We start from the raw sequence: 41,330 nt of genomic DNA on the forward strand, positions 1-41,330 counted from the left end.
GCCACCGAAGCGCTCGGCTCCGACCTTGGTCAGCGCCGCCGTCAGCGTCGTCTTGCCGTGGTCCACGTGGCCGATCGTGCCGACGTTCACGTGCGGCTTGGTGCGTTCGAACTTACCCTTTGCCATGCGCGCTAAACCCCGATGGAGTCAATGAAAAAAAGAAAACCTGCCGTAGGCCCGGAGCGACCGGCGGCAGCCGCGTGAGATGGTGCTCATGACAGGAATCGAACCTGTGACCTCTTCCTTACCAAGGAAGTGCTCTACCGACTGAGCTACATGAGCGAAGTTCTTTCAGCACCCTTCCTGGGTGGCGAATGGCCCGGCATCCGGCCGAACCTCAAAAACCCTGTGACGAGATCAATGGAGCGGGAGACGGGAATCGAACCCGCACCATCAGCTTGGAAGGCTGAGGTTCTACCATTGAACTACTCCCGCCTGGCAACACCCTGCGCGGAACTCGTCTTGATGGTGGAGGGAGGTGGATTCGAACCACCGAAGGCGTAAGCCAGCAGATTTACAGTCTGCCCCCGTTGGCCGCTTGGGTATCCCTCCAACAAAGAACGCCTATTTTCGCGAGCGGCCCCGGATGTGTCAACACTTTGCGACGGCCAAATTCGCCGTGGCGGCGACTTTCGCGCACGATCTTCCGGCGCTCCAGCGTCCGGACCGCTTGCGCTGCGTACGGTCATCGCCATATCGACCCGGAGCCCTCCGGAGCATGCCATGTCCGCACCCCTGACCGTCCCCTGCCCGCATTGCAGTGCGCTCAACCGCGTCCCGGCCGAACGCGTTGCCGAACACCCGGTATGCGGGCGCTGCAGGCAGGCGCTGTTCGAAGGCAAGCCGATCGAGCTGACGACGGCCAACTTCGACGCGGTGGCCGGACGCGGCGACCTGCCGGTGCTGGTCGACTTCTGGGCCACCTGGTGCGGGCCCTGCCGCGGCTTCGCGCCTGTGATCGCCGAAGCTGCCCGCCAGTTCGAGCCGCGCCTGCGCCTGGCCAAGGTGGACACCGATGCGCAGCCGCAACTCGCGCAGCGCTTCGGCATTCGCAGCATCCCCACGCTCGCGCTGTTCAGGGGTGGCCGAGAGATCGCCCGGCAAGCCGGCGCGCTCAATGCCGCGCAACTGCGGCAGTTCGTCGAAGGGGCGCTGCGCTAGTCCTTCACGCCGACGCTGGGACGGCTGTCCGCCGGCGCCGGCGCGCGGTTCCGCAGGCCATAGTCGCGCAGGCGCGCGGCGGCTCCGCTGTCGGCAACGTGCCGCGCGGCAGCCAACGCTACGAACTGCAGGACAGCATCGAGCAACCGGCACGCTGCCTGGCCCAGTCGGGGCGCCTGGCGGCAAACGGCTCGCGCCCCGGCTGCTCGTCGTACGGATGACGCATCACGTCCAGCAGTTCGTGCACGAGCGCGTAGTCGCCCTGCTCCGCCCGGTCGATCGCCTGCTGGGCCAGGTAGTTACGCAAGATGTACCTGGGGCTGGCCAGCCGCATGCGGCTGCGGCGCTGGGCGACGGGCAACGGATCCTCGCGCAGGCGCGCGGCGTAACGGTCCAGCCAGTCGCGCAGGGCGGGCTCGGCGGCCACGCGCCGCCCCTCGTCATAGCACACGTCCGCCAGCACGTCCGGCGAGGGCGCAGCCGGGTCCAGGTCGATCAGCGCGCGCCAGGTGAGTGTCATGTCCGCCTGCGCCTCGCGCATCCAGGCGTGCAGGCCGTCGCGCAAGGCGAGGTCGTCGTCGGATGCATGCGCGAGCCCCAACTTCGCCGCCACGTTGGCGCGGTCGGCCGCTTCCCACGCGCGGACATAACGATCGAGCCCAGCCTGCAGCGGCGCGACGTCGCCGAACAACGGCGACAGCGCACTGGCCAGCCGGGTGAGGTTCCACCATGCCACGTTGGGCTGCTGGCCGAAGCGGTAGCGCCGGCGTACCGCGTCGGTGGTGTTGGGCGTCCAGTCCGGATCGTAGTCGTCGATCCAGCCGTAGGGACCGTAGTCGATGGTCAGGCCCAGGATCGACATGTTGTCGGTGTTCATGACGCCGTGCACGAAACCGACGCGCATCCATTGCGCCATCAAACGCGCGGTGCGCTCGCATACCTCGCCGAACCAGTCGGCATAGAGCGACTCGCCCTGTCCGCGCAACTGGGGGAAGTCCCGACGGATGGTGAAGTCCGCTATCTGGCGCAGCAGCGCCACGTCGTTGCGCGCATAAGGCAATTCGAAGTTGCCGAAGCGGATGAACGAGGGCGCGAGGCGGCAGACGATCGCGCCCGGCTCCTCGCGCGAATGGCCGTCGTAGAACATGTCGCGCACCACCGCCTCGCCGGTCTCGAGCAGGCAGAGCGCGCGCGTGGAGGGAATGCCGAGATGATGCATGGCCTCGCTGCACAGGAACTCGCGGATGGAGGAACGCAGCACAGCGCGGCCATCGGCACCGCGCGAATACGGCGTGGGCCCGGCCCCCTTGAGCTGCAGCTCCCAGCGTTGACCGCGCGCATCGAGCGCCTCGGCCAGCGAGATCGCGCGGCCGTCGCCCAGTTGCCCGGCCCATACACCGAACTGGTGGCCACCGTAGTTGCTTGCCCACGGTTGCATGCCATCCAGCAGCGCGTTGCCGCCAAACACGCGGGCGAAGTCCGGACTCTCGATGTCCTGTGCGGACAGCCCCAGGGTCGCCGCCATCTCGGCCGACCAGGCCACCACATGCGGCGCCGGCACGGGCGTGGGCTGGACATGCGACCAGGCGGCACCTTCCACCTGCCGCAGGCGCGAGCCGCGCTCGGGGTCGCCGGCGAGGTCCCGCACGAAGGCATTGTCGAAGTCCAGGCGCATCACCGGATGATCGCACGCCGCTTCGCTACGGGACGTGCGCACGCGCCGCGCCGCGCGAACACGAATGTTTAGCACGAGGAGCCCGACAAAAAAGGCATACTGACGCGTGAACGATGACCTAGAGAACGACCGCTACGGTGCGGACATAGACCCGTCCGTGCAATGCTCGGATTGTGCCGCGGTGTGTTGCCGCCTGACCGTGGTCCTGATGCCCGAGGACGACGTCCCCGACTGGCTGGTGACACACGACGATCGGGGACTGGCGACCCTCGCCAAGGGGGAAGACGGCTGGTGCGCGGCGGTCGACCCGGACACCTCGCGCTGCACGATCTACGGGCAACGCCCGACCATCTGCCGCAAGTACGCCATGGGCAGTCCCGGCTGCCGGGACGAGCGGCGCAAATGGTATGGCCCGTCCATTCCCACGCCCGTGAAGCTCCTGTAGGAAACGGCTGCCAGTCCGCTCCTAAGGAAGCGGCGGCTCGAAGGCGCTGGCCACCTCGTCCGTCGCAAGCGCCCGCCACGCGCCTGGAGCAAGTCCATCGAGCGTCAGCCGTCCGATCGCCACGCGCTCGAGCGTCTCCACGTGGTTGCCCGCCGCGGCGAACATGCGCCGCACCTGGTGGTAGCGGCCCTCGGTGACGGTCAGCCGTGCGCGCCGCGGTTCGAGCACTTGCAGCTGCGCCGGCGCAAGCGGCGTGGTTTCCGATTCGAGCATCAGCGTGCCGCTGGCGAACAGCTCGCCCTCGCCGCCCTGCAGGTCGCGGGCGAGCGTCGCCTCATAGACCTTGGCCACGTTGGCCTTGGGGGAAATGATCCGGTGGAGCAACGCGCCGTCGTCGGTGAGCAGCAGCAATCCGGACGTATCCCGGTCGAGCCGGCCGACGGTGGACAAGGCCGGATCGCGCCGTCGCCAGCGCGGCGGCAGCAGGTCATAGACCAGGCGGCCCGCGTCCTTGCGCGAGCAGGTGTAGCCGGTCGGCTTGTGCATCAGGAGCACCAGGCCGGTGGGCGGGTCGAGCATCTCGCCGTCGATGCGGATGTCGGCGTGTTCGACCTTGTCGTCCGTGTACAGCACCTCGCCCGCCGGGTCGGTGACGCGCCCCTCGCGGAACAGCTGCGTCACTTCCTTGCGGCTGCCGTAGCCGAGGTTGGCGATCAGGCGTACCAGCTTCATGCGCGCACCGCCTCGATCACCTTGAAACCGTCCTGCGTCGTCACCGTGCGTACCTGCGCGAAGCGGGCGGCCAGCGTGGCCTCGTATGGCAGGTGCCGGTTGGCGACCAGCCACAGGCGACCGCGCGGCAGCAAAGCTTCCGCGGCGGCATCGATAAAGGCGCGCCCCAGTTCCGGCAGGTCCGCGCGCCCCTGGTGGAACGGCGGGTTGCTCACGATCGCGTCGTAGCGATGCGGCAGGCCGGCGGTGACGTCGTGCCAATGCACGTGCACGTCGATGTCGCGACCGCTGGTCGCGACACCTTCGGCGAGATTCGCGCGTGCCGGCTCCAGCGCGCGCTTCTCCGCTTCATACAGATCCACCGCGGTGACGCCGGGACAGCGCGTGATCACCTGCGCGGCGAGATACCCGTAGCCCGCGCCAAGATCGGCGACACGGCCACGCAGGTCCTGCGGCAGATGGGCCGCAAGCAGCGCCGAGGCCGTATCGATGCGATCCCAGGCAAACAGCCCCGGTCGGCTGAGATAGCCACCGGCGATCCGGCGCGGCGCATCGAGCGCTTCCCATTCGGCCAGCAGTCGGGTGTCCAGCGCATCGCCGGCGCCCGCCCAGAACACGCGGCACTTGTGCTTGGACAGGCTGCGCACCGCGCCGAAAAGCCGCGCGACATCCGCTTCGGCCGATTTCGCGCCTTCGGCATTGGGGACCGCTACCAGCATGACGCCGCCGGGCTGCAGGTAATGCGCGGCGCGGGCGAACGAGGCACGGGCCTCGTCACGCTGGCGCGGCGGCAGTACGAGGACCAACGCAAAGCGTTCGTCCTGCGCGGGCTCCCCGACCGCCACGCCCGCGCGGCGGAGCTCGTCGGCGAACGGCTTGAAGGTCTGCTCGCAAAGCCAACCGGGTCGGACGAACGTGCGCAGCGGCGCACCGTCGCGGGCACGCAGGAAAAGCACCTGGCCGTCGTCGGGCACCCGAAGCTCGCCGCTGAAGACGGGCAGGAACAGGGCGTCCAGCTGGAGCGCGGGCGCGGTGGCGACAGTGGTTGCCATCGGATAAGGGCTGACGGGATGGGAGCCGGATTCTACGCGTTGGCGTTGACGTCAACGCGGGCGGCAGTCCGCGAACTGATCCGTGCCCGAGGCAGCGGGCCGACGCTCGCTGCCCGACTGCGACGGCCTAACGCGCGACCGAGCCGGCGCGAACCAGGTACTGCACGCTGAACATGCGTTCGGGATCCAGCCACACGCGCAGCACCTCGAGCCCGGCCTTGCCCGCGAGCAGCGCGAAGTCTTCCAGCGAGTACTTGCAGCTGACCTCCACGCGGATCGCTTCGTCCTTGTCGAAGGCGATCTGGCTGCGGCCCACGTGCACCCGCTGCTCCCGCTGGCTGACCAGGCTGGTTTCGATGCGCCCGGCCAGCGCGTTGTAGTGCGCGCGGTGGCGAAACGCGGCGAGGTCGAAATCGCTGCCCAGCTCGCGGTTCAGGCGCGCGAGCATGTTCAGGGTGAACGCCGCCGTGATGCCTGCGGCGTCGTTGTAGGCGGCCTCGATCACCGCCGTGTCCTTTTTCAGGTCCGCGCCGATCAGGATGCCGCCGTTGTCGCCCATTTCCGTCCGCATCTTGCGCAGCAGCGCGATCGCCTCGCGCGCGTCGAAATTGCCGATGGTCGAGCCCGGGAAATAGACGACCGTCCGCCGCGGCGCGCGCGGCGGGATCGGCAGGCGCAGCGGGCGGCTGAAGTCGGCGCACAGCGGCTGTACCGGCAGGTGCGGAAAGTGCTCACCCAGGCGCCGCACGCTTTGCTGCAGCGGCTCGGGTGAGATTTCCACCGGTACGTAGCTCACCGGCGCGGCCATGTGTTCGAGCAGCACGCGCGTCTTGATGGCGCTGCCGCTGCCGTATTCGACCAGGCGCACGTCCACGCCCAGCGTGTCGGCGATGCTAGCGGCGTGCTCGCGCATCAGTGCGATTTCGCACCGAGTGAGGTAGTACTCCGGCTGTTCGCAGATGCGTTCGAACAGCGCCGATCCCTGCGCGTCGTAGAACAACCACGAGGGCAGGCGCTTGGGCTGCGCGCGCAGCCCGCGGCGGACGGTCTCCAGCAACCCGCCGGCCGACGGCGTGCGGGCGTCGGTGGGCAGGTCCAGGGCACGGATGTTCATGGGGAAATGCTCCTTGAGGTTTTATCGGTCCTTGGCAAGGCGCAGCCCGGCGAACTGCCAGCGCGCCTGCGGGGGGAAGAAGTTGCGGTAGCTCGCGCGCACGTGGCCGGCGGGGGTGGCGCACGAACCGCCACGCAGCACCCATTGGCCGCACATGAACTTGCCGTTGTATTCGCCGAGCGCGCCCGGCAGGGGACGAAAGCCCGGATAGGCGACGTAGGGCGAGGCGGTCCATTCCCACGCATCGCCGTACATCTGGAGTAATCCGGTGCCTTGGGCGGCCTGCGGCAGCCGCGGCACGCCCTCGAGCAGGTTGCCCCGGGCCGGCAGCGTGGCAGCGGCGGCCTCCCATTCGGCTTCCGTGGGCAGCCGCGCGCCGGCCCAGCGGGCGAACGCATCGGCTTCGAAGTAGCTCAGGTGGCAGACCGGGGCATTGGGATCGAGTGCCTGCACGCCCGCCAGCGAGAAGGCGCTGGCCAGGTCGGCGCGCCAGTAGAGCGGGCGCTGCCATCCTTCGTTCTGCACGGTGGCCCAGCCGTCGGACAGCCACAACGACGGCTCGCGGTAGCCGCCGTCGTGCACGAACGCGGCGTATTCCTCGTTGGTGACCAGCCGGTTGGCCAGCGCGTGCGGCGCCAGCAAGGTGTTGTGGCGCGGGGTTTCGTTGTCGAAGGCAAAGCCCTCGCCCGTATGGCCGATCTCCACCACGCCCTCCCCACCCGGCAGGAATTGCAGGGACACGGAGGTCGTGGGCGCCGGCGCCGCCTGCATGTAGGCCGGCAACAGCGGGTTGCTCCAGAAGGCGTGCAGGATGTCAGTGAGCAACAGCTCCTGGTGCTGCTGCTCATGCTGCAGGCCCAGTTCGATCACCGCTGTCGGCGCGGCCCCGTCACCACGAAGCAGCATCGCGCCCAGCGCCTCGTCGACATGCCGCCGATAAGCCAGCACCTCGTCCAGCGAAGGGCGCGAGAGCAGGCCGCGTTGCGGGCGGGCGTGCATCGGCCCGACGCTCTGGTAGTAGGAATTGAACAGGTAGTGCCAGGCGGGATCGCGCGGGCGGTAACGCGGATCGCGGGCCAGCACGAACTGCTCGAAGAACCAGGTGGTGTGCGCCAGATGCCACTTCGCGGGGCTCGCGTCGGGCATCGACTGCACCATCACGTCTTCGGCCGTGAGCCCTGCGCAAAGTTGCAGGGTCTGCTGGCGGACCTGCCGGTAGCGCTGCGCGAGCGTGTCGCCGGCGAGGGGGCTCAGCTGCGTCATGGCCTGCTCCTTCGTGGGTCGGTCGCGCGGTACGCGTGCGCCTTGCCAGCGACGCTGAAGCGCGAAACGGATCGGACCGTTGGCATCCCCGGAGCATGGCGCAGCGCCCGTTCAATACGTGTGATCGACCGATGGCAGATTCCTGACAAGGCGGCGCTGGCGCTGCCGGCACGGGCGCGCGATGCTGGGCTGCCGACTACGTGCGCCTTCCCCCGCGAGGTGATGCCATGAAACGCCTGTCCTTCCTGCTTTTGCTTGCCGCCAGCAGTTCCGCGGTGTTCGCCGCCAGCGCGCCCGGCAAGGCGCTGCCGTATGCCCAGTGCATCCAGACCGACAAGATCAATGAGTGGCACGTGGTCGATGCGCGCACGGCACTGGTGCGCACGGGACCGTATCGCTACGTGGTGCACCTGAAGGCCGATTGCCCGCGCCTGGGCATCGGCGTACCCGGGTTCCTGCTCAGGGCCAGCGCATCGGGCAAGTCGGTCGGCGGTGGCCGCATTTGCGGCGACCTGGGCGAGACCGTCAGCGCCCGCGACCAGCCGCCGTGCGCGATTTCGTCGCTGGAAATGGTCGACAAGGGGCGATTCGAGCAGATGCGCACCCGCGCCGCGCGCCACGGCAGCGCGGCGGAGTCGTCTCCTGCCGGGTAATGGCCGCAGATACGAACAGGCCCGGCATCGCCGGGCCTGTTTCATTCACTGACGCGTGCTCAGTCGCCGTCGTAACCGACGTAACGGGTGGGAGGCGCCTGCTCGACGTAGACCGTGCGCGTCTCGACCACGCGACGGGTGACTACCGGCTCCTCGTAGACGACCCGCACCGGGCGGCGGTAGACCGGCCGCTCGTACACCACGCGCGGCGGCGGGCTGAGCGCATCGTCCACCAGGCCGATCACCGCGCCGGCGACGATCGCGCCGGCCACCCAGCGGCCGCCGCTCCAGTGGCCGCCGCGGTCGTAGCGGTAGTGATCGTGCCAGCCGCGGTCATGCCAACCACGGTCGTAGTGGCCGCGACCGTGCCAGCCACGGTCGTGCCAGTCGTGCGCGGATGCGGCGGCCGGCAGCGCCGCGGTCGACGCCAGCAGCAGGGCAGCCATCGCCAGCGCGGATTTGCCCATCCAATGCCTGGTCATGTTCATGCCTCCATCGGGCGAGATTGCCCTTCGCGCCGATGCTCCGGCGGATGCGCTTAATCGGCACTTAAGGACGCCGGTGCGGTTCAACGGGCGCTTGCGGATGGGCGGTGCACTACGAGGCGGCCATGGTCTATGCGGCGAGGCGCGCCGATACTTCCTGGCGGCGTTGCATTTCAGCGGCTCGCGCTGTAGCCGGAGGCCCCCTCTGCCAAGTGCCGCGCGGAAGAAGCTTCGTCAGAGAGAGGTGATGCGGCTCGTCCGCCCCCCCCCTTCGCCGTTCGGGGCTCCCGCAAGCGGGGGAAGGATCGACCACTGCAGGCGAAAAAGGAGCACTCACGCGCCCCCTGAGGCCTCCCGCCGTGAGCCTTCCCCCGCTCCACGGGGAAGGTGCCGACAGGCGGATGGGGGCGCCTCTGGGCGGGATCCACCGGCAGAGCGGCGGATCCCCGCCGGGCTCAGACGTTGAACAGGAAGTGCAGCACGTCGCCGTCCTTGACGATGTAGTCCTTGCCTTCCTTGCGCAGGCGACCGGCCTGGGCTGCGCCGGCCTCGCCCTTGTACTGGATGAAGTCGTCGTAGGAGACGGTCTCGGCGCGGATGAAGCCGCGCTCGAAATCGGTGTGGATGACGCCGGCCGCCTGCGGCGCGGTGGCGCCCTTCTTCACCGTCCAGGCGCGCACTTCCTTGACGCCCGCAGTGAAGTAGGTCTGCAGGTTGAGCAGCTTGTAGCCGGCGCGGATCACGCGGTTCAGGCCGGGCTCTTCCAGGCCGAGATCCTTGAGAAATTCGTCGCGGTCGGCGTCGTCGAGCTGGGCCAGTTCCTCCTCGATCGCCGCGCACACGGGCACCACCTCGGCACCCTCCGTCGCCGCGCGGGCGCGCACGGCATCCAGGTGCGGGTTGTTCTCGAAGCCGTCCTCGCGGACGTTGGCGATGTACATCAGTGGTTTGAGCGTAAGCAGGAAGAGGTCGCGGACGAGTGCGCGCTCCTCGTCGTCCAGGTCGACGCTGCGTGCCGACTTGCCTTCGTTCAACGCCGCGGCGAGCTTCTGCAGCACCGGCCTTTTCGCCAGCGCTTCCTTGTCGTTGGCCTTGGCCGCGCGCTCGGCGCGGTTGAGCGCCCTCTCGACCGAGTCCAGGTCGGCCAGCGCGAGCTCGGTGTCGATCGTCTCGATGTCGGCGATCGGATCGACCTTGCCGGCAACGTGCACGATGTCGCTGTGCTCGAAGCAGCGCACCACGTGGGCGATCGCGTCGACCTCGCGGATGTGCGCCAGGAACTTGTTGCCCAGGCCCTCGCCCTTGGACGCGCCGGCGACCAGGCCAGCGATGTCGACGAACTCGACCGCGGTCGGGACGACCTTCTGCGGGTTGACGATGGCCGAGAGCGCATTGAGGCGCTCATCCGGTACCGGCACCACGCCCACATTCGGCTCGATGGTGCAGAACGGGAAGTTGGCGGCGGCGATGCCGGCCTTGGTCAGCGCGTTGAACAGGGTGGACTTGCCGACGTTGGGCAGGCCGACGATGCCGCATTTGATGCCCATGGTGGGGACTCCGGGAAAAACAGATGTGGGAAACCTGGAAAGCGGGATGGGTAGCTGGACGGCGCGTCGGGCGCGCTCGCGTTCCCGCTAGCCGTTCCCTGCCCCCGCGGTGTGCAGTTGTTGCATCGCCTTGTCGAACTGCCCGCCGACCGCGAGCGGCAGCACATCCAGCGCACGGGCGATGCCGTCGAGGATGGCATCCTCGTCCTGCGCGGACGGCTTGCCGAGTACCCAGGGCGTGACCTTGTCCTTGTGGCCCGGGTGGCCGATGCCGATGCGCAGCCGGTGGAACTTGCCGTGGCCGAGATGCTGCATGGTGTCTCGCAGGCCGTTCTGGCCGCCGTGGCCGCCGTCGAATTTCATCCGCACGGTGCCTGCAGGCAGGTCCAGCTCGTCGTGCGCCACAAGGCATTCGTCGGGCTGGATCTTGTAGTAGCGCAGCGCGGAGGCGACCGCGATGCCGCTCTTGTTCATGAAGGTGGATGGCTTGAGCAGCCACACGCCCTCGCCGCCGATGCGCACGCGGCAGGCCTCGCCGTGCAGTTTGCCGTCGAAGGCGAAACGCTCGCCCTGGCCGGAGGCCAGTGCGTCCACAAACCAGAACCCGGCATTGTGCCGGGTCCGGAGATATTCGGCGCCAGGATTGCCCAGGCCGACGATGAGCTTGAGTCCAGCCATGCCGTAGCCGATGACCGGGCCTCCCGCGCGAGGCGGGAGGCCCGGATGGGCTTACTTCTTCTCGGCGGGCTTGGCTTCGCCTTCCGGCGCAGCCGCTTCGGCGGCCGGCTCGGCCTCTTCCTTGACCGCATTGGCGGTGACCACGGCGATGTCGTGGTCCGCGCCCAGGTTCAGCGCCGGCAGGCTCACGCCCTTGGGCAGCGTGATCTGCGACAGGTGGACGATGTCGCCGGGCTTCAGGTCGCTCAGGTCCAGGTCGATGTGCTCGGGCAGGTTGCCCGGCAGGCAGGACACTTCCACTTCGGTCAGGTTGTGCGAGATCACCACGCCGGAGGTCTTGCCGGCGGCGGACTTCTCCTGGTTGAGGAAGTGCAGCGGCACGTTCACGCGGATCGCTTCGTTCTCGTTCACGCGCAGGAAGTCCATGTGCAGCATCTGCTGCTTGAACGGATGCTTCTGCCAGTCGCGCACCAGCACCTTCTGCACCTTGCCGTCGACGTTCAGGTCGAGGATCGAGGAGAAGAACCACTCGTTCTTGGCGGCGAGCAGGATGGTGTTGTGCTCGATCTGGATGCTCTGCGGCGGCTGGGTGCCACCGTAGACGACGGCAGGCACCATCGCGGCATGACGCAGGCGGCGGCTCGCACCTTTCCCCTCGTCCTTGCGGCTCTGGGCCTTGATTTCATGAGTCTGGGCCATTGCTGTTACTACCTTGGTTGTGTTTGCCCGCCTCGCGGCGGACAGGTGACTTCCCCGCGACCAGGGAAGCCTTGGGAACGCGGACCGTCAGTCCACGTAAAGCGAACTCACCGACTCGCCGAAGGCGATGCGGCGGATGGTTTCGGCCAGCAGCTCGGCGACCGAGAGCTGGCGGATCTTGCTGCAGCCCTGCGCCTCGGGGCGCAGCGGCAGCGTGTTGGTGACCACCAGCTGGTCGAGCTGGGAGTTCTCGATGTTGCCGATCGCCGCGCCCGAGAGCACCGGGTGCACACAGTAGGCAACCACCTTGCGCGCGCCGCGCTCCTTCAGCGCCGCGGCCGCGGCGCACAGCGTGCCGGCGGTGTCGACGATGTCGTCGACCAGCACGCAGGTCTTGCCGTCGACCTCGCCGATGATGTTCATCACCGTGGCGACATTGGCCTTGGGGCGGCGCTTGTCGATGATCGCCAGGTCGGCGTCGTCCAGCCGCTTGGCGATCGCGCGGGCGCGCACCACGCCGCCGACGTCCGGGCTGACCACGATGATGTCGTCCATCGAATGGTTGCGCCAGATGTCCGCCAGCAGCAGCGGCGAGGCATAGACGTTATCCACCGGAATGTCGAAGAAGCCCTGGATCTGGTCGGCGTGCAGGTCGACCGTGAGCACGCGGTCCACGCCCGCGGTGCCGATCAGCTTGGCGACGAGCTTGGCGGTGATCGGCACGCGCGCCGAGCGCGGGCGGCGATCCTGCCGGGCGTAGCCGAAGTACGGCATCACCGCGGTGACGCTGGCGGCCGAGGCGCGCTTGAGCGCGTCGACCAGGGCGAGCATCTCGATCAGGTTTTCCGCGCTCGGTGCGCCGGTCGGCTGCAGCACGAACACTTCCTGGCGGCGCACGTTCTCCTCGATCTCGATCTGCACTTCGCCGTCGCTGAACTTGCCGACCAGCGCTTTGCCCAGCGGGACGCCGAGCCGCTGCGCGACGTCCTCGGCCAGGGCGCGATGGGCATTGCCGGTGAAGAGCATCGGGGTGGACGTGTCCACTTGTGATTCCTCAAAGAGCCATTCGTGAATGGCCGATTCAATGTGGCTGGGGCGGCAGGATTCGAACCTGCGCATGCGGGAATCAAAATCCCGTGCCTTAACCAGCTTGGCGACGCCCCAGTGTTTCGTTGGCAGGCCGTCGTCCTGACCGCCTGTCGTATGTATCAAGCCCGCAACGGCTGCCCCGGCACCACGCCCCGTGCGCGATGGCGCGCGAGGGACCGATGCAGGGGCGAGACCTCCAGCCCCGCGGCCAGTTGCGCCGCGAAGGCCTGAGGACACTCCCGCACCACCTTCCGCGCCTGCGCGAGCGAAGCGGTTTCCAGGAACACGCACCCGCCGCTGCCGGAAAGCCGGGCGCGGCCGAAGCGCGAGAGCCAGTCCAGCGCCGCGGCCACCTTCGGGTGTCGCGCGCGCGCGACCGGCTCGAACGCGTTTTCGGCCGTTTCGCCGGAAGCAAAGGACGAAATTGTCGCCGGCGGTGCATTTCGTGTCAATTCAGACGCTTGAAACAAAGCCGCCGTGGGCACGTGCTCGCCCGGGTCCAGCACCACGTACCAGCGCCGCGGCAGCGCGACGGGCGTGAGCCGCTCGCCCACGCCCTCGGCCCAGGCCGAACGGCCGCGCACGAACACCGGCACGTCGGCGCCCAGCCGGTGTGCCAGGCCCGCCAGCGCGTCCTCGTCCAGGCCACAGCCCCACAGGTGGTTGAGCGCGACCAGCGCGGTGGCGGCATCGGAGCTGCCGCCGCCGAGGCCGCCGCCCATGGGGATGCGCTTGTCCACGGCGATCCCGGCGCCCAGCGTGACGCCGGCTTCCGCCTGCAGCAAGCGCGCGGCGCGTATCACCAGGTCCGTCTCGGCCGGCACGCCGCGGACCTCGTTCGTGCGGACGATGGCGCCATCCCGGCGCACGTGCACGCGCAGTTCGTCGCCCCAGTCGAGCAGGCGGAACACGGTCTGCAGGTCGTGGTAGCCGTCGGCGCGACGACCCACGATGCGTAAAAACAGGTTGAGCTTGGCCGGCGCGGGCCAGACGGTCCACCCATCGGAAGCAGGAGCGGCAAGCGGGCGCGACATGAAAACGCGCAAATCATCGGGAAAACCGTTCTCGCGGTCGCGCTCGCGGGCACGGGCGAAGGCCGGGTCGGCCTTGTCCACCGTTGCGAAGCCATGCCTGGCATAGAACGGCGCGTTCCACGGCACGTCGGCCAGCGTGCCCAGGTCGATGCGTTGGTAGCCGGCCTCGCCTGCCCAAGCGCAGGCGTGTTCGAGCAATGCGGCACCGATCCCCTGGCGCCCGTGCGCCGGCAGGACGTCGATCTCGGCGATTTCGAGGGCGCCTTCGGCCATTCCGTCCTGCAGCCACACGAAGCCGACCGGTGCGCCCTCTTCCAGCGCCACCCAGACCAGGCCGCGCGAGACCGCCACTTCCAGCAGTTCGGGCGGGATCGCCATGGCCGCGTAGGCAGGCCATGCGCGATGGCCGCGGAACAGCTCCACGGCCGCGCGCTCGATCGCGCACAACGCGGGTACCTGCGCGGCCACGGCGCGCGCGATCGTCACCGCCATGGCCTCAGCGCCCGCAGCCGGCGCAGGTCGCCGGGCCGAGCCGGAAGCTGTCGATCGACAGCTTGACCTTGTAGGGCGGGCGGCTGGCGAACACCTTCTGCGGCAGGGGCGGCTGCTGCGCCTGGTCCCAGGCGCGGTAGTCCACCGTCCAGCCGTCCTGCATGAGCAGCGACGGCAGGTCATGTTCGCCGAAGCGCAGTTCGGCGGGCGCACCGGCAGCGCGCAGCCCGAGCACCCAGGCGCGCAGGTCGTCCAGCGGCACCTCCCAGCCCAGCGCCTTGCGCATCAGCGCCTCGGCGTCGGGACCGTGCAGCGGGCCACCCTCGATGCCTTCGAGCAGGGCCCCGTCGGGGCCGCCGCTCAGGCGGAAGCTCTTGCCGGTGATCGGCGCGCGCAGCTCGAAGTCGTAGCGCGCACCGTCCTGCGTCCAGCGCAGGCTGCCGCTGCCGCCATCATGCCCATCGGACACCGCCAGATGGCCTTCCAGCGTCCACCGGTCCACGCCCGAAAGCCGCCGCTCGCGCGCCGCCTGTGCGGCGAGCGCGGCCTCGTCGGCCGGCTTGCGCACCGGCACCGGTGCGCAGGCGGCCAGCAGCAGGCCGGCTGCCGCGCCCAGGAAAAGGAGGCGCCTCATGGCTCGAGGCGCCGCAGGGTGTCGCGCAGGTTGGCGTTGCGCGGGTCGATCCGGCGGACCTGGTCGAACACGTGCCGGGCATCCTGGCGCTTGCCCAGCTTCCACAGCACCTCGCCCAGGTGCACGCCGACGTCGGCGTCCTTCGCGGCGCTCCAGGCCTGGCGCAAGGTGCGCGCAGCCTCGTCGAGGTGGCCCAGGCGGTACTGCAGCCAGCCCCAGGAATCGGCGATCGCCGGATCATGCGGCTTGGCGGCGCGGGCGACCTCGATCAGCTTCTTCGCCTCGGGCAGGTCGCGCCCGGCGTCCGCCAGCGTGTAGCCCAATGCGTTGCTGGCATCGATGTCGTCCGGCTTGAGCTTCAGCAGGTGGCGGAAGTCGGCCACCGCGCGGTCGATGTTGCCTGCCTCGGCGTAAGCCAGGCCGCGGCCGTACAGCAGGGCGGGATCGTCCGGCAGCACTTGCAGCGCATGGTCGTAGGCCCTGGCGGCCTGCGCGTAGTGCTCCTCGCGCATGTAGAGCTCCGCGTCGGCCTGCCAGGCGCGGCGCAGTTCCTCGGGCTGGTCGAGGTAGGCGGTTTCCAGCTGCTCCAGCAGGGCATGGGCGTCGTCCACCTTGCCCTGGGTGTGCAGGATCACCGCACTGCGAAGATCGGCATCGAAGGCGTGCGGGTCGTCGTCGCCGACCTGGTCGTACCAGTCCAGCGCCTCGGCATCGCGGTCCTGCATCTCGGCCAGCTGGCCGAGCAGGAACGCGCTGCTCTCGCGCACGTCCGCGGGCGCCTGCCTGAGCTCCCGATAGAGCCTGGCGATGGCCTTCTTGTCGTGCGCCTGCGCCGCCAGTCCGGCGCGCAGGGCGTAGGTCTCGGCGCTCTGCGGGCCCTTGTCGAGCAGCTTCGCGGCGGCCTGGTAGTCGCCGCCCTGGCTGAGCAGGCTGGCATAGGTCAGGCGCAGGCGAATATTGTCCGGCGAACGCGCCAGCGCCTGCCTGAGCAGCGCCGTGGCGGCTTTCTTGTCGCCGGCCTTGAACTTCATCTGCGCCGCCCAGGCGTAGGTCTCGGTGTCGTGGAAGCGCGCCACCGCGGCGTCGGCGATCTGCATGGCGTACCGGGGCCGGCCCAGCTTTTCGCCCAGCTCGCTCATCGCCAGCCAGGCCTGCGGGTCGGCCGGCAGCCGCTCGGGCGTGGCCAGGGCTTCCAGCAACTGGGCAGCCTGGGCCGGATCGCGCGCACCGATGAGGGCACGGCCGAAGCGGCGCCAGGCGTGCGGGTCGCCACTGCCGACCAGGCGTTCCAGTTGCTCGCGCGCACCGACGGTATCGCCGGTGGACAGCACCAGTTCGGCGCGGGCCTGGGCGAGATCCGCCGGGCTGGCGCCGAGCGCCTGCCAACGGTCGATCGCGCGTCCCGCGGCGGCCGTGTCGCGTACCGCCAGGGCCAGTTCCGCCGCCCGCTGGGCCACGGCGGGGTCGTTCGACAGCGCCATCGCCTGCGTGTAGCGCGCCGAGGCGCCCTTGAGGTCGTTGCGGGTCAGCGCCATCTCGCCGGCCAGCAACTGTGCCAGCAGGTCGTGCTGCTCGTCCGGCGTCGCCACGGTGAGCCGGTCCAGCGGCTGCTTCGGGGCGGGCATGGGAGCCTTGCCGGCGGGCAGGCCCGCGCAGGCAGCCAGGCCCAGCGCGCAGCCGGCGGCGCCTGCAAAATGCCGCAGTTGCTTGAACTTGCCCTTCACGCTCAGCACACTAGTCCTCATCCCATCGTCCGTCCGGCCCGTACCTGATCGCGCCCGGTACCAAAAGCTTAGCCTACGCCGCCGCGGATACCCCGTCGTCAATTCGCATTCCACGCCATGCCGCTGATCGCCCTCGGGCTCAATCACCTCACCGCGCCGGTCAGCCTGCGCGAACAGGTGGCGTTCGATGCGGACGCCGCCGGCGAGGCCTTGCGCGAATTGCGCGCCGAGCCCGGCGTGGAAGAGGCGCTGATCCTCTCCACCTGCAACCGCACCGAGCTGTATGTCGGCGTGGCCGAGGGCGCCGAGCAGGCGCCCCAGGCATGGCTCAACCGCCACCATCGCTTGACCCCGGGCAAGCTGGACGAGTTCCTCTACCGTCATGACGAGGACGCGGCGGTACGCCACATGTTCCGCGTCGCCACGGGCCTGGATTCGATGGTGCTGGGCGAGCCGCAGATCCTGGGGCAGGTAAAGGATGCCTACCAGCTCGCGCGCGACGCGCGGGCGCTCGGCGCGCCGCTGGACCGCCTGCTGCAGCACACCTTCGCCGTCGCCAAGCGGGTGCGCACCGATACCCGTATCGGCGCGCACACGGTCTCGGTGGCGTTTACCGCCGTGCGGCTGGCCGAGCAGGTGTTCACCGACCTCAAACAGGCCTGCGTGCTGCTGATCGGCGCCGGCGACACCATCGAACTGGCCGCGCGCCACCTGGTGGACAAGCAGGTCAGCCGCCTGATCGTGGCCAACCGCACGCTGGAGAACGCGCAGGAGCTGGCCAGCCGCTACGGCGGTTACGCCATTGCGCTGGCCGACCTCCCGCAGCACCTGGCCGAGGCCGACATCGTCATCTCCTCCACCGCCGCGCGTCAGCCGGTGGTGACCCGGCCCATGGTCGAGCGGGCGGTGGCTGCGCGCAAGCGCAAGCCGATGTTCATGGTCGACATCGCGGTGCCGCGCGATATCGATCCGGCGGTCGCCTCGCTGGAGGATGTTTACCTGTATGCCATCGACGACCTGCAGCAGGTGATCGACGAGAACCGCCGCTCGCGCGAGGCCGCGGCGCGCGAGGCCGAGACGATCATCGACCTGCAGGTCGACCGCTACATGGCCTGGCGCCGCGCGCTGACCCTGCGCAACCCGGCGATCGACCTGCGCCTGCATGCCGAGCGCTATCGCGACGAGGTGCTGGCCAAGGCGCAGGCGATGCTGGCGCGTGGCAAGACGCCGGACGAGGCGCTGGCGTTCCTGGCCAACACGCTGACCAACAAGCTGCTGCACCATCCGAGCGCGCGCCTGCGCGAAGCGGCGCTCAACGGCGATCTAGATCTGCTGCACGCGGCCGGCCGGCTATATGGTGAGTCGGAGCCCGGGGACGAATAGCGAGGGCGGCTGGCTGCCGCCTCCCGCCTCGTGAGCCGGTGCATGCCGGCTGCCCTCCTCCCGTGCCACCCTGGTTGCCCATGACCCCATCGATCCGCCGCAAACTCGAGTCCCTGGCCGAGCGCCACGAGGAGATCGGCCTGTTGCTCGCCCAGCCGGACGTGCTGGCCGATGCCACCCGTTTCCGCGAGCTGTCGCGCGAGTACGCGCAGATCGAGCCAGTTGCCGCCGCCCTGCGCGAGCACGACGGTGCCGAACGGGAACTGGCCCAGACGCGCGCCATGCTGGCCGATCCGGAGTTGCGCGAGTTGGCCGCCGACGATGTCGCGCGACTGGAAACGCGCCTGGCGGAACTGGACGGCGAGCTGCAGATCCTGCTGCTGCCGAAAGACCCTCGAGACGAGGCCAACCTGTTCCTGGAAGTGCGCGCCGGCACCGGCGGAGACGAGGCCGCGCTGTTCGCCGGCGACCTGTTCCGCATGTACGCGCGTTACGCCGAGCGACGCCGCTGGCACGTGGAAGTGCTCAGCGAAAGTCCCGGCGAACATGGCGGCTACAAGGAGATCGTCGCCCGCATCGAGGGCAGGGGCGCCTACTCGCGGCTGAAGTTCGAATCGGGTACCCATCGCGTGCAGCGGGTGCCCGAAACCGAATCCCAGGGGCGCATCCACACCTCGGCCGCGACCGTGGCGATCCTGCCGGAGATGGACGAGATCGACGACATCCCGATCAACCCGGCGGATCTCAAGACGGACACGTTCCGCGCGTCCGGCGCCGGCGGCCAGCACGTCAACAAGACCGACTCGGCCATCCGCATCACGCATCTGCCGACCGGTATCGTGGTCGAGTGCCAGGACGAGCGCAGCCAGCACAAGAACCGCGCCCGGGCCCTGTCGCTGCTGAAGGCGCGCCTGCTCGACGAGGCGCAGGCCAAGCAGACCGCGGCACAGGCGCAGGAACGCCGCCTGCAGGTGGGCTCGGGCGACCGCAGCCAGCGCATCCGCACGTACAACTTTCCGCAGGGCCGTATCACCGACCACCGTGTCAACCTCACCCTCTATCGCCTGCCGGAGGTGCTCGCGGGCGACCTCGACGAACTGGTCGACACGCTCACCCGCGAGCACCAGGCCGACGAACTGAAGAGCCTCGCCTCATGACGGTGAGTGCGCGCGCCGAGCTGGAAGCCACCCTGCACCGCCTGGCGAACCTGCTTCGCCAGGGCGCCAGCCGGGACGCCGAAGAGCTTGCCGCACGCGCGCGCCGAAGCTTCCCGCTGTCCGGCGACCTGGTCCGGCTGCACGGGATCGCGCTGTTGCAACTGGGTCGCCGCCACGAGGGCCTGAGCGCCCTGCACCGCGCCGCGGAACTGGCGCCGGACAGCATCGAAGTGCAGTGCAACCTGGCCAACGTCGCGCTGGAGGACGGCCGACCCGAGGCCGCGATCGAACGCCTGAACGCCGCACTGGCGCGCCAGCCGGGCCACCCGGTGGTGCTGCAGGTGCTGGGGGTGGCGCTGATGGTGGCCGCCCGCCACGAGGAAGCGCGCGAGACCTTCACCCAGGCGCTGCGCGCGGCACCGCAACACCCAGGCCTGCGCCTCAACCTGGCCGAGGCGGAACTCGAGCTGGGCGACGCCGCGCGGGCGCTGGCGCACGTGCAGGAAGCATTGAAGCTGGCGCCGCGCCTGGATGCCGCCCACGCCCTGCTCGGTCACGTGCTGCAGGCGCAGGGCCACGGCGCGGAGGCGGCCCATGCCTGGCTTCAGGCCGAACGGCTGGCGCCGCGCGAGCCGCGCTACGCGTTCCAGGCGGCGCGGATGCTGGAAGAAACCGGCCAGTTGGCCGAGGCCGCCGAGGCCTATGCCCGCGCGCTGCAGCTGGCACCGCACTCCGGTGCCGCGCTCAGCCGGCTTGCCTGCATGCGGCGGCGGCTGGCCGACTGGCGCGAGCAGGAGGCATTGACCGCGCGCCTGCGTGACGCGGTCGAAACCGGCCAGCACGGCATCGTGCCCTTCGTGCTGCCGCTCGAACCGTTCGACCGCGCGATGCAGCGCAAGGCGATGGAGACATTCACCCGCACCATCGAGCAGCACCTTGCGCCGGTGCGGCAAAAGCTCGCGTTCGCCCCGCCGCGCGCCGCCCCCGACGCGCCGATCCGGCTCGGGCTGATATCGGACCGCTTGGGCGAGCATCCGATCGGCCACACCGTGGCGGTCCTGGCCGAAGCGCTGGCCACGCTGGGCGGGATCGAGCTGCAGCTGTTCGCAACCACGCCCGACGATGGCGGTTCGATCCGCCAGCGCCTGCAGCGCGCCGCGACGCTGCATGCGATCGATGCACTACCGCCGCCGCAGGCGGCCGAGCGCATCCACGCGCAGGACATCGAGGTGCTGTTCGACCTGACCGGCTATGGCGTGCATACCAACGCCGACATCCTGGCCCTGCGACCGGCGCCGCTGCAGGTGAACTGGCTGGCCCATCCGGGTACCGCCGGCGCGCCGTGGATCGACTACATCCTCGCCGACACGATCGTGCTGCCGCCGTCGCATCGCGGGGATTACAGCGAGAAGGTGCTGCGCCTGCACCGCTGCTTCGTGCCCATCGCCGCCGCAGCCATCGCCCCGGCGCCCACGCGCGCCGCATGCGGCCTGCCCGCCAGCGGACCGGTGTTCGCGTGTTTCAACGCGACCGCCACGATCAGCCCGGCCTCGTTCGGGCGTTTCATGCAGATCCTGCGCGAGGTGCCGGACAGCGTGCTGTGGCTGCGTTCGGGACCGGGGCTGGCGAACGAGCGCCTGCGTGCCGTGGCCAGCGAATCGGGGATCGCGCCAGAACGCCTGGTGTTCCTGCCAACCTTGCCGCATGCGGATGTCCTCGCCCGCCATGCGCTGGTCGACCTTTGCCTGGACACCCTGCCCTGCGGCGCCCGCACTGCCGCCGCCGACGCGCTGTCGACGGGCTGCCCGCTGCTGACCTGCGCGGGGGACACGTTTGCCGGGCGCATCGCCGCCAGCCTGCTGCAGCACGCCCACCTGCCCGAACTGGTCGCTGACGATCCCGATGCCTTCGTGGCCTTGGCCGTGCAATGGGGCCGCGACCGGCCGGCACTGGCCACCATCCGCACGCACCTGGCCAGCCTGCGCGCGCAGGCACCGCTGTTCGACGCGGCTGGTTTCGCGGCCGACTTCCGTCGCGTGGTGCAGACGATCGGCACCCGTCACCGCATCGGTCGGCCGCCGATCGACCTGGACTTCTGAAACACACGCGGGGTGGGCTTCGGCCCGCCAGCCACTCGGGCAACGGAGGGGCTCAAGCCCACCCTCCGGGATCAGCGCGTGCCGAAGCTTCGCGGGGGATGGCCATCCAGCGGCGAGCGCTCGACGCCCTCCACTTCCGACGCGGGCGATCCCTGCCACAGCCAGCGTTCGAGCGCGTCGAGCGCTTCGGCCGGACCGTACGCGAGCACTTCCACGCGGCCGTCCTGCAGGTTGCGCGCGTGGCCGGTCAGGCCCAGCTGTTGCGCCTGCGTGCGGGTACTGGCGCGATAGAACACGCCCTGCACCCGACCGCTGACGAGGAAGCGCGCAGCCGCCATGTCACTGGCCGATCGCCGCGCCCAGCGACTGGCCGGTGACCGGCCCGACGAATCGCCGGGCGACGCGGCCGTCGGGCGCGATCAGGTACGTCGTGGGCAGACCGCGCGGCTCGTCGAAATCCTTCGGCATGTCGTCCAGCGAAACCTGCGCGACCGGATAGCTCACCGGGTGCTTGGCCAGGAAGGCCCGGATGTCCGCCTTGTCGCTGTCCTCGTAGGCCAGCCCGATCGCGCGCACGTTGGCGTGCGTCTTCACGAAGTGCGAAATGTCCGGCATCTCCTTGATGCAGGGCACGCACCAGGTGGCCCAGAAGTTGACGATCACCCAGTGCCCGCGCTGCGCGGACAGGTCGAACGGCTTGCCGTCCAGGGTAGTCACCTGCAGCGCCGGCTGCGCGGGCATCGCCGCGTGCGCGGGGATCGCGGCGGCGAGCAGGCATGCGGCGGCAAGGGCGAGCGGAGCAAGCTTCATGGGGCGGGGTTCTCCGGTTCGGACGCGAGCGCGGGGGGGAACGTGTGGTCCAGCCGCCTGCCCAGGGTCTCATCGAGCATGCGCGCCACTTCGGCGAGCAGCTCGATCAGTGCCGGCGGCAGGTTGATGCCCAGCGTCTGCGCCTCTTCGACCGGCCGCAGCGGCAGGCGGTAACTGGTGTGACGATACACCCGCAGCAGGTCGGTGCTGTCGAGGCTGCGGCTGAGCAGCCAGCCGCCCGCTTCGCCACGCTGGATCAGGTCGGCCCGCTGCAGGTCGTCGAAATAGGTGGCGATGCTGGCGCTGCGCAGGTAGGGCTCCTGCAGGCGCACGGTCGCCGGGTCCACGCTGCAGCCCTGGCGCTGCGCCTCGACGAAGTGCCGCAGCACGACCATCAGGCCGAGGAACTCGGCGCCCTCGGGCAGCGTCTCGGCCGGTGCGTGGTACTCGTAGGCCGATAGCGACGCGGCGATCGACGCGCCGAGGATCGCGATCACCCACGAGAGGTAGATCCACAGCAGGAAGATCGGGATCGTCGCCAGCACGCCGTAGATCTGCTGGTAGGTCTGCGCGTTGCTGACGAACAGCGTGAAGCCCCAGCGCGCGACCTCGAACAGCACCGCGCCCAGCAGCGCGCCGATCGCCGCGTCGCTGCGGCGCACCTTGCAGTTCGGAATGGCCGCGTACATCAGCCACAGGGTGATGAAGGTCACCACGAACGGCAGCACGCCGAGCAGGCGCTGGCCCAGGCCCAGGTGCGCGTAGGCGCCGGCGAGCAACGGCATCGCCGTCACGTACGAGGTCACCGCGATGCCGCCGACCGCCAGGATCGGCCCGAGCGTCAGCGCGGCCCAGTACAGCAGCAGGCGCGAACTCCAGCTGCGCGGCTGGTGCACGCGGAAGATGCGGTTCAGGCGATCCTCGATGCTGATCATCATCGAGAGCGCGCTGAACAGCATGACCAGGATGCTGATGCCGGTGAGCTGGCTGGCGTTGGCGGCGAAGGTCTGCAGCGTGGCCTGCACCTTGGCCACGGTCGTCGGCAGGAAGTTCTGGAACACGAAGTTCAGCAGCACGTCGCGCGCGCTCTGGAACACCGGGAACACCGACAGCATCGCCAGCACCGCGACCATCAGCGGCACCAGCGAAACCAGCGTGGTGTAGGAAAGCGCGCCGGCAGTCTCGAAGCACTTGTCGTCGATGAACCGCTGCCAGATGAAGCGGCTGAAGCTGAGCGCGCGGTCGCGGTCGAAACGCCAGGCCATGGACGGCACCATCAAGCGGAAGGCGGCCGCTACACTACCCGATCGCCCGCGAACGCCCAACCGAGCCCGCATGAGCCTGACGATCCTGGTCCTCTACTACAGCCGAAGCGGCCACACCGCCCAGCTCGCGCGCCTGATCGCGCGAGGCGTGGAAGAAGCCGGCCTGGAAGCACGCCTGCGCCAGGTGCCGCCGGTCGCGCCGGTCACCGAGACCGCGCAGCCGCCCGTGCCCGAGGAGGGCGCACCGTACGTCAGTCGTGCGGATCTGTCCGAGTGCGCCGGCCTGGCGCTGGGCAGTCCCACCCGCTTCGGCAACATGGCCGCGCCGCTGAAGCATTTCCTGGACACCACCGGCGCCGAGTGGGCGAGCGGCACGCTGGCCGGCAAGCCGGCCGCGGTGTTCACCTCCACCAGCACGATGCACGGCGGGCAGGAGTCCACGCTGCTGACGATGGCCTTGCCGCTGTTGCATCACGGCATGCTGCTGCTCGGCATCCCGTTCACCGAGCCGGCGCTGACCGCCACCGGCAGCGGCGGCACACCCTACGGTGCCAGCCACGTTGCCGGCGCCAGGGGCGACAACGCGATCAGCGAGCATGAGCGGGAACTGGCCCGCGCGCTGGGACGCCGGCTGGCCGAGACCGCGCGCAAGCTGGCGACGTCGGCATGAATGCGCCCATCGCCCTGCCTTATCGCATCGGCCGCGTGGCCTGGTTCGCGCTGATCGCGCTGCAACTGGCGTGGCACGGCTGGCTCGCGCGCCCGGAGCACCTGCCCACCTGGCTGGTGCTGGCGGTCACCGTGGTGCCGCTGCTGTTGCCGCTCACCGCACTGCCGGACCTGCGCCGCGCGCTGCTGTGGGTGGGCATCCTGAGCCTGTTCTACTTCTGCCACGGCGTGGCCGAGGCGTGGAGCGCGCCGACCGAGAAGTGGCTGGCGCTGGCGGAGATCGGGTTGACGCTGCTGTTGATCGTGGCGCTCGGGGCGGGGGTCAGGCGCAGGAAGCCGCAGGGCTGAGCCGGCCTGGCTGGCGTCGCATCCCGGCCACGACCCCGCTTCTATACTCGCGCGTGTCCTGCATCGGGAAAACGCGCCATGGATTTCCTTCAGACCGCGCCGCAGCTGGTCCACCCCTACCGCAACGACCGCACGCTGCTGGCGCTGCTGGATCGCGTGATCCCGCCTGAACGGCGGTCCGCGCTGGATGCCGACCTGGACGCCTTGGGCGACTACGCACAGTCCGCCTGGGAACGCGCCCGTCGCAGCACGCCCCGGACACCGGCACTCACGCGCTGGGATGCCTGGGGCCGGCGCGTGGACCGCATCGAACTGACCACGGCCTGGCAGGAGGGCCCCGGCCTCACCACCCGCCACGCGATCCTGGCGGCCGGCCATGAGCCGCACCAACACGCGCGACTGGAACAGTTCGCACGCGTCTACCTCTACCACCTCGCCAGCGAGTTCTACACCTGCCCGCTGGCGATGACCGACGGCGCCATCGCGGCGCTGAAGGCCTCCGGCAACCAGGCACTGGTGGACCGCGCGCTGCCGCACTTCCTGAGCCGCGATCCGGCGACGTTCTGGCTGAGCGGCCAATGGATGACCGAGACTGCCGGCGGCTCCGACGTGGGCCGCACCGGCACCGTGGCGCGGCAGGACGAAGCGGGCCAGTGGCGTCTCCATGGCCGCAAGTGGTTCAGCTCGGCAGTGGTCGGCGAGGCCGCCCTTGCGCTCGCGCGGCCGGAAGGCGCGGGCGACGGGACGGGCACGTTGGCGCTGTTCTACGTCGAGACGATGGAGGGTGCATCGCGCAAACCCGAGCTTGTCGTCGACCGCCTGAAGGACAAGCTCGGCACCCGCGAGCTGCCGACCGCCGAGATCCACCTCGACGGCCTCCCGGCCTGGCCCCTGGGCGAGCTGGCCCAGGGCGTGCGCCAGGTCGCGCCGATGCTCAACGTCACCCGCACCTGGAACGCCGTCTGCGCGGTCGCCAGCATGGCCCGCGCGCTGGCGCTCGCCTGCGACTACGCGGTGCGGCGCGAAGCCTTCGGCCGCCCGCTGATCGAGCAACCGCTGCATGCGCGCACCCTGGCCGACATGCGTGCCGAGTTCGAGGGCGCGTTCGCGCTGGCGTTCGAGGTGGTGCAACTGCTCGGCCGCGTGGAACAGGGCCAGGCCGCTCCAAACGAGGCCGCGCTACTGCGCCTGCTCACGCCGCTGGCCAAGCTATGGACCGGCAAGGTCGCGGTGGCGCTGTGCTCCGAGGCGCTGGAATGCTTCGGCGGCGCCGGCTACATCGAGGACACCGGCCTGCCGCAACTGCTGCGCGACGCGCAGGTCTACACCATCTGGGAAGGCACCACCAACGTGCTCGCGCTGGACAGCCTGCGCACACTTGCCGATGGCCTGGGCGCGCTGCGCACCGCGATCGACGGCTGGGTCGACGGCTGCCATGAGCCGGAAGCGGTGGCCCCGATCCGCGCCGCGTTCGAGGCCGCCTCGCGGGAAGTGCAGGCGCTGGGCGACCAGCGTGCGGAGCTGGAGGCCTCGGCCCGCAGCCTGGCCATCACGCTGGCCCGCTGTACCGCAGCCGCCCTGCTCGCGCGCCAGTCCACCTTTGCGCGCGAGCGTGGTGACATGCGTCCGGGCGCCGCGTTGCGGCGCTTCGTGGCGCACGGCCTGGACCGGCTGGCGGCGGCGGACCTGGCCGATACACGGTTGCTGTTGTGACGGGCGCATCACCCATCCCCGCCCGGCTGACCTTGAGCCGCTAGACTATCCATCCCCACCTGCCCTCGAAGCGACCATGCAGCACCTGACCATCGTCACCACCGGCGGCACCATCGACAAGATCTATTTCGACGACAAGTCGGACTACAAGATCGGCGCGCCGCAGATCGGCGAGATCCTCGGCCAGCTCGGGGTGGCGTTCGCGTTCGACGTGATCCCGATCCTGCGCAAGGACAGCCTGCACATGGGCGACGAGGATCGTGCGCTGATCCGTTCGACCATCGAGGCGCAGCCGCATCGGCACGTGCTGGTCACCCACGGCACCGACACGATGGTCGAAACCGCGCGCGAGCTCGCCTCGATCCCCGGCAAGGTCATCGTTTTGACCGGCGCACTGAACCCGGCGCGCTTCCAGGGCTCCGACGCGGTGTTCAACATCGGTTGCGCCGTCGCCGCCGTGCAGACCCTGCCCGACGGCGTCTACATCGCCATGAACGGCCGCGTGTGGGATCCGGCCAAGGTGCGCAAGAACCGCGACGCCAACCGCTTCGAGCAGGCCTAGAGTCCCAGCCCACGCAAACGGACGGGGGCCGCCACGGCGGCCCTCGCCGTTTCCGTCCTATCGGGGCAACGACACCCGGCACGCAGGCCGGGTGTCGGTTGCCGTGGAGGCCGGGATGGCGGCGCAGCGGCCCCCGGCCACTGGCGTCACTGCACGGCCAGCGTCACGTCGTCGCGCACGAAACGAGGTCTGCAACGAGGATTCCTCCACGCCGCGGAAGCGGATGGAGACCGTCTGCCCGATGTACTGGGACAGGCTGGCAGGTCGGCCATGGCTGCGAAGAGGGTGGGATAGGCCTGGCGCGCTGCACCGGAGACTCGCGACCCCGCCAACAAGCGGCCTGATCCGTGGTCGCGCATTCTCCTGGCACCGCACGCAAAAGAAGAACCCCGGCCGGAGCCGGGGTTCATTTTGAAACCTCATCGAGCCCGCGTCGGTGACCAGACGCGGACCCGCGGCTTACCTCAGTTCAGCGTTTCCGTCAGGGTGACGCCGGAGAACGTCTGGTACGCACGCACCTTGATGTAATAGGTGGTGGTCGTCGACGGCGTGAACGTGCAGCTCTCGTTGTTGCCGGTGAGGTACGGACGGCAGCTGTAGCTGGTGGTGGTCGGCGCAGAGCCGGCCCGCACATACAGGTCCGCATCACCGGTGCCGCCGGAGATGGCGAACTTCGCCGTGTGACCGGCCTGCACCGTCTCGGTGTAGGTCGCCGACCAGTTGCCGGTGCTCACGGTCGGCAGGTTCACCGAGGTGGTGCCGCCACCGCCGCCACCGCCACCCGTGGTGTAGGACGCCTTCACGGTGACGCTGGAGTACGAGGAGTAGCCGTGCACCTTGATGTAGTAGGTGCCCGCCTGCGGCGCGGAGACCGAGCAGCTCTCGCTGTTGCCGGTCTTGTAAGGACGGCAGTCGTAGCTGCTAAGCGTCGGCATCGAGCCGAACTTGGTGTACAGGTCGGCATCGCCGCTGCCACCGGAGATCGACATGACCAGGTTGCTGGCGCCGGCCGGCACCGCGATGCTGAAGTCGTTGTCAGCACCGGCCGCGCCGGACACGCCGCTGACCGGAACGCCGTTCTGCAGCGCCGTTGTGCCGCCACCGCCGCCACCGCCGCCGGTACCCGGGCAGGTCACGCCGACGCCGTTGAAGGCGCTGATCACATCGCTCTTGCTATAGCCCAGGGCCTCGGCCGCCGACTCCACGCCGCAGGCGCCGTCGTTGAAGTTGGAGGTCGCGGTCCAATACGACTTGTTCGCCAGCTGGAAGGCCTGGAATGCCTTTTTGACGTCCCAGCCGCTGGTCTTGGCCAGCAGGCAGAACGCCTTGTTGTAGACGCCCGAGGAGTAGTGCACGTCCAGGCCGCTGGTGTAGTCGGCCGCGTTGTCGATCGAGCCACCGTCCTGCGGCGGATTGCACATGAAGCGCAAAGCGGTGCCGCTCTTCATGATGTCCGCGCCGACCAGGAAATCGGCCTGGCCGCGGTCATAGAACTCGGCCGCTTCGCCGGCGATGTCCGAATAGGCTTCATTCATGCCGCCGGACTGGCCGCTGTACTGCAGGCCGGAGTTCTGCTCGGTGTAGCCGTGGCTGATCTCGTGGCTGGTCACGTCCAGCGAAACCAGCGGGTAGAACGTGCTGGCGCCGTCGCCGAAGTACATCGCGGTGCCGTCCCAGAATGCGTTCTCGTAGTTGCTCTTGTAGTGCACGTTCATGCGCAGCTGCATGTTCAGCGGCGCGGCGCCGGTGTAGGCGACGTACATGTCGTGCACGACACCGCCGAAGTGGTGCGCGTCGTTGACCGGCGAATAGGCGCCGTTGATCGCATCGGTGTCACTGGTCGGGCAGGTGAAGTTGACCAGGGTGCCACCGCTGGTGCCGTGGTTGAGGTTGTACGTCACCACGTTGGTGTTCTGCAGATAGCAGGTGCTGCCCGACTGGGTGACCTGCAACGCCGCGTAATCGGTGCCGTAGTAGTACTTGCCGGTCTTCTGGTTGCCGCCCGGACCGTTGGCCGTGGCGTCGGTCAGGCCATCCCAGCTCTGGAGCACCTCGCCGGTGTGGGCATCGACGATCGCGGTCGGGCGGCTCGGGTGCTGACCACCCACCACGTAGGAGGTGAGGTAGACCAGTCGCGGTGAACCATTTTCCTGCGGATAGACGAACAGATCCGCCTTCTTGTTGTAGATGGACGCGCCGCCGGCCAGGGTCGTATGCGCATGGGCCTGCAGTTTGGCAATGGCCTGGGCGCCGCTCAGCTTCGGCGTGACCGACAGCGGGGAGGCGAGGTTGGCCGGCAGCTTCATGACGTTCCCGGAGGCGCGCAGCACGTTGCCGTGCGCGTCCTGCACTACCGCGACGCTGCGGCCGTACACCGGCACGCCACGGTACATCTGCTGCTGGCGCACGACCTGCTTGCCGTTGGGCAGGTGCGCGGTGCTGCGCGCGGACAGCGACATGTTGGCGCCGAGGTTCAGATGCGACGCGAGGCTGCCGGCCGGCACTGCACCGAGGTTCTGCACGTTCACGTGCTCGCTGTTGGCGGCCATCGCGGTGGAGGCACACGCCATGCCGATGGCGGCAACCAGGAGCTTCAGACGGACATTACTTGGCATTTCAGGTACTCCATAAAAGAGAAATTCGGGGCGAGCGAACCTGATGCGGTCACTTCGGACCCCATGCGTGAATTAGCCGTGTCAGGCACGGCACCACGTGCTTATTGCCAACGGTCCTGGCTGCATCCCGATGCGCATTGCTTCTCCCCCGTTTCTTCCATGAGAGGGCAGTACGCGGGCTCATCATGCGAGGGCGACGCAGGAACCCCCTGTCGTCGCTGCAGGACCATCCGTCAACCTCCCCGCCAACGGATTCGTCGACATTAAGCAGGAAATCGCGGAGCAACAAGGGTGAATTTTTCCTAGGCGTTCGAACTGTGATCGTCACTGTTAGCGTTACGCGAAAACCGCGTGGCGAAGCCGCTTACGAGGCAGGCAATGGTCCCGCTGCAACCCAAAAAAAAGCCCGGCGATGCCGGACTTTGGGGACGCTTGCGAAGGCTGGACTAGAGCATGCCGGTTTCGAGCTTGGCCGCGTCCGACATCATCGAATGGTTCCATGGCGGATCGAACACCAGGTCGACATCGGCCTCGCCGACGGTCGGGATGAATTCGAGCTTGGTCCGCACGTCGTCGACTAGGATGTCGCCCATGCCGCACCCGGGCGCGGTCAGCGTCATCTTCACGTAGACCTTGCGCGCGTGGTTGTCGGTTGCCTCGATCGAGACGTCGTAGACCAGGCCCAGCTCCACCACGTTGATCGGTATCTCCGGATCGAACACGGTGCGCAGTTGCTCCCAGACGAGCTTCTCGACGTCCTCGTCGCTGGCGTTGGCGGCCAGCTCGATCGGCGGCGGCGGCTCCTTGCCCAGTGCATCGGCATCGTCGCCGGCGATGCGGAACAGGTTGCCTTCCACGTACACGGTGAAACTGCCGCCCAGTGCCTGGGTGATGTAGCCGATCTGCCCGGCCGGAAGCGTCACGCGCTCGCCCTGCGGCACCATCACCGCCACGCAGTCGCGCTCCAGGGTGAAGGGTTCGCTGCTAAGACTGAAGCCACTCATGCCGATCCTGCCGATCACTCGTCGATGCCGCAGGGAACGCGGCGGGGAAGCGCTCTATTATGCCCCGCCGCGGGTGCGGACCGCTGACCAAGATCAGGCCCGGCAGACGTTTCTCAAGGGAGCGGCCTGCATCCCAGGCGGGCTGGACGCGTGCGCGGGTTATCATGTGCGTTTGCTCCGCGATCTGCAGGAACTGCATGGCTTTCGAACTTCCGCCGCCGCATGGGCCGCGCCCGTGCGCCTGATCCCGCTGCTGTTTGCCGCCTTCAGCGCGGCCATGCTGGGGCTCGCCGCCGGTGCGGTTTGGATGCTTCCAACCATGGCATTGCAACGCCCGTTGCCTGCGCTGGCGCTGGTCGCCGGCGCGCTGCTCGCGCTGGCAATCCGCAGCTGGGTACGGCCGGCCGGGCGCGTGGCGGCCGCACTCGCGGCCGCTGCGACCGTGCTGGCCGCCGTCTACGTGGACGTGCTCACCGCCGCTGCGCGGATCGCCGGTTCGATGGGCATGGGCCTGCTGGACGCACTGCGTAGCGCCGGTCTGGCCATGCTGCTCTCGCTCGCGCAGCTGGCCGCGCGTCCCGCCGACATCGTGTTCGCCCTGGCCGGCGCACTGCTCGCCGCCTGGATCGCCGGCCGCCGGCCGCGAAAGGCCTCGTAGGGAGGGCCTCAGCCCACCGCGTCCCGCAAGAGCCACGGAGGGCTGAAGCCGACCTGGATCACTACGCGTCGAGTCCCTTGAGCGCCGCCACCAGCTCGGTAGCCACCGCCTGCCCGTCGCCGTACAGCATGCGCGCGTTGTCGGCGTAGAACAGCGCGTTCTCGATGCCTGCAAAGCCGGTGCCCTTGCCGCGCTTGACCACGATGACGTTCCTGGCCGAAGCCACGTCCAGGATCGGCATGCCATAGATGGGCGAGGCCGGGTCGGTCTTGGCCAGCGGATTGACCACGTCGTTGGCGCCGATCACCAGCGCCACGTCGGTGCTGGGAAATTCCGCGTTGATCTCGTCCATGTCCGCGATCAGGTCGTACGGCACGCCCGCCTCGGCCAGCAGCACGTTCATGTGCCCCGGCATGCGCCCGGCGACCGGGTGGATGGCGAATCTGACCTTGACCCCGCGCTCGATCAGCAATCGCGCGAACTCCCACACCTTGTGCTGCGCCTGCGCCACGGCCATGCCGTAGCCGGGCACGATCACCACGCGCTCGGCGTAGGCCATCATCACGGCCGCGTCGTTCGCCTCGACCGGCTTCTGCGCGCCGCCGATCGCCTGGGCAGCAGCGCCCGAGGCCGCGCCGAAGCTGCCGAACAGCACGTTGCCGAGCGACCGGTTCATCGCCCGGGCCATCAGCTGGGTCAGCAGGGTGCCGGCCGCACCGACCACGGTGCCGGCGATGATCATCGCCTCGTTGCCCAGCACGAAGCCCTCGAACGCCACCGCCAGCCCGGTGAAGGCGTTGTACAGCGAGATCACTACCGGCATGTCGGCGCCACCGATCGGCAGCGTCATCATCAGGCCGAACAGCAGCGCCAGCGCGAAGAAGCCGGCGATCACGCCTGGCGCAAGCGTGCCGGCGACCAGCAGCACGCCCAGCGCGATCGCCAGCGCCAGCACGACCAGGTTCAGCGCGCGCTGGCCGGGAAACACGAAGCGCCGGTCCAGCCAGCCCTGCAGCTTGGCGAAGGCGACCAGCGAGCCGGAAAAGCTCACCGCGCCGATCAACGCGCCCAGCACCGCCAGCGCCAGTTGCACGGTGCCCGGCGCCTCTCCGTCGGCGGTAAAGCGGCCGCCATCGAGCAACGTCACCGCGGCGCCCGAGAACGCCACCAGCTCGGCCGCGCCGATTGCCGCCGCGGCACCGCCGCCCATGCCGTTGTACAGCGCGACCATCTGCGGCATGGCCGTCATTGCCACGCGCCGGCCCGACCACCATGCGGCCGCGGTGCCCAGCAACAGCGCTGCCAGAATCAGCCCGCGATGGGCCAGCCCCGGCAGCGCGAAAGTCGCCGCGACCGCCAGCGCCATCCCCACGCCCGCCCACACGATGCCGCCGCGCGCGCTGCGCGGGGAGCTCATGCGCTTCAGGCCCAGGATGAAAAGCAGTGCAGCGAGGAAATAACAGGCCTTGATTGCCCCGGGCAGCCAGTTCATCGGCGCGACTCCGGGCCGCCCGGGCGGCTGGACTTGAACATCTCCAGCATCCGCTCGGTAACCACGTAACCGCCCGCCGCGTTGCCGGCACCCAGCAGCACGCCGACGAAACCGATCCCGATTTCCAATGGCGTCTGCGCGTGGCCCAGCGCGATCATGGCGCCGACCAGCACGATCCCGTGAATGAAGTTCGAACCGGACATCAGCGGCGTGTGCAGGATCACCGGCACCCGCGCGATGATCTCGTAGCCGGTGAACGCCGCGAGCATGAAGACATACAGCGCCAGGAAACCGTCGAGCATGACCCCTTCCCCTGTCCGCGCGCCCCTTCGAGCGGCTGCGACCGCATCATACGGTGGCGCGTCAACCCGTGCGAGTCTGCCGCGTTGAAGCATCCGACCGAACCGGAACAGGGCCGCAGCGCCGATGACGCGGATCTCGATGCCATGAGCAGCCTCGCAGGCACCCTCGACAGCGACCTGCTGGCGACGCCCGAGCGTGCCGTGCCGGCGACGCTGGATGCCTTCCTGGCCGACGTCGAGCGGCGCGCCTTCCGCCTGGCCGAGCTGCAACTGGGCCATCGCGAAGACGCGCTCGACGCGGTGCAGGACGCCATGCTGCGGCTGGTCAAGCACTACCGCGACAAGCCTGCGCAGGAATGGACACCGTTGTTCTGGGGCATCCTGCGCCGCCGCATCGTCGATCTGCAGCGCCGCCGCAAGGTGCGCTCGATCGTGGTCGGCTGGCTGGGCGGGCGCGACGAGGACGGCGAGGACCTGCCGGCCTGGGAACCGGCCGACCACGGCCCCGGCCCGCTGCAGCGGCTGCATGACAGCCAGTCGTGGGCCGATCTTTCCGCCGCGGTGCAGCGCCTGCCGCAACGCCAGCGCGAAGCGTTCCTGCTGCGCATGCTGGAGGGCCTGGACGTGGCGCAGACCGCACAGGCCATGGGCTGCTCCGAAGGCAGCGTGAAAACCCATCTGTCCCGCGCGATGCATCACCTGCGCGACCAACTGGAGGACTGGCAATGACGCCCGATCCCGACAAGCTGGCCCAGCGCGCCCGCGCGCTGTATCTGGACGCCAGCCGGCAGCTCGACCCGGTCACCAGCGGCCGCCTGCGGGCCGCCCGCCGACAGGCGCTCGATGCCGCGCGGACGTCCCCCGCGCGCCTCGCCCCGCGCCTGCTGCTGCCCGCTGGCGCGTTCGCCGTGCTCGCGCTGGCCACGCTGATGATCTGGCAGCCGCTGCACCACGCCGACCAGGCGCCTTCGCGCCCGATGCCGGCGGCGGCCACGGCCGACGCCGACAGCGACCTGCCGCCGGACGCCGACAGCGCCGATCCGCAGCTCTACCAGAACCTCGATTTCTACGGTTGGCTGGCCGCCAACGACCGCGTGAAGGTACGCCGCTGACCCATGACCCGCTTTGCACTGCTCCCGCTGCTGTTCGCCCTGGCCGGCCTGGCGCCGCTGCATGCGCAGGATGCGCCGCCTCCACCGCCCGGCGCTTCGTCCGCGCCTGACGCGCCGCGCCCGTGGCAGAGCCTGGATCCTGCCCAGCAGGAAGTACTCGCACCACTGCGCGGGCACTGGAACGACCTGTCGCCGCGCAAGCAGGCGCACATGCTCAAGCGCGCCGAACACTGGGTCACCCTGCCGCCGGACCGGCGCGAGGAGATCCGCCAGCGCATCGCCCGCTGGCAGACCATGACACCCGATGAGCGCGAACGCGCCCGCGAGAACATGCACAAGTTCCACCGGCTGCCGCCGGAGCAGCGCGAGCGCCTGCACGAGGCCTACGAGCAGTTCCAGCACATGCCGCCGGACCAGCGCGAGCGGCTGCTGCGCCAGTGGCGTTCCCAGACCATCGAGCAGCGACTGCAGGGGCTCGACCATCCGCCGGGGACCCCGGGAGCGCCCGCGCCTCCCCCGTCGCCCCGGCATCCACCGGGTCACTGAGGCAAACCCCAGCCTCCCTGGAAGGGAGGGGGCTAAACACACGGCGCACGCTGGAAGCCCTCCCCCTTCAAGGGAAAGTCAGGGATGGAGCTTTCCGCTAATGCTGGAAACGCGGCTCGCCACCTTGCGTCAGGCAGGTCTTGCCGACCAGCTCATCCGCGAAATCCGGCGCCAGTCCGCCGTCGCGCAGCAGCAACTCGACGAAGTTGTACACATTGCGCGCATACATCTCCGACGCATGCAGCGGCGCGCCCGCGGGCAGGTTCAGCGGCCCCAGGATGGTGACGCCCGCGTGCTCCACGCGCTCGCCTGGCCGGGTCAGCTCGCAGTTGCCGCCACCTTCGGCGGCCAGGTCCACGATCAGCGCGCCGGGCTTCATGCCCTCGACCATCGCCGCGCTGAGGATCTTCGGTGCCGGGCGACCGGGCACCGCCGCGGTGGTCACGATCACGTCCACCAGCTTCAGATGCTCAGCCAACGCCTGCTGCTGCGCCCGCCGCTCGTCCTCCGACAGCTCGCGCGCGTAGCCGCCGCTGCCGGCCGCGCTGACGCCCAGGTCGAGGAACCTGGCGCCGAGCGACTCGACCTGCTCGCGCGTTTCCGGCCGCACGTCGTAACCCTCGATCTGCGCGCCGAGCCGCCGCGCCGTGGCGATCGCCTGCAGCCCGGCGACGCCCGCGCCGATCACCAGCACGCGCGAGGGGCGGATGGTGCCGGCGGCGGTGGTCAGCATCGGGAAGAACTTCGGGCAGGCTTCGGCCGCGATCAGCATGGCGCGGTAGCCGGCCACCGCCGCCTGCGAGCTCAGCACGTCCATCGCCTGCGCGCGGGTGGTGCGCGGCAGCAGTTCCAGCGCGAAGGCCGTGAGCCTGCGCTTGCCCAGCGCAACGATGCGCGCCGCCGCGCCGTGCGGGCGCAACTGGCCGACGACGAGCGCGCCCTCGCGCAACTGGCCCAGGGCCGCATCCGATGGCGGCAGCACGCACGTGAGCAGGTCCGATTGCGCCAGCACCTGCGACGCGTCGCCAAACTCGATCTCGCCGTAGGCCGCATCCGGAAAGCCCGCGGCCACACCCGCGCCGCGCTCCAGCAACACCCGCACGCCCTTGCCTTGCAGCTTGCGCGCGATCTCCGGCGTGATCGCCACCCGCCGCTCGCCGTCCGCCACCTCGCGCAACGCGCCCACCGTGATCGCCATACGGTTTCCCCTGGGACCTGACGCCTCATCCTAGCCCAACGGCCCAGCCCGCAAGCACCGGCCCGCTTGACCGACGCCGCGCCGGGCGCAGTAGACTGGCCCACCGGCAGCGCCACGACCGGCGCACACGGGGTCTTTGCAAGGGAGATCCCACGTGTCCACTCCGATGCCCCTTCCCGTCGTCGACCCGCTCATGCTCGCAGCCCGCGAAGCCCGCGAGCTGGCCTATGCGCCGTATTCGAACTTCCATGTCGGCGCCGCCGTGCTCACCCGCGACGGACGCACCTTCACCGGCTGCAACGTCGAGAACGCCTCCTACGGCCTGTGCAACTGCGCCGAACGCACCGCGCTGTTCGGCGCCATCGCGGCCGGCTGCCGGCCGGGCGACTTCGTGCAGCTGGCGGTGGTCGCCGACACGCCCGGGCCCGTGAGCCCGTGCGGCGCCTGCCGGCAGGTGATGGCCGAACTGTGCGACGAGAGCATGCCGGTGCTGATGGGCAACCTGGCCGATGCACTGGAAGAGACCACCGTCGGCCATCTGCTGCCCGGTTCGTTCCGCCTGCCCTGACCGCCCGGGGTTCGGGAAGGGTTTCGCTTCCGCCGCACGCCAGGCGGCGGTCGGAAGTCCACCTGCGCCACGGACCCCGCCCTGCCGTGGCGGCTATCATGGGCGACCCGCCCTTTCCCGAGCCCGCCATGCCCCCTGCGCTCGAGCTGCTGATGCAGCGCCACTCCATCCCTTCGCGCCAGCTTGGCGAGCCGGCGCCCCAGGGCGCCGAACTGCACACGCTGCTGGAGGCCGCCGTGCGCGTGCCCGACCACGGCAAACTGGTGCCGTTCCGGCTGATCGAACTGCGTGGCGAGGCCAAGCTGGCGTTTGGCGAGCAGCTGGCGACGATCGCCGCGCGCAACCCCGCGCTGTCCGAGTCCAAGCGCGAGAAGGAACGCACCCGCTACGCGTTCGCCCCGCTGGTGCTGGTGGTCGTCGCGCGGCTCACCGCCGGCAGCAAGGTGCCGCCGATCGAACAGGAGATCGCCGCCGGCTGCGTCGCCTACAACCTGCTGCTGGGCGCGCACGCGCTCGGCTACGGCGCGCAATGGCTGACCGGGTGGGCGGCCTACGACGAAGAGGTCGCCGCGATCCTGCGGCTGGCCGGCAACGAGCGGGTCATCGGCTTCGTCCACATCGGCACGCCGCAGATCGACGTGCCCGACCGTGAGCGCCCGGCCGTGGAAGAGGTGTTTTCCACTTGGACGCCGTGAGCACCGCAGCCAGCGCCGTTCACCTGGTCGACGGCAGCCTGTACGTATTCCGTGCCTGGCACTCCATGCCGGACCAGTTCCACGATGCCGACGGCCACCCGGTCAACGCCGTTCACGGTTTCACCCGTTTCCTCTGCGATTTGCTGGAGAAGAGCCGCGCCGACCACGTCGCGGTGGCCTTCGATGCGTCGCTGACCAGCTCCTTCCGCAACGCGATCTACCCGGCCTACAAGGCCAACCGCGAATTGCCTCCGCCCGACCTGGAACGCCAGTTCGTGCTCTGCCGCGCCATCACCGAGGCGCTCGGCATCACCGTGCTGATCGACCACAGCTACGAAGCCGACGACCTGATCGGAAGCGCCCTGTGGAGCCTGCGCGGGCACGGCCTGGACAGCGTGATCGTCTCGGCCGACAAGGACTTCGGCCAGTTGCTCGGCGAGCGCGACGAACAATGGGACTTCGCCCGCAACGTGCGCTGGGGACCGGCCGGCGTGCACGAGAAGCTCGGCGTGCACCCGCACCAGGTCGCCGACTACCTCGCGCTGTGCGGCGACGCGGTCGACAACATCCCGGGCGTCCCCGGCATCGGCGCCAAGACCGCCGCCGCCCTGCTCGCCCACTTCGGCAGCCTGGACGTGTTGCTGGAACGCGTCGACGAAGTCGCCTTCCTGCGCATCCGCGGTGCCGCCGCGTGCGCCGCGCGTTTGCGCGAGCACGCCGAACTGGCCCTCATGTACCGACGCCTCACCCGCATCGCACTGGACGCGCCAGTCGCCCCGACCGCCGACGCGCTGCGCCGGCAGGCGGGCAACGGGCAACTGGACGCCGTGTGCGAGCAGCTGCGCTTCGGTCCGCTGACGCGCTCGCGGTTGCGGGCATTGGCTGGCGTCTGACCAGAATCCGAAATGATGGGTCCGCTTCCACCGAAGGACAATGTTCTGAACAGGCGGTGCGTTTCGCTAAGAGCCGCGTGATGTCCGAACCTACAGCTGAAGGCCTCAAGCGTTACGCCACGACGGGTGGATACAACATGGATCACGCCAGCCCGATTGCCTGCGCTTGCAGCGGCGCCTGCGAGGTTCGCTGCGCCGGCGAATGCGGCTGCGAACCTTGCTCCGTCCGGTTCACGACGTCCCTCGAGGCGACGGGGCGTTCGAGCGCCTCAGTGCCAACCTCGAAGGCGTCAGAAGAAGCACTGGATGCATACAGGTGTGTAGAAGGCACCAAACCTCAAGCCATCATTCGGCGCAGCAGATTCGACGGCCGATAAAAGTGGGGCGCGATAGCGCCTAGGCGGAGATGCTGGATGTGCACCCTGTTCCCGATGGAATGCCAAGTCCGCTTCCGACCCGAAGCGGACATCGCGCTAGGTTCTTAGGGCGACGCCTGCCGCCTCACGCAGCGCGTGTCCCACGTTCTCCAGCGTCTCCGAGCGCACAGCTGCAAACTGCCAGTAGAGGGGTACGTCGAGCCAGTGCTTGCCATCTAGGACCACGACACGTTTCGCTTTCACCGCGGGAGCTATCAAGGTTTCTGGCGCCAGGCACCACCCCAGTTCGAATGCGGCGGCGTCGACGAAACCGGTCGATGTCGGAAGGTAATGGACGGGCGGCGAAACACGGGCTCGCGTGATCTGACGAATGAAGCGCCACTGCAGCTCATCCTTTCGGTTGAACACGATCAAAGGGGCTCTATTCAAGGCTTCCGCTTGAAGGCCCTGAGCGAAATGCCGATCAGCAAAGGCTGGAGAGGCTATCGGGTAGTACCGCATCGCCCCAAGGGTATACACGTTGCACCCCTGAACGGGGCGCGCCTGACCGGTGACGGCGCCCAATACCGATCCGTCGCGCAACATCTCTTGGGTGTGGTCCTGGTCGTCTACCCGGACATCGAACAGGTAGCCGTAGCGGCGATGAAGCGTGGCCAACCCACCGAGGAACCAGGTCTGCAGCGAGTCATCATTGACGGCGATCGTGACCGCGCGAGGCGCGGCCTCGCTGGTCGGCAGAAAGTCGGCCAAGGCTTCGGCCTCGAGGGCCTGCATCGGACGCAGACGACGCAAGAGCCGCTCTCCCGCCGGCGTCGCCCGGCAAGGGGTCTGACGTACGACCAACACCTGACCGAGACGGTCTTCTAGCGCCTTGATGCGCTGGGAGACCGCAGATGGCGTGACGGACAAGCGCCTGGCAGCCGCGTCGAAGCTGCCTTCTTCAAGCACCACAGCGAAGGCGGCGAGTTGGGGATGCAGTAGATCCATCGGTAGCCCATGAAATCAGTTGTTCTAACGATTCTATAGAATTATTAGCTGGTCTTACGGCGGCCGCGACGGCAATCTAACGCCATTCTCGCCTGAGGACTCATCTATGTATTTCGCACCGGCGCTAGCCGGCTTCATCGCCAGCGCGGGCCTGATCGTCGCTATTGGCTCGCAGAACGCCTTCGTGCTCAGGCAGGGGCTGTTGCAAAGGAACGTCGGGCTCGTGGTGGCCACCTGCGCACTGGGCGACATCGCCCTGATCAGCTGCGGCGTCGCCGGGGTCGGCGCGCTCGTGCGGGAATGGCCAGCGCTTCTGGATGCGCTGCGTTTCAGCGGTGCCCTGTTCTTGACGGTTTATGGTGTGATGGCGGCCAAGCGCGCCTGGCGAGGTTCGGGAGGCTTGGCGCCTGGCGTGGAGGGGGAGAAAAGCGGGTGGCTGGTGCTGCTTGCCTGTCTGGCCTTCACCTTCCTCAACCCGCATGTGTACCTGGATACCATGATCCTGCTGGGCACCCTGTCCACCCGGTATCCCGGCGGCACCCAGTGGGCGTTTGCGGTCGGTGCATGCATTGCCAGCGTGACCTGGTTTTCCACGCTCGGCTATGGCTCGCGCCTTCTGCTGCCGGTCTTTCGCAATCCGATGGCTTGGCGAGCGCTCGACGCCCTCGTCGCTGTCTTCATGATTTCGCTGGCGTTGCTGCTTCTTGCGCATCCGCTCAACTGAACGACCGCACGGTCTGCCCGGGAGTCCACATGCACCTTCCCTCTCTCTTTGCAGAATCCAGGCCCGAAGAGCTCCGGCGGATCATCCACGAGTATCCGCTCGGCATGATGGTCACGAATGCGGCCGCAGGGTTCGAGGCGAACCACCTGCCGTTCATTCTCAACGACAGCCGTGGCGCACCAGGACTCCTGCTGGCGCACGTCGCCCGCGCCAATCCGATCTGGCAGGAGGTTCGGGATGGCGATCCGGTGTTGGTAGTGTTTCGCGGCGCCCAAGGCTACATCTCCCCCAACTGGTACCTGAGCAAGCGGGAAACGCATCGCCACGTGCCGACGTGGAACTACGAGGTCGTGCATGTCCACGGACGCATAAGCATCCACGACAGCGAGCCGTTCGTGCGCGGCATGGTTGCTCGCCTGACGCGCCAGCAGGAGACGGGTCTCCCTGTTCCATGGAGGATGGGCGACGCACCACCGGAGTTCGTAGCCGAAGAGCTCGCCCATATCGTCGGGATCGAGATCGCGATCACCCGATTGGAGGGTAAGCGCAAGCTGAGCCAGAACCGCGAGCCGCGGGATTTTGATAGCACTGTAGAGGCTCTCGAGATTCGCGGGAATCTCGAACTGGCCGCAGCCATGAGACGCATTCGACCTGAACGGCCCTGAGCCGCACGCAAGCTCCATGGCTTTTCGCCAAGGAATGAAGGGACGGCCCTGTCGGAGCAACAAATGAACTGGATCGTCCTTCCTTGCCGGCTCGTTCGGGGTGGTGTTCCGCTTCTGGCCGAAAGCAGACCTCGATGGGCCACCTACGCAGGCAACACCACTGTGTGGGACAACACTACCGGCGCAAGCGTGACCGGGACCGGCGCGCCCTTGATGCCATCGACGTGTATGGCTTGATTGCGGCTGGGCAGTGTGCCCGCGGAGGTTACACCGACACCCCCGAGACCGAGTCCGGCACCAACCGGGCCGACTTGGTGGTCACTCCACGCTAGGCACGCGTGCCTGCCGGGCGGCCAGCCACTTGCGGCTCCGAGGGCAGTGATCCATGTGTGACCCCATCGGTTCCCCGGGGCGGAACCACACATCCTTCAAACTAGCCAGTAATAGCTGCATGTAGGCCTTCCCCGACAGACAGTTACCATGCAACGGTGACATGCTGAATGGGCTTAATGCTTTCGCTGGCAGCAGAAAAGATGCCGCTGATCCGCGTGGTGGAAACAGGGGAAATTTATGAAAGCGTGCGCTGGTTGGCTCTTGCTTGTTTTTACCCTTTTCGCAGGTCCTCTCGCGCTTTCCGAGTACACGAACGCATCTACTGCCGATGCCGCCCCAGTGGAAGTGTTGTGGAAAGGCAACAGCATTGCTAAGCCAGAGACGCTGGAAAACGCAAAGCTGCACTCCATTCTCACTTGGGAGAGGAATTGGAGCCGATACAATTGCCATATTCCCGGAAACTGGACGGAGCCGGCCAACGACCTGGGAACATATTCGCCAGGTTACACTTATTACTTATCTGAGAATTGCCCGGGAGCCAGTGGTGGAATCGTAAGCTCCCCCGTTAGGCAGACATCTCGAAAGTAGAACTTTCTGGCATCGTTCCCGAGCCAGGAGGTTCCATGAAGAAGTCGAAGTTCACCGAGACGCAGATCGTCTCGATCCTCAAGCAGGCCG

At 68.8% G+C, this 41,330-nt stretch carries 42 protein-coding genes and 4 tRNA genes; 19 read left to right on the plus strand and 27 right to left on the minus strand.

All coding sequences use genetic code 11. From position 1 onward, the window contains the following. The 4 genes from ACFWZU_RS15195 to ACFWZU_RS15210 form a co-directional block, all read right to left on the minus strand. A partial coding sequence (locus ACFWZU_RS15195) for a GTP-binding protein (protein ID WP_229730253.1) occupies positions 1-126 on the minus strand: 126 nt, incomplete at its 3' end. A gap of 80 nt (positions 127-206) precedes the next feature. Then, positions 207-282: transfer RNA gene (locus tag ACFWZU_RS15200), tRNA-Thr, on the minus strand. Positions 283-361: 79 nt separating this feature from the next. Then, positions 362-435, minus strand: a tRNA-Gly gene (locus ACFWZU_RS15205). A gap of 31 nt (positions 436-466) precedes the next feature. Then, positions 467-552 (minus strand) — tRNA-Tyr (locus ACFWZU_RS15210). 171 nt (positions 553-723) lie between these two features. On the opposite strand from ACFWZU_RS15210, the gene trxC reads away from it, so the two are divergent. Further along, entirely contained in the window at positions 724-1,161 is a 438-nt protein-coding gene (gene trxC, locus ACFWZU_RS15215) for a thioredoxin TrxC (protein ID WP_439702372.1), read from the plus strand. 118 nt (positions 1,162-1,279) lie between these two features. Here the strand turns inward: trxC and ACFWZU_RS15220 are convergent, their stop codons facing one another. Further along, positions 1,280-2,839: a protein adenylyltransferase SelO gene (locus tag ACFWZU_RS15220; protein ID WP_439702411.1), complete on the minus strand. Its 1,560-nt coding sequence runs from the start codon at positions 2,837-2,839 to the stop codon at positions 1,280-1,282. 103 nt (positions 2,840-2,942) lie between these two features. Between ACFWZU_RS15220 and ACFWZU_RS15225 the strand changes: the two genes are divergently transcribed. After that, positions 2,943-3,281 carry a YkgJ family cysteine cluster protein gene (locus ACFWZU_RS15225; protein ID WP_439702373.1) on the plus strand — a complete coding sequence of 113 codons (339 nt, stop codon included), beginning with the start codon at positions 2,943-2,945 and terminating at the stop codon, positions 3,279-3,281. A 21-nt stretch (positions 3,282-3,302) separates the two neighbouring features. On the opposite strand, the gene ACFWZU_RS15230 is transcribed toward ACFWZU_RS15225, so the two are convergent. From ACFWZU_RS15230 to egtB, 4 genes are all read right to left on the minus strand, one after another. Beyond that, positions 3,303-4,013, minus strand: a complete 711-nt coding sequence (locus ACFWZU_RS15230) for a pseudouridine synthase (RefSeq protein WP_439702374.1) — start codon at positions 4,011-4,013, stop codon at positions 3,303-3,305. Continuing rightward, the gene (locus ACFWZU_RS15235) at positions 4,010-5,065 is read right to left on the minus strand and encodes a class I SAM-dependent methyltransferase (RefSeq protein ID WP_439702375.1); all 1,056 of its coding nucleotides are present in this window, start codon (positions 5,063-5,065) and stop codon (positions 4,010-4,012) included. Before ACFWZU_RS15235 ends, ACFWZU_RS15230 begins: the two co-directional genes overlap by 4 nt. A 127-nt stretch (positions 5,066-5,192) precedes the next feature. After that, positions 5,193-6,179, minus strand: coding sequence for an L-histidine N(alpha)-methyltransferase (egtD, locus tag ACFWZU_RS15240; RefSeq protein ID WP_439702376.1), 987 nt, complete (start codon positions 6,177-6,179; stop codon positions 5,193-5,195). Positions 6,180-6,200: 21 nt separating this feature from the next. Next, complete coding sequence (gene egtB, locus ACFWZU_RS15245) at positions 6,201-7,442, minus strand: ergothioneine biosynthesis protein EgtB (protein ID WP_439702377.1); 1,242 nt, start codon at positions 7,440-7,442, stop codon at positions 6,201-6,203. Between the two features lie 227 nt (positions 7,443-7,669). Between egtB and ACFWZU_RS15250 the strand changes: the two genes are divergently transcribed. Beyond that, positions 7,670-8,095: a DUF6491 family protein gene (locus ACFWZU_RS15250; RefSeq protein ID WP_439702378.1), complete on the plus strand. Its 426-nt coding sequence runs from the start codon at positions 7,670-7,672 to the stop codon at positions 8,093-8,095. Positions 8,096-8,154: 59 nt separating this feature from the next. On the opposite strand, the gene ACFWZU_RS15255 is transcribed toward ACFWZU_RS15250, so the two are convergent. The 9 genes from ACFWZU_RS15255 to ACFWZU_RS15295 all read right to left on the minus strand — a co-directional run bounded on the left by ACFWZU_RS15255 (position 8,155) and on the right by ACFWZU_RS15295 (position 16,498). Continuing rightward, on the minus strand, positions 8,155-8,577 hold the full coding sequence (locus ACFWZU_RS15255; protein ID WP_439702379.1) for a hypothetical protein: 423 nt from the start codon (positions 8,575-8,577) through the stop codon (positions 8,155-8,157). 458 nt (positions 8,578-9,035) lie between these two features. Continuing rightward, positions 9,036-10,127 (minus strand): redox-regulated ATPase YchF, encoded by a 1,092-nt coding sequence (ychF, locus tag ACFWZU_RS15260; RefSeq protein ID WP_439702380.1) that lies wholly within the window; start codon positions 10,125-10,127, stop codon positions 9,036-9,038. A gap of 87 nt (positions 10,128-10,214) precedes the next feature. Then, a complete protein-coding gene (gene pth, locus ACFWZU_RS15265) occupies positions 10,215-10,805 on the minus strand; it encodes an aminoacyl-tRNA hydrolase (protein WP_439702381.1) in 591 nt (196 codons plus the stop codon). Between the two features lie 51 nt (positions 10,806-10,856). Continuing rightward, positions 10,857-11,504 carry a 50S ribosomal protein L25/general stress protein Ctc gene (locus tag ACFWZU_RS15270; protein ID WP_439702382.1) on the minus strand — a complete coding sequence of 216 codons (648 nt, stop codon included), beginning with the start codon at positions 11,502-11,504 and terminating at the stop codon, positions 10,857-10,859. 87 nt (positions 11,505-11,591) lie between these two features. Further along, entirely contained in the window at positions 11,592-12,530 is a 939-nt protein-coding gene (locus ACFWZU_RS15275) for a ribose-phosphate diphosphokinase (RefSeq protein ID WP_439702412.1), read from the minus strand. 61 nt (positions 12,531-12,591) lie between these two features. After that, positions 12,592-12,668: transfer RNA gene (locus ACFWZU_RS15280), tRNA-Gln, on the minus strand. A gap of 44 nt (positions 12,669-12,712) precedes the next feature. Next, a complete protein-coding gene (gene ispE / locus ACFWZU_RS15285; RefSeq protein WP_439702383.1) occupies positions 12,713-14,119 on the minus strand; it encodes a 4-(cytidine 5'-diphospho)-2-C-methyl-D-erythritol kinase in 1,407 nt (468 codons plus the stop codon). 4 nt (positions 14,120-14,123) lie between these two features. Then, the gene (gene lolB / locus ACFWZU_RS15290; protein WP_439702384.1) at positions 14,124-14,753 is read right to left on the minus strand and encodes a lipoprotein insertase outer membrane protein LolB; all 630 of its coding nucleotides are present in this window, start codon (positions 14,751-14,753) and stop codon (positions 14,124-14,126) included. Continuing rightward, the gene (locus ACFWZU_RS15295) at positions 14,750-16,498 is read right to left on the minus strand and encodes a tetratricopeptide repeat protein (RefSeq protein WP_439702385.1); all 1,749 of its coding nucleotides are present in this window, start codon (positions 16,496-16,498) and stop codon (positions 14,750-14,752) included. The genes lolB and ACFWZU_RS15295 overlap by 4 nt, the downstream gene beginning before the upstream one ends. A gap of 96 nt (positions 16,499-16,594) precedes the next feature. On the opposite strand from ACFWZU_RS15295, the gene hemA reads away from it, so the two are divergent. From hemA to ACFWZU_RS15310, 3 genes are all read left to right on the plus strand, one after another. Continuing rightward, entirely contained in the window at positions 16,595-17,860 is a 1,266-nt protein-coding gene (gene hemA / locus ACFWZU_RS15300; protein ID WP_439702386.1) for a glutamyl-tRNA reductase, read from the plus strand. Positions 17,861-17,940: 80 nt separating this feature from the next. Then, positions 17,941-19,017: a peptide chain release factor 1 gene (gene prfA / locus ACFWZU_RS15305; protein ID WP_439702387.1), complete on the plus strand. Its 1,077-nt coding sequence runs from the start codon at positions 17,941-17,943 to the stop codon at positions 19,015-19,017. Beyond that, entirely contained in the window at positions 19,014-21,116 is a 2,103-nt protein-coding gene (locus ACFWZU_RS15310; RefSeq protein ID WP_439702388.1) for an O-linked N-acetylglucosamine transferase family protein, read from the plus strand. The genes prfA and ACFWZU_RS15310 overlap by 4 nt, the downstream gene beginning before the upstream one ends. Positions 21,117-21,187: 71 nt before the next feature. Here ACFWZU_RS15310 and ACFWZU_RS15315 read toward each other — a convergent pair whose 3' ends face one another. Genes ACFWZU_RS15315 through ACFWZU_RS15325 form a run of 3 tightly spaced genes read right to left on the minus strand, consistent with a single transcriptional unit; the run spans position 21,188 to position 23,191 of the window. Next, complete coding sequence (locus tag ACFWZU_RS15315; RefSeq protein WP_439702389.1) at positions 21,188-21,454, minus strand: acylphosphatase; 267 nt, start codon at positions 21,452-21,454, stop codon at positions 21,188-21,190. Position 21,455: 1 nt separating this feature from the next. Beyond that, positions 21,456-21,926, minus strand: coding sequence for a TlpA family protein disulfide reductase (locus tag ACFWZU_RS15320; protein WP_439702390.1), 471 nt, complete (start codon positions 21,924-21,926; stop codon positions 21,456-21,458). Then, the gene (locus ACFWZU_RS15325; protein ID WP_439702391.1) at positions 21,923-23,191 is read right to left on the minus strand and encodes a YihY family inner membrane protein; all 1,269 of its coding nucleotides are present in this window, start codon (positions 23,189-23,191) and stop codon (positions 21,923-21,925) included. The genes ACFWZU_RS15320 and ACFWZU_RS15325 overlap by 4 nt, the downstream gene beginning before the upstream one ends. 70 nt (positions 23,192-23,261) lie before the next feature. On the opposite strand from ACFWZU_RS15325, the gene wrbA reads away from it, so the two are divergent. From wrbA to ACFWZU_RS15345, 4 genes are all read left to right on the plus strand, one after another. Continuing rightward, entirely contained in the window at positions 23,262-23,861 is a 600-nt protein-coding gene (wrbA, locus tag ACFWZU_RS15330) for an NAD(P)H:quinone oxidoreductase (protein WP_439702392.1), read from the plus strand. After that, positions 23,858-24,208: a DUF2069 domain-containing protein gene (locus ACFWZU_RS15335; protein ID WP_439702393.1), complete on the plus strand. Its 351-nt coding sequence runs from the start codon at positions 23,858-23,860 to the stop codon at positions 24,206-24,208. The genes wrbA and ACFWZU_RS15335 overlap by 4 nt, the downstream gene beginning before the upstream one ends. A 78-nt stretch (positions 24,209-24,286) precedes the next feature. After that, positions 24,287-25,921 (plus strand): acyl-CoA dehydrogenase family protein, encoded by a 1,635-nt coding sequence (locus tag ACFWZU_RS15340; protein ID WP_439702394.1) that lies wholly within the window; start codon positions 24,287-24,289, stop codon positions 25,919-25,921. A 76-nt stretch (positions 25,922-25,997) separates the two neighbouring features. Beyond that, a complete protein-coding gene (locus tag ACFWZU_RS15345) occupies positions 25,998-26,483 on the plus strand; it encodes an asparaginase domain-containing protein (protein WP_439702395.1) in 486 nt (161 codons plus the stop codon). Positions 26,484-26,947: 464 nt separating this feature from the next. Here ACFWZU_RS15345 and ACFWZU_RS15350 read toward each other — a convergent pair whose 3' ends face one another. Together ACFWZU_RS15350 and sufT are read right to left on the minus strand one after the other, a co-directional pair. Further along, on the minus strand, positions 26,948-29,098 hold the full coding sequence (locus ACFWZU_RS15350) for a M4 family metallopeptidase (RefSeq protein WP_439702396.1): 2,151 nt from the start codon (positions 29,096-29,098) through the stop codon (positions 26,948-26,950). 446 nt (positions 29,099-29,544) lie between these two features. Next, the gene (gene sufT, locus ACFWZU_RS15355) at positions 29,545-30,102 is read right to left on the minus strand and encodes a putative Fe-S cluster assembly protein SufT (protein WP_439702397.1); all 558 of its coding nucleotides are present in this window, start codon (positions 30,100-30,102) and stop codon (positions 29,545-29,547) included. Between sufT and ACFWZU_RS15360 the strand changes: the two genes are divergently transcribed. Beyond that, positions 30,101-30,760 carry a hypothetical protein gene (locus ACFWZU_RS15360; RefSeq protein WP_439702398.1) on the plus strand — a complete coding sequence of 220 codons (660 nt, stop codon included), beginning with the start codon at positions 30,101-30,103 and terminating at the stop codon, positions 30,758-30,760. The two genes, sufT and ACFWZU_RS15360, sit on opposite strands and share 2 nt — an antisense overlap. A 61-nt stretch (positions 30,761-30,821) precedes the next feature. Here ACFWZU_RS15360 and ACFWZU_RS15365 read toward each other — a convergent pair whose 3' ends face one another. Together ACFWZU_RS15365 and ACFWZU_RS15370 are read right to left on the minus strand one after the other, a co-directional pair. Further along, positions 30,822-32,252 (minus strand): NAD(P)(+) transhydrogenase (Re/Si-specific) subunit beta, encoded by a 1,431-nt coding sequence (locus ACFWZU_RS15365; protein WP_439702399.1) that lies wholly within the window; start codon positions 32,250-32,252, stop codon positions 30,822-30,824. Continuing rightward, positions 32,249-32,554, minus strand: a complete 306-nt coding sequence (locus tag ACFWZU_RS15370; RefSeq protein ID WP_439702400.1) for an NAD(P) transhydrogenase subunit alpha — start codon at positions 32,552-32,554, stop codon at positions 32,249-32,251. Before ACFWZU_RS15370 ends, ACFWZU_RS15365 begins: the two co-directional genes overlap by 4 nt. A gap of 144 nt (positions 32,555-32,698) precedes the next feature. Here ACFWZU_RS15370 and ACFWZU_RS15375 point away from each other — a divergent pair, with 144 nt between their 5' ends. The 3 genes from ACFWZU_RS15375 to ACFWZU_RS15385 are packed head-to-tail and all read left to right on the plus strand — an operon-like array spanning position 32,699 to position 34,212. Then, the gene (locus ACFWZU_RS15375; protein ID WP_439702401.1) at positions 32,699-33,283 is read left to right on the plus strand and encodes an RNA polymerase sigma factor; all 585 of its coding nucleotides are present in this window, start codon (positions 32,699-32,701) and stop codon (positions 33,281-33,283) included. After that, positions 33,280-33,666, plus strand: coding sequence for a hypothetical protein (locus tag ACFWZU_RS15380; protein WP_439702402.1), 387 nt, complete (start codon positions 33,280-33,282; stop codon positions 33,664-33,666). Before ACFWZU_RS15375 ends, ACFWZU_RS15380 begins: the two co-directional genes overlap by 4 nt. A 3-nt stretch (positions 33,667-33,669) precedes the next feature. Further along, a complete protein-coding gene (locus tag ACFWZU_RS15385; protein ID WP_439702403.1) occupies positions 33,670-34,212 on the plus strand; it encodes a DUF3106 domain-containing protein in 543 nt (180 codons plus the stop codon). A gap of 97 nt (positions 34,213-34,309) precedes the next feature. Here ACFWZU_RS15385 and ACFWZU_RS15390 read toward each other — a convergent pair whose 3' ends face one another. Beyond that, entirely contained in the window at positions 34,310-35,410 is a 1,101-nt protein-coding gene (locus tag ACFWZU_RS15390) for an NAD(P) transhydrogenase subunit alpha (protein ID WP_439702404.1), read from the minus strand. Positions 35,411-35,576: 166 nt separating this feature from the next. Here ACFWZU_RS15390 and cdd point away from each other — a divergent pair, with 166 nt between their 5' ends. The 3 genes from cdd to ACFWZU_RS15405 all read left to right on the plus strand — a co-directional run bounded on the left by cdd (position 35,577) and on the right by ACFWZU_RS15405 (position 37,566). Then, complete coding sequence (gene cdd, locus ACFWZU_RS15395; RefSeq protein WP_439702405.1) at positions 35,577-35,978, plus strand: cytidine deaminase; 402 nt, start codon at positions 35,577-35,579, stop codon at positions 35,976-35,978. Between the two features lie 128 nt (positions 35,979-36,106). After that, the gene (locus ACFWZU_RS15400) at positions 36,107-36,673 is read left to right on the plus strand and encodes a nitroreductase family protein (RefSeq protein WP_439702406.1); all 567 of its coding nucleotides are present in this window, start codon (positions 36,107-36,109) and stop codon (positions 36,671-36,673) included. Next, entirely contained in the window at positions 36,661-37,566 is a 906-nt protein-coding gene (locus ACFWZU_RS15405) for a 5'-3' exonuclease (RefSeq protein WP_439702407.1), read from the plus strand. Before ACFWZU_RS15400 ends, ACFWZU_RS15405 begins: the two co-directional genes overlap by 13 nt. Before the next feature lie 473 nt (positions 37,567-38,039). Here the strand turns inward: ACFWZU_RS15405 and ACFWZU_RS15410 are convergent, their stop codons facing one another. After that, positions 38,040-38,930 (minus strand): LysR family transcriptional regulator ArgP, encoded by an 891-nt coding sequence (locus tag ACFWZU_RS15410; RefSeq protein WP_439702408.1) that lies wholly within the window; start codon positions 38,928-38,930, stop codon positions 38,040-38,042. Between the two features lie 106 nt (positions 38,931-39,036). On the opposite strand from ACFWZU_RS15410, the gene ACFWZU_RS15415 reads away from it, so the two are divergent. Together ACFWZU_RS15415 and ACFWZU_RS15420 are read left to right on the plus strand one after the other, a co-directional pair. Next, a complete protein-coding gene (locus tag ACFWZU_RS15415; RefSeq protein ID WP_439702409.1) occupies positions 39,037-39,654 on the plus strand; it encodes a LysE/ArgO family amino acid transporter in 618 nt (205 codons plus the stop codon). A 29-nt stretch (positions 39,655-39,683) separates the two neighbouring features. Continuing rightward, on the plus strand, positions 39,684-40,319 hold the full coding sequence (locus ACFWZU_RS15420; protein ID WP_439702410.1) for an FMN-binding negative transcriptional regulator: 636 nt from the start codon (positions 39,684-39,686) through the stop codon (positions 40,317-40,319). The last annotated feature ends 1,011 nt before the right edge of the window (positions 40,320-41,330 follow it).

Source organism: Frateuria sp. GZRR33 (genome assembly GCF_051900425.1).
GTDB lineage: Bacteria > Pseudomonadota > Gammaproteobacteria > Xanthomonadales > Rhodanobacteraceae > Frateuria_A.

What these genes read in the sequence shown, in the direction of transcription:
- trxC (WP_439702372.1), top strand. Translation starts at nt 724, where the DNA reads ATGTCCGCACCCCTGACCGTCCCCTGCCCGCATTGCAGTGCGCTCAAC.
- ACFWZU_RS15230 (WP_439702374.1), bottom strand. Translation starts at nt 4,013, where the DNA reads ATGAAGCTGGTACGCCTGATCGCCAACCTCGGCTACGGCAGCCGCAAG.
- ACFWZU_RS15235 (WP_439702375.1), bottom strand. Translation starts at nt 5,065, where the DNA reads ATGGCAACCACTGTCGCCACCGCGCCCGCGCTCCAGCTGGACGCCCTG.
- egtD (WP_439702376.1), bottom strand. Translation starts at nt 6,179, where the DNA reads ATGAACATCCGTGCCCTGGACCTGCCCACCGACGCCCGCACGCCGTCG.
- egtB (WP_439702377.1), bottom strand. Translation starts at nt 7,442, where the DNA reads ATGACGCAGCTGAGCCCCCTCGCCGGCGACACGCTCGCGCAGCGCTAC.
- ACFWZU_RS15250 (WP_439702378.1), top strand. Translation starts at nt 7,670, where the DNA reads ATGAAACGCCTGTCCTTCCTGCTTTTGCTTGCCGCCAGCAGTTCCGCG.
- ACFWZU_RS15255 (WP_439702379.1), bottom strand. Translation starts at nt 8,577, where the DNA reads ATGACCAGGCATTGGATGGGCAAATCCGCGCTGGCGATGGCTGCCCTG.
- ychF (WP_439702380.1), bottom strand. Translation starts at nt 10,127, where the DNA reads ATGGGCATCAAATGCGGCATCGTCGGCCTGCCCAACGTCGGCAAGTCC.
- pth (WP_439702381.1), bottom strand. Translation starts at nt 10,805, where the DNA reads ATGGCTGGACTCAAGCTCATCGTCGGCCTGGGCAATCCTGGCGCCGAA.
- ACFWZU_RS15270 (WP_439702382.1), bottom strand. Translation starts at nt 11,504, where the DNA reads ATGGCCCAGACTCATGAAATCAAGGCCCAGAGCCGCAAGGACGAGGGG.
- ACFWZU_RS15275 (WP_439702412.1), bottom strand. Translation starts at nt 12,530, where the DNA reads ATGCTCTTCACCGGCAATGCCCATCGCGCCCTGGCCGAGGACGTCGCG.
- ispE (WP_439702383.1), bottom strand. Translation starts at nt 14,119, where the DNA reads ATGGCGGTGACGATCGCGCGCGCCGTGGCCGCGCAGGTACCCGCGTTG.
- lolB (WP_439702384.1), bottom strand. Translation starts at nt 14,753, where the DNA reads ATGAGGCGCCTCCTTTTCCTGGGCGCGGCAGCCGGCCTGCTGCTGGCC.
- ACFWZU_RS15295 (WP_439702385.1), bottom strand. Translation starts at nt 16,498, where the DNA reads ATGAGGACTAGTGTGCTGAGCGTGAAGGGCAAGTTCAAGCAACTGCGG.
- hemA (WP_439702386.1), top strand. Translation starts at nt 16,595, where the DNA reads ATGCCGCTGATCGCCCTCGGGCTCAATCACCTCACCGCGCCGGTCAGC.
- prfA (WP_439702387.1), top strand. Translation starts at nt 17,941, where the DNA reads ATGACCCCATCGATCCGCCGCAAACTCGAGTCCCTGGCCGAGCGCCAC.
- ACFWZU_RS15310 (WP_439702388.1), top strand. Translation starts at nt 19,014, where the DNA reads ATGACGGTGAGTGCGCGCGCCGAGCTGGAAGCCACCCTGCACCGCCTG.
- ACFWZU_RS15315 (WP_439702389.1), bottom strand. Translation starts at nt 21,454, where the DNA reads ATGGCGGCTGCGCGCTTCCTCGTCAGCGGTCGGGTGCAGGGCGTGTTC.
- ACFWZU_RS15320 (WP_439702390.1), bottom strand. Translation starts at nt 21,926, where the DNA reads ATGAAGCTTGCTCCGCTCGCCCTTGCCGCCGCATGCCTGCTCGCCGCC.
- ACFWZU_RS15325 (WP_439702391.1), bottom strand. Translation starts at nt 23,191, where the DNA reads ATGGCCTGGCGTTTCGACCGCGACCGCGCGCTCAGCTTCAGCCGCTTC.
- wrbA (WP_439702392.1), top strand. Translation starts at nt 23,262, where the DNA reads ATGAGCCTGACGATCCTGGTCCTCTACTACAGCCGAAGCGGCCACACC.
- ACFWZU_RS15335 (WP_439702393.1), top strand. Translation starts at nt 23,858, where the DNA reads ATGAATGCGCCCATCGCCCTGCCTTATCGCATCGGCCGCGTGGCCTGG.
- ACFWZU_RS15340 (WP_439702394.1), top strand. Translation starts at nt 24,287, where the DNA reads ATGGATTTCCTTCAGACCGCGCCGCAGCTGGTCCACCCCTACCGCAAC.
- ACFWZU_RS15345 (WP_439702395.1), top strand. Translation starts at nt 25,998, where the DNA reads ATGCAGCACCTGACCATCGTCACCACCGGCGGCACCATCGACAAGATC.
- ACFWZU_RS15350 (WP_439702396.1), bottom strand. Translation starts at nt 29,098, where the DNA reads ATGCCAAGTAATGTCCGTCTGAAGCTCCTGGTTGCCGCCATCGGCATG.
- ACFWZU_RS15360 (WP_439702398.1), top strand. Translation starts at nt 30,101, where the DNA reads ATGCCGATCCTGCCGATCACTCGTCGATGCCGCAGGGAACGCGGCGGG.
- sufT (WP_439702397.1), bottom strand. Translation starts at nt 30,102, where the DNA reads ATGAGTGGCTTCAGTCTTAGCAGCGAACCCTTCACCCTGGAGCGCGAC.
- ACFWZU_RS15365 (WP_439702399.1), bottom strand. Translation starts at nt 32,252, where the DNA reads ATGAACTGGCTGCCCGGGGCAATCAAGGCCTGTTATTTCCTCGCTGCA.
- ACFWZU_RS15370 (WP_439702400.1), bottom strand. Translation starts at nt 32,554, where the DNA reads ATGCTCGACGGTTTCCTGGCGCTGTATGTCTTCATGCTCGCGGCGTTC.
- ACFWZU_RS15375 (WP_439702401.1), top strand. Translation starts at nt 32,699, where the DNA reads ATGAGCAGCCTCGCAGGCACCCTCGACAGCGACCTGCTGGCGACGCCC.
- ACFWZU_RS15380 (WP_439702402.1), top strand. Translation starts at nt 33,280, where the DNA reads ATGACGCCCGATCCCGACAAGCTGGCCCAGCGCGCCCGCGCGCTGTAT.
- ACFWZU_RS15385 (WP_439702403.1), top strand. Translation starts at nt 33,670, where the DNA reads ATGACCCGCTTTGCACTGCTCCCGCTGCTGTTCGCCCTGGCCGGCCTG.
- ACFWZU_RS15390 (WP_439702404.1), bottom strand. Translation starts at nt 35,410, where the DNA reads ATGGCGATCACGGTGGGCGCGTTGCGCGAGGTGGCGGACGGCGAGCGG.
- cdd (WP_439702405.1), top strand. Translation starts at nt 35,577, where the DNA reads ATGCCCCTTCCCGTCGTCGACCCGCTCATGCTCGCAGCCCGCGAAGCC.
- ACFWZU_RS15400 (WP_439702406.1), top strand. Translation starts at nt 36,107, where the DNA reads ATGCCCCCTGCGCTCGAGCTGCTGATGCAGCGCCACTCCATCCCTTCG.
- ACFWZU_RS15410 (WP_439702408.1), bottom strand. Translation starts at nt 38,930, where the DNA reads ATGGATCTACTGCATCCCCAACTCGCCGCCTTCGCTGTGGTGCTTGAA.
- ACFWZU_RS15415 (WP_439702409.1), top strand. Translation starts at nt 39,037, where the DNA reads ATGTATTTCGCACCGGCGCTAGCCGGCTTCATCGCCAGCGCGGGCCTG.
- ACFWZU_RS15420 (WP_439702410.1), top strand. Translation starts at nt 39,684, where the DNA reads ATGCACCTTCCCTCTCTCTTTGCAGAATCCAGGCCCGAAGAGCTCCGG.